The organism is Spirosoma gilvum (genome assembly GCF_054776815.1).
The window spans coordinates 1-57671 of sequence record NZ_BAAHBH010000019.1; the positions used below are offsets into that span (position 1 = coordinate 1).

Genomic DNA, 57671 nt, shown 5'->3' on the forward strand with positions numbered 1-57671 from the left:
AGGTTTATGTTCAGCCAAGTTGGTACAGGTATAGTTAAAAGGCGTACTGATCAAGTATTCGATGTATTCCTGCTTAGCTATCATGCTGTGAAGTTGCCATTTTTACTCTTTAAGCGAAAGTCCTATATAGTAAATGAAACCTACAGTTACGCTTGAATATTGTCCAAAATGCGGCTGGCTACTGCGATCAGCGTGGATGGCACAGGAGCTATTAACAACCTTTACCGACGATGTGCATGGCGTGTTGTTACAGCCTTCAGAATTTAGTGGACGGTTTTCGGTTCGGGTGAATGAGCAGGTTATTTTTGACCGGAAAGTTGAAGGGCGTTTCCTGGATATTAAAGAGCTGAAGCAACTGGTTCGGGATGTGGTCAACCCCCAAAAAGATCTGGGCCATTCAGATCAGAAATAATCAGGATTACCGCAACGAATCGCTGTCAATTTCCAGTTCAAGTAGTGCATAACTTAGGCTTTTGCCATGCGTATCCATCGTTAGGGAGGTAGTGACGCCACCCATCAAAGCCTGTTGACACACAAACTGAAGGGCGGGTAAATTGGGTAACTCGTATCGGGTAATATCGCCCGCTACGATGCCTTTCAGATGCTCTTTGACTGCCTTTGCAGTTACCTGCGTACGTAGAAGCTCGTAATGTTCTGGCTTGTAAGGAATGAGCGAAAGGGTCAGCGTGTTGCCTTTGTCACCGGCTCGGCTGTGGGCGATGTCGTACAGTTTGATTTTCATGCGTGTAGAAGGGTGACGTGGGGAATAACTTGATGGCGGTCGATTAGCGTTGAAACGATACCAACGACTTCGTGGATGTATTTTCGGGCACCACCACCTCCAGCAGGCCCGTTGGTGTATAAAGCTTCCACTTCTTCGCCAACCAAAGCCGCCTGTTGAGAAGTGGGCGCTCTGCCTGCCACTCGCAATCGAATTTCATACGGGTCTGGGTAAATCCCGAACGTGGTACGGTGTACCGATGTGCTGCCAATATAATCGATACGAAGATCGTCGAAGCGATTCTGAAGCCGCTCCTGAATAATCGAACCGGCGAGTTGGGCGCGGCCCAGCGCGTTCGAGCCAGCGTAAGAGATTTCACCTTCGCCAATAAAACCGGCCTCATAGCCGACACTAACTTTCAGGGTCTCCGGTCGGGGTTTGCCCTGCCCACCAACTGCCCGTATCTGATTCTGGCCCGTTTGATCAAGTCGTACCTGGGTGAAATCGGCAATGACATCAGGAGTAAAATAGTGACCGGGGTCCATCACTTCGTACAGTAATTGTTCCCTGGCGGTTGCTACACTCAACATCCCGCCTGTGCCATCAACCTTTCCAAAAATGCCAGTACCATCGGTTAGCACATCGACAAACGGATGCCCCAAATGGGCCATATCAGGCACATCTTTTCGGCCTGGATCGGCAAAATAACCTCCTGTCAGTTGACCCGCGCATTCCATCAAATGCCCAATTACAGTGCCCTGCCCGATTTGATTCCAGTTGTCCAGTGACCAGCCCAGTTCATGAACCAGCGGTGCAACAAATAGCGTCGGGTCGGCAACACGACCGGTAATGATAACCTGGGCATCCGTTGCGAGTGCAGGTAGAATAGCGTCCGCTCCCAGATACGCATTGGCCGATACAATCGGTCCTGAGGACGTCAGGGATTGCCCTGTCTCCAGACTAGTTTCGTTTCCAGTCAACTGATTGAACACATCATCGCCCGTAACAGCCGCAACGCTTAGTGACAGGTTAAGTTGCCTGGCAATCTCGATTACTTTTTTGGCGGCTGCCAGTGGGTTGGCGGCTCCCATATTGGTAATTAGCCGAACGTTGTTGGCTAGCAATTCTGGAAGAAGCATTTCTATTCGACGCTCCAACAAGGGATCATAGCCCAGTTCCGGATTTTGACGCTTACGTTTTTGGGCCAAAGCGATAGTGCGTTCGGCCAGGCATTCCAACACCAGATAATTTAAATGGCCGCGTTGGGTCAGAATCAACCCTGGCTCCAGCCGATCCCCAGAAAAACCAGCCCCACAGCCTATTCGTATTCGTTCTTTCATGGTCTATTACGGTCATTAAATTGTCATTTATAGTCATTCATGGTCATTGGGTGGTACTCTAGAAATGACCACTGAATGGCAATTAAATGACCACGTATGACTAAATATGGATTGATCCCGTTAACAACGCCACCAGTGTCATGACCAGTGTGGTGCCCAGCGCCCATTTAATGGTGAATTTCTGATGTTCGCCCAAATCAACTTCGGCAAGGCCAACCAGCAAGAATGTGGATGCCGTGAGTGGACTGACCGGAAAACCAACCGTCATTTGACCCAACAAGGCGGCCCGGCCAATCTCCAATGGGTCGATGCCAAACTGAGTAGCCGACTGGCTCAAAATGGGGACAACACCAAAATAGTACGCATCAGGTGTAAAAAGCAGACTCGCAGGCATACTGGTAATGGCGGTCAGGGTGGGTAGCCAGGCTGCGTGTTGTTGCGGAATAAGCGAAATCAGCGACGTAGCCATGGCGTCGATCATTTTGGAACCCGTCAGTATACCCGAAAACACACCAGCCGCAAAGATCATACTCGACACCATAAAAATGTTGTTGCCATGACTACGCAGAACCTTCTGCTGATCGGTAAGTATCGGGTAATTGATGAGTAATGCCAGCGTGGCTGCGACAACGAAAAGCGCAGGTGTAGGCACCCAGCCTTTCATGAGTGTTGTAATAAGAGCAATGGTCAGTACGGCATTGATCCAGAATAACTTGGGTCGTCGCAGTGCCTGCTGTTCCTTTGTTAGATTTTCGTGGTGAACATAGGATAGCTGGCTGATACCGAGTCGTTTTCGCTCCTGGAGCCCCAGCCAGTATGCAACGGCCAGCACCCAGGCGATACCCGCCAGGATAGCCGGGACATTAGGGTTGAAAAGCTGTGTAGCATCGGTTTTCAGGGTAGAAATAGCCCGTGCCGATGTGCCAGACCAGGGAACCAGATGCAACGGCCCGACGCTAAGCGCCACAATACCGGGGAGTATCAATTTATTGATCTTCAGTTGGCGATAAATTGGTAAAAACGCTGACATCACAATCATAAACGTAGCTGTTCCGTCGCCATCCAGATGGACAATCATTGTGAGGATAGCCGTGCCGATTATAACCTTTAGCGGGTCGCCCTGCACGTATCGGATGATGCCCGCAATGATGGGATCGAACAGGCCCGCATCGAGCATAGTCGCAAAATAGAGTACGGCAAACATGAGCAGAATACCCGTTGGTGCTACCTGTTTGATACCCGCCAGAATCATCTCCCCCAGTTCTTTAGGAGTAAACCCAGCCAACAAACCGATCACTAAGGGAACCAAGACCAGCGCTGTTATGACCGACAGCCGTTTGGTGATAATCAGCACCAGAAAAATGCCGATAGTGGCAAAACCGAAGAATGAGAGCATACAAGTAGGTGGGATTTAATCCACCAGCATGAAAGTGGATAAATCAGAAGTAAAAGTTATACCTCGGTTGTCTTTACTGATACGTAGTTTGTAGTTTCATGGGCTGATGTTTCAAGTTTAAAGGTCCAGGTACTAGGTAAGCTGACACATTAGCTATTCGTGCGCCAGCTAATCTTAAACGATAGCCTGAAACATCAGCCCCCTGAAACTACACTTAACTGATTAACAAAAAATGCCTTTACGCTCGCAAGATTGGTTTGGCCGCACCGGCAAAGACGGCTTTATTTATCGGGCCTGGATGAAAAACCAGGGATTCCCGCATCATGAATTTGAAGGAAAACCCGTTATCGGAATCTGCAATACCTGGTCAGAATTAACGCCCTGCAACGCTCATTTTCGTGAACTGGCTGAGGCTATCAAGCGGGGGGTTTGGGAAGCAGGTGGTTTTCCGCTGGAATTTCCGGTGATGTCGCTGGGCGAATGCCAGATCAAACCGACAGCCATGCTGTTTCGCAACCTGGCCAGTATGGACGTTGAGGAAAGTATCCGTGGTAATTCGCTGGATGCGGTTATCCTGATGTGTGGTTGCGACAAAACAACGCCTTCGCTGGTGATGGGAGCCTGTAGCGTCAACATTCCGACGATGGTGGTATCGGGTGGGCCGATGCTGGCCGGGCGTTTCCGGGGCAAGAAAATTGGTACTAGTGATGTCTGGCGGTTTGCCGAAGCCTACAAAATGGGGGAGATGAGCCAGGCCGATTTCATTGCCGCCGAAGCCAGTATGGCGCGTTCACCTGGGCACTGTGCCGTCATGGGAACAGCCAGCACCATGGCTGCCATGGTCGAATCGCTGGGGTTGGCGTTACCTGATAATGCTACGATCCCGGCTGCCGATTCGCGCCGGAAAGTGCTGGCGCATATGACGGGCGTACGAGCGGTGGAGCTGGCTCGGCAAAATATTACTCCGTCGCAGATTTTGACCCGGCAGGCGTTTGAGAATGCCATCATGGTCAATGCGGCCCTTGGCGGCTCAACCAATTTCATTCTGCACCTGACGGCCATTGCCGGACGTGTTGGGGTAGATTTGTCGCTGGATGATTTCGATACGCTTTCTGCTAAAATCCCGCTGCTGACCAACTTGCAGCCGTCGGGTGAGCATTTTGTTGAAGACTTGTTCTATGCCGGTGGTCTTCCGGCCGTTATTCGTGAACTACGGAATTTTCTGAATAATGATGCGATAACCGTTAATGGCCGGACCATAGGTGAAAACTGCGCGGAGTCGCAATGCTATGATCCAGAAGTTATTGCGTCGGTCGATCATCCATTTAAGCCTGAGTCGGGGATTGCGGTTTTGCGGGGTAACCTGTGCCCGAATGGCGCTGTGTTGAAGCCGTCGGCTGCGTCGCCCGAACTCATGCAGCATACGGGTCGGGCGGTAGTGTTTGAAGACATCGACGACTACAAAGCCCGAATCGATGACCCTGAACTAGATGTAGACCCATCCTGTGTGCTGGTTCTGAAAAATGTTGGGCCCAGAGGGTATCCGGGTATGCCTGAAGTTGGCAATATGCAGCTTCCCGCTAAAATTCTGGCGCAGGGTGTACACGATATGGTTCGAATTTCAGATGGTCGCATGAGTGGAACAGGCTTCGGTACAGTAGTTCTGCATGTATCACCCGAATCGGCAGTTGGGGGCAATCTGGCCCTGGTTCAAAACGGTGACCTGATCACATTAGACGTTCACAATCGAAGTTTACATCTGCACGTATCCGATGAAGAGCTGGCCGCGCGTATGGTGCATTTTACACCGCTAAACCTGGGCTACGATCGGGGTTACGTGAACCTGTACATCCGGCACGTGACACAAGCCCATGAAGGAGCCGATTTCGACTTTCTGCGTGGAGCTTCCGGTAGTGTTGTGAAACGGGATTCGCACTAGAGAGGATTTTTTCTGACAGGATTAACAGGATGAACCTGTTTAAACTATTCGTTTTGTAGAAATGTAAGGCTATTTTTTGTCATTCCGACCGGGACGCGTAGTCGAAGGAGGAATCCTAAGTTTGACTAATAAGCGACTTTGAGATTCTTCCTTCGACTACGCGTCCCGGTCGGAATGACAAAAAACGATCCAGTTATAGCGAAAATTAGAAAGTTTAAACAAATTCGATGATTTAAAATCAGCGTAATCCTGTATATCCTGTCAGAAACGTTTTGACTTACCACCCCAATTTTATCTGACTATTGGACGACATACTGATTTGTCCTACCGATTCATAGTACACCTGTCTGGCAAAAGCCGAGGTGCCAGCGTTTATCGTTATGGTATGACGAATGGTAGCCTGATCGTAACTGTTTGGAACATGCCCACATGACCAGGTAGTGGCATTATGCCAATTGCCATTTTGAACACTTTGGCAGTTTTCGCCTTTGTAGAAAATCTTAAAAATCTTTCCTTCGCTGTAGCTGAAATAGTACAGGTTTCCGTCAGGACCAACGGTTAAATTGACAAGAAGTCCGGTTAAATTATCAGCAAAGGAAGACTTTGTGCTTGTTGGTCCCGACAAATCCAGCACGCGTATCCAACGGATACAAAAATCCAGGAAAAAGTATTTACCAACGTAGTTCGAAGGATAGGCAGCAATAGAAGGATTGTAAAAAGTACCTCCTGTGACGGCACAGCCAATGTCGGGCCCACTATGCGGGTAGGTATAAACGGGATTGCTAAAAGCCGGATTCGTACTGACGCCTTCGGCTGCAGGCCAGCCAAAATTTTGTCCGCCCGTTGTGGCATCATTGATCTCCTCCCAGGATTCCTGTCCCACATCGTTTACCAATAACCGACCCGTTATCGGCTGGAATGCTATGGTATACGGATTACGAAGGCCGTATGCCCAAATTCGTTTTCGGGCTTCGGAGCCGGTTGGAAATGGATTGTCGGATGGGGCGCTGCCATCGGGATTTATTCGTAATACTTTTCCCAGGTAGTTATCCAGGAATTGCGAATTAGGCGGATTAGCATTCTCACCAACGGCTACGTATAACTTACCATCGGGCCCAAAAGCCAGCGAGCCACCATTATGATTGGTCGCACTTAGAGGATCTAATTCCAGAAGGATATGCTCACTTCCTACTAAAACCCTATCGCCATCGGCTGTAAAACGGCTAATTCGATTATGGACGGCAATTGTGTTGCTGGCGGGTACTGTATAATAAAGATAAACATAATGGTTGGTTGAATAGGATGGGTCAAACGCGATACCCAACAACCCCCGCTCTCCAACTGAATCTACCGTCAACTGGATAAAAGGAGAAGGCAATAAACTACCGTTTTGTAGGATCGATACAATCCCGTTTTGTTGGGCAACAAACAGTCTGCCGTCAGGTGAGGGCGCCATAACAGTTGGTCGGTCAATACCGGAAGCAATGGCTACCTGGGTAAAGTTCGTTGGAAAAACCTGCGCATATGAAGGAAATAGCTGACTAAGCAGCAGGGAGAAACAAAGGCTTAACGACCAAAACCAATGCAATCGAATTAGTCTGAAGCCGTCGAAAGATTCTGATTGAAAGTAGCCCAAACGCATCGCGATTAGCGGATCTGAATGAGTTATTGCCCGCAAAATTTGCGCCGTTTTTACTGGATCAGTTTAGGGTAGGATACCTAATAAAAGTGGATAAAAGGCTTAGGTCTGAGTAAATAATAATGTAAGCTGCTGTACGTGAGTTGTTTGGTGGTGAGTGCCAAAGGGTAGGGTAGAGGCCTGGAAAAGGAAAAAAAATCAGGGTACAATTCAATCTCGTTCGGTATGAAAATTGCGATTTTTTTAAGAAAGGTTTATGATTGCATGAAAATATTTTTATATATATTTATAGGTTTATTTATTCATATCGAGGCAATAGCACAGGCACCAAGACTGCGTCTGACAGAGTTAGTTTCTGGCTTGAATCGGCCTACCGATATTGCTGCTATCAGTTCTTCTGAATTTTTGGTTTCGCAAACGGACGGGCAGATTCGTTTAGTTCGAAATGGGACCATATTGACCAATCCTTATTTGAATCTGGGTGCTAAAATTAATGATGCAACCTGGGAAGGAATATTCGGTATTACGCTGCATCCTAATTATGCCGCAAACGGCTACATATACGTTCATTATTGTCGTAAAAGTGATCGCTCATCGGTGTACGCTCGATTTACGCGTAGCACTACCAATTCGGACCAGGCTGAAATAACCTCTGAGTTAGTGTTGTTGACGGTTCCTTATCCTAATCCGCTGGGTGCCCACCGTTCGGGTTGTCTGGCATTTGGTCCTGACGGGTATTTATACATTACCACGGGTGATTCTTGGCCTGGCCTTCGTGGATCGGTTGGTGACCCGGATCGGTTAGCGCAGAGCTTACAAACACTTTACGGGAAGATACTTCGTATTGATGTGGATCATGGGACTCCTTACTCAATTCCAGCAACCAATCCGTTTAGGAATCCAAACGATGGAATCGCGGATGAAATTTATGGACTTGGTTTACGGAATCCCTGGCGTTGGAGTTTTGATCGTCTGACGGGCGACATGTGGATAGGGGATATTGGGCAGGATGGCTGGGAAGAACTGAATTTTACCCTTGCCAGTGCAATAGCACCTCAAAACTATGGGTGGCCGTGTTTTGAAGGAACACATGCGTACGATCTAACCTGTTCAGGTACAGGGAGCTATCACATGCCTTTACTTGATTACTCGGGTTATAATTATGGTAGTGGTGCTTCGATTACTGGCGGATACGTATATAGAGGAACGGTCTTTCCAAAACTTTATGGCTATTATGTGTATGGCGATTTTCAACGTGGTACGTATTGGACGCTAAGCCGAAACAATGACGGAACGTTTCAAAATAGTATGCAGCCGGTCTCGTTCACAACCGCCCCTGTATCGTTTGGGCAGGACCCGAACGGTGAGTTGTATGTACTTTCATTTTCAGAGGGGAAGCTTTACCGGATAATCGAACGAACCATCACAAGTGTAAAAACAGGGAACTGGACGAGCCCCGATACATGGAACTGTAATTGCCTGCCCATCCCCGGCGATGATGTTGCTATCGCTGAGGGGCACACTATATCGCTGAACCAACAGGTTCAAATCAAAACGCTGGACTTAAAAGGGAAATTAACCTATTCAGCGTCAGGCAAAGTCACGATTGATCCATTGACAGCACCTTAGTTTATCTTTTCAAACGTTTGCGAGAGAAATTTGTCCTATTTTCGTGGCAAAAATCCCTTTCCTTTTATCGATTGCATGACAAATTTTGCTCAACAAACGGTACTCATCACGGGAGCCGGTATTGGAATTGGTTTTGCCATGGCGAAAGCCTTAGTCCAGCAGGGGGCTAATGTCTTACTCAATGATTTTGATGAAGCGTTGGCACAAAATGCCGCCCGGCAAATTAATCAGGAATGCCAGGGGGCCGAAGCCGGAACCTGTGCCCCCTGCCCAGGCGATGCTTCGGATGTAGCGTTTATTCGTCATATGGTCGATACCGCAGTATCACGCTTTGGCTCACTGGATATTGCGATTGCCAATGCAGGTATCACGATTTTCGGCGACATTTTTACCACTACCCCCGACGCCTTTCAGAAGATTGTCGACTTAAACCTGCGCGGCAGCTTTTTTCTGGCGCAAACGGCTGCAAAACAAATGCGGACGCAGGGTAAGGGCGGCAGCGTTCTCTTTATGTCGTCGGTAGTGGGACATCTGGCGCATCCGGGATTGCCTGTCTACAGCATGACGAAAGCAGGACTGGAGATGCTGGCCCGACAGTTGGTCATCGATTTCTCACCGCTTGGTATCACCGTCAATTCGATTGCGCCCGGAGCTACCCTTACCGAACGTACTTTAGACGATCCTACTTACATCCCCATCTGGTCACGAATCACTCCCATGGGCCGCCCGGCCACCGTCGAGGATATTACCAACGCAGCCCTGTTTCTAGTTTCACGCGCATCGCGTCACATCACCGGCCAAAGCCTGGTCGTCGATGGTGGCTGGACCAGTGTTGGCGTTCCGCCAATTTAATGTTGAATGATAGAATGCCTGAATGATTGAATTGCTGGCGCATAGTTTTATTCAATCATTCAGGCATTCTATCATTCTATTATTCAATCATTATTTTCTCCCCAACGTAATCAGCACGACACCAACTACGGCTACTACGGCACCGATCAGCGATTGACTGGAAAAGATCTCTCCGGCGAAGAGTGTGCCCAGCAGCATCGCCACGACCGGGTTGACAAAAGCATAGGTGGCGAGTAATTGCGGGGGGGCATTGCGGGCCAGCCAGGAATAGGACGAAAAGCCGATGATGCTACCGAAAATAATCAGGTAAATCATGGAACCGATGGCCTTGGCTGGTGCGTCCAGAATACTTAACGGAGTAACGGGCTCCAATAGTAAGCTTACCAATAAACTGGCAGCTCCGCCTACAATCATTTGAATGCCACTAGAAATTGGGCCTGACGGTAACGATAGACGAGGGGTAAGCAAGGTGCCAATGGCCCAGATGAAGTTACCGAAGGCAACAATACATGTACCGATTAATTTGGCATCCAGACCTGCCGTGCTCTGCAGTTTGTCGGGTTTTACCAGCAGATAAATACCGGCCAGGCCGACAACTAAGCCCGCTAATGCCAAATTACTTGGCCGTTTTTTACCAAACGAAACCCAGTTGAGGGTAAGCAGATACACGGGCAGCAGACCGCCCAGTAAGGCCGCCATCCCACTGGGAATGTACTGTAAGCCAATGGCTAAGCAACCATTTGAAACGGTCAGGAGCAGGATGCCAATAAGTCCTGACGACTGCCACTCCTGTCGGGTTGGGCGTGGTGTACCCGTTAGTCGGGCGTAGCCGTACAGAATAGCTCCCGCAATCAGATACCGAACGGCCACCATGTACAGGGGAGGCATCCGTTCCGTCATAAAATGGATGAACAGATAGGTTGAACCCCACAAAATGTAGACGGAAATCAGGTTTGCCCAGAGCGTAAATCGGCCTGACGAATTGGAAAGAGGAGATGTAACGGCTTGCATACAATTGACTACTACTAGAGTCGTAACACCGAAAGCCATCATTTTTATCCGCTAAACCGCTCTATTTTCAGTCTTTCTAAGATAGATTATGAAAATTCTAAGCAGAAGAATATTTGGTGAATATGGCTAGTAAGATACTTCCGTATTGTTAGCTTCTAGCTGTTTCAACTGTAGGGCATACGGACTTTTCATGGCTTCCTGACCGAAAAGCGGATTGCTTCCCAGAAACAGCTTTTTGAGCCCTTTTACCTTCAGCAGCATACTGGGAAACTCGTGCAGGTTATTGTTATTCAGCGACAGTTCCTCCAGCGACCGTAAGGTTCCCAATACGGACGGTGCCGATACATACCAGTTATAGCCCAGATCCAGTACCCGTAACTTTTGCAGGCGAGTAAATTCGTCGGGGAGTTGGCTCAGGTGGTTGTGATGGGCGTACAATACCTGTAAACGACGTAATTTGGTAAGGCCTACCGGTAGGTTTCGTAGCTCATTATGTGCGACAGCCAACTGTTCCAGTCGCTTCATTTTGCCCAGTTGAGGAGGAAGTTCAATGAATTTGTTGTAATACAGATCCAGCACTTTAACTCGTTTCAGTCGGCCAATGGAATTGGGTAAGCGTGTTAAACCAACACTATACAAATTAAGGTCTGCCAGTCGACGCATCCGGCGGAGGGTTTTTACATCCGTGTCGGTTAGCGTATTCAGTTTGTTATAGCCAAGCCATAAGCTTTCGAGCCGCCGATTCTGGCGGATGGATTCGGGGATTTTTGTCAGCTTGTTGCCTTGAATATTCAGCGACCGCAGGTGTTTATTGCGGGTGATGAACACACTGTCGTTTGGGATGGCATTGTAGAGCACACTTAACCGCTTGAGGGTGGGAATGTCCGACGTGAGTCGGGCGGGAAGTTCGTGCAGGTTATTTCTGGAAAAGTCCAGTTCTTCCAACTTTGGAAAACGGTACACAATCTCAGGAACGGCGCTTAGTTCCAACTGATTAAATGCCAGCATGGTAACCGTATCGGGACGGGTCGTTTTTTCCGCAGCTTCGAGCGTACTAATAATCCCGGTTCCACGCCGAACGGTGCGTTTTTGAGGCATATTACCCAGTGTTGTGTTACCGCTCCACCAAAAACCAGCGGTTGTGCTGAAAGGATACGGATGTTGATCGTACCATTCAGATACTAACTGGATTAGTTGGGTTTCTTGTTGACTGGTGAGATCCTTTCCTGAGAATGAGCAGAATACCCAGTCAAAGGTTCCGTCTGGTCGTACAAACTCTTCTGTTTGCAGCAATATACCTTGAACAGGTAACCGCTTTTTGTTCTGCTGGATAAACGAAAAAAACTGCTTATTTCGAGTGCTTAAGGTGTCAAGAAACATGCGTCCATGCCGGGAAAATACTCCTTGTTCTCCCGCTTTCCGGGGAAATGCGCGTGAGTATTTCTTGCCTAAGCTTTCTATGGAGATACTCAGTTGTGTGGTATCGCGCAATAATACCACTCTCGGCTGCGCAAATCCAACAAGCCCAATCAGTCCAAAATAGAGAAGTAAAATGCCCTTTTTCATGGTGTAACGGATTTTTTAGGTAAATAACGAAAAATATAGTTATAAAAACCAAAAAAGAACCGGGATTTATATGATTTGACTGACTGACTCTGATTATGCCTTCAAAGAAGGCTTATAGATAAAATCAAAGTCAGTCAGTTAAATCACATAAATCCCGGTTTAGTTTTTACCGCCACTTACCGACGAAGCGGGTTGCTTTTCGGCGGCTTTCTTCGCGGCTTTGGCAAAATCACCGGCTTTAATGATCGAGATTTTCGAGGGGTCGATGTGCTTTTTCATTGCAGCGTTGACCTGTTCTGGAGTCAGGGATTCCAGTTTCTTCTCAAAATCGGCATCCCAGGCCATTGTCCGGTTCAGGTACAGGTAGTTGTTCAGCGTAGCCGAAAGGCTCGGGTCCTGTGCCCGACCCACCATCCGCGACTGCAACAAACCCGAGCGGGCTGCTTTGATCTCGTCGGCGGTAAAGCCTTCTTTCACCGCTTTATCCATTTCCTCGCGGAAGGCTTTTTCCAGTCGCTCGGCATTTTCTGGATTGTAGATGGCGTAGGTCATGAACATTCCCGTTTTATCGAATGGATTGGCCTGCAACTGCGAGCCAACGCCATAACTGATACCCTCTTTCTGGCGAATCCGAACCGCTAAGCGAGAGTTCAGGAAGCCACCGCCCAGCATGTAATTGCCTAGCACAAGCGCCGGATAATCAGGATCGTCGTCACGCAACGGAAGGTTAACACCTGCTACCATAAAGGCATTGGCTTTATCGGGTGCTTCGATGCTTTGCGGAGTTGGCTTGATGTCGTTGTAAGGCGATACCAGACGGCTGAATGGCTTTTTCGCTTTCCAGGTACCCAGTTCATCCATCACTACCTTCCGAACGGCGGGCTCATCAAAATCACCCACAACAGCCAGCGTAGCACTCTGCGCACCGTAGAAATCTTTGTGAAACTGCTTCAAGTCGTCCAGTTTCAGGGCTTTCACCTCGGCTACGTCTTCGTCCGGTGTCGATGTGTATCGCACATCTTCCTTCGGATACGGGTTCATCTGACGCTGGAATGCTGTGAAGGCAAGCGACTGGGGCTCTGAACGTTGCGACTCGATCTGGGCTAATTGCTCCTGCTTTAATTTCTCAAATTCATTGGTATCGAACGCAGGGTGTTTGAGCATATCGCCCACAATACGCAATACGGCTGGCAGATTTTCCTTGTTGGTTTTGATAATGGCGTTCACCTGATTGCCACCACCAAATACGTTTACCTGTGCTTTCAGCTTATCCAGTTCGTCCTTGATTTGCTGACGCGAACGGGTCGTGGTCCCTTTGTCGAGCATCGAGCCTGTAAAGACCGAGATAGCGCTCTTGTTTTTCAGGCTGTTTATATCACCATACCGTAGTGTCAACCGGGCGTTTACTTCGTTACCACGGGTCGATTTGGGAAGTAACGCCAATTCAATGGTATTCGGCTGTTCAATCCGTCGGGTACGTCCATCGATGTTGGCAGGCGAGGGGTCGAACGCTTCACCACTGGCAATAGCGGCCCGGCCTTTGTAGTTTTTCACCATTGCATCCACATCTGGCGCGTCAGGAACATCAACGCGGTCGGGTGTTTGTTCGGGAATGAACATGCCGGTGGTGCGGTTTGATGGCTTGAAGTAAAACTTAGCCACCCGTTGTACATCGGCCGGTGTTACTTTTTCAAGTGCGTCGCGGTAGAGGAAGCCTAGCCGCCAGTCGCCAGTGGCAATGTATTCGCTCAGCGTACGACCCAGACGCTCGACATCTTTGAAGCTTAGTTCTACATCTTTCAGTAGTTTCGCTTTCGACCGCTCAACCTCATCCTTTGTCGGCGTTTTGATCGCTATCGAATCCAGGGTGCCGAGCAGAGCTTTTTTCGCATCGTCGATGGATTTATCCCTTAGCATTTCGGCCGCAAAGTACGCGTAACCAGGATCTTTGGTCATGAACGAATACCCATATTCCTGCGATGCTTTCTTGGTTTCGATCAGGGCTTTGTAAAGTCGGCCGCTGGGCTCGTCGGTCAACAGATCGATCAGGATATCCATGACCGGATAATCGGGATGCGAGCTTGGCATGATGTGATACAAAGCCGAAACCACTTTCGTATCCCCAACGCGACGAAGGACTACATCGCGTTCGCCATCCTGAACGGGCTCAACGCTGTAGGTCGGTTGCAGTACACGGGCTGGTTTCGGAATCGGGCTGAAGTACTCATTGACCAAAGCCAGCGTTTTGGCTTCATCGATTTTACCCGCTACAACTAGTACTGCATTATCGGGCTGATAGTATTTTTTGTAAAACGCCTGAAGGTTCTCGATGGGCACTTTCTCCAGGTCAGACCGGTTACCGATGGTCGATTTGCCATAGTTGTGCCACAGAAAGGCCGACGAGACAACCCGCTCGTTCAAGACGTTTTGTGGAGAGTTTTCCCGCATCTCGAACTCATTCCGTACAACCGAGAATTCGGAAGCCAGATCTTCTTTCTTGATAAACGAGTTGATCATCCGGTCTGATTCCAGATCGAGCGCCCATTTCAGGTTCTCGTCGGTAGCAGCAAAGGTTTCAAAGTAATTCGTACGGTCGAGCCAGGTCGTTCCGTTCGGTCGTGCGCCGTGCGAGGTCAGTTCCTGGGGAATGTTGGTATGCTTGGTCGAACCTTTAAAGACCATGTGTTCCAGCAGGTGCGCCATCCCCGTTTCGCCCAGCCCTTCGTGCCGGGAGCCGACCAGGTAGGTGATATTGACAGTAACGGTAGGCTTCGATGGATCGGGGAATAGCAGGACTTTCAGGCCGTTTTTCAGGTTGTACTCGGTAATGCCTTCGACCGAAGCGCCTTTCGTAATGCCTTCCGGAAGTTTATCCTGCGCTGATGATGAAGAGAGGCTACTGACCAGCAGTGCTGCAGCCAGCATACTCGTACGGCCCCATCCAGTTCGAACCAAGGTTGGCCAGGTATGATTGTTTTGCATAAACAGCTTAGTTATGTTGGGTACTCAAGAAAAGAATTGGATAGTTACTGATAAATGAGAAAAATGTCAACGGTCTTGGTATATACTTGCCAAAAGCGATGATGAATGGTCACTGCCATTGAGCTGGCGTTACGCTAGAAAGACGGAAGCAGATGGAAGAAGTTGCTTTCGTCTGCTTCCGTCTTTCTGGCCCTGTTAATTTTTGGTGCCACCACTTACCGTTGAAGCAGGCTGCTTTTCGGCTGCTTTTTTTGATGCTTTTTCGAAGTCGCCCGCTTTTACGATGGTGAGCTTGCTGTAGTCGATGTATTTTTTTACGGCCGTATTCACCTGTTCGGGTGTGAGGGCAGCAATTCGTTTTTCGTACTCGGCATCGTAGGCAAACGTACGGCCTTCGGCTTTGGTGAGGTACTGCGCCCATTTACGCGCCAGCATACCATCCTGCGAACGTTCGACCTGATTGTTTTGCAGAATAGCCGCTTTGGCTGCTTTTAGTTCATCGACGGTAACTCCATCTTTGGCCAGTTTTTCCAGTTCCTCTTTATAGGCCTTTCCCAGTCGTTCCGAATTTTCGGGATTGTAGATCGCGTAAGAGCCAAAGTTAGCCACCTTATCATTGTCGTCGGCATACACGTACGAACCCACTCCATAGCTAACACCCTCTTTCTGCCGGATACGGGTAGCTAATCGGGAGTTCAGGAATCCATCACCCAGGATGTAGTTTGCCATAAACAAAGCCGGGTATTCCGGGTCGTCATCGCGCATGGGGAATTTCAGGCCTGTTACCAGCATGGCATTGGCTTTGTCGTCGGTCTGAATCAATTCGGATTTGGCTTTGACATCGGCGAAAAGTTGCAACGGAACCCGTATAAACGGCTTAACGGCTTTCCATTTGCCCAGATCGTTCTTAATCGTAGCCCTTACCATTGCTTCATCAAACGCGCCAACGACCGATACCACAGCATTCTGAGCGCCGTAGAAATCCTTGTAGAACTGCCGAACGTCGTTGATAGTCAGTTTTTTGATGGCGTCGATCTCTTCATCGAACGTCATAGTATACCATACATGGCCTTTTGGGTAAGGATTCATAACACGATTGGCTACGTTGAAGGCAATGGCCTGCGGTTCCTGCTTCTGTGACTCAATCTGAGCCAAGCGTTCTTCTTTGAGCTTGTTGAACTCCGATTCGGGGAAGGATGGGTTACGCAGGCAATCGTTCACTATTTTCAGCACAGCTGGTAAGTTCTCTTTGGACGTTTCAATACCCACAAAAGCACCCTGACCATTGGAGTAAACATAAGCACGGGCTTTCAACTTATCCAGTTCGTCTTTGATCTGCTGATAGGTGCGGGTTTTAGTGCCGCGCTCCAGCATCGAGGCTGTAAAACTGGCGGCTGTCATTTTATTCATCAGACTGACTTCGTCGCCCATGCGGAGCTGGATATTCATCTGTACCGAATTTCCCCGGGTGCTTTTGGGTAACAACGCATATTTTAAACCGTTCGCTTCCTGACCCCGTTTGGTACGGGCATCGATGTTGGCTGGCGATGCATCAAAGGCTTCACCGGCGGCAACCACTTCTTCGCCTTTGTAATCTTTCACCAGCGACATAATATCGGGTGCGGCTGTTATCTCGGCGCGATCGGGTTTTTGATCCGGGATAAACAGACCAACAGTCCGGTTAGCGGGTTTCAGGTAGGCCTGAGCTACGCGTTGCACATCGGCAGGGGTTACCTTTCGGATGGCGTCGCGGTAGAGGAAAACCAGCCGCCAGTCGCCAGCGGCCATGTATTCGCTGAGTTGCAAACCGACGCGGTCTACCTGTTTGAACATTAGCTCGATGCCACTCAGGATTTTGGTTTTAGCCCGGTCTACTTCGTCAGTCGTTGGGGGCTTTCGGGTTACTTCATCCAGCGTATTCATCATCACCAGACGGGCCGAGTCGAGCGAACTTTCTTTACGAACTTCGGCATAGAAATACGCAAAACCTGGGTCGTGTAAAGCTGGTGTCCAGCCCCATTGCGAAGCTGCTTTTTTGGTTTCGACCAGCGCTTTGTAAAGGCGTCCTGAAGGTTCATTGGTCAGTACGTCCATTAGCACATCTAGCGCTGGATAGTCGGGATGCGTACCGGCAGGTGTATGATAGGCGGCCGCTACCCCCTGCGTGTCGCCCACCCGTTTGAGCGTAACCTGTCGTTCGCCATCCTGTGTGGGTTCAACCGTATACGGCTGTTTTAAGGACCGGGTTGGGCGGGGAATGGGGCTGAAATAGTTATCGACCAGGGCGAGGGTTTTACCTTCGTCAAACTTACCGGCTACGAGCAGAATGGCATTGTCGGGCTGATAATATTTTTGGTAAAAGGCCTTCAGATTGTCGATCGGAACCCGTTCGATGTCTTCTTTTGAACCGATAGTCGATTTACCGTAGTTGTGCCACAGGTAAGCCGACGATAGCACCCGCTCCATCAACACATACTGGGGTGAGTTCTCGCCCATCTCGAATTCATTTCGGACGACGGTAAACTCGGAAGCCAGATCTTCCTTCTTGATAAACGAATTAACCATCCGGTCCGATTCCAGATCGAGGGCCCATTTCAGATTCTCGTCGGATGCCGAAAAGGTTTCGAAATAGTTAGTACGGTCGTACCAGGTGGTACCATTGGGCCAACAGCCATGCTCCGTCAGTTCCTGAGGAACATTGGTGTGCTTGGTCGATCCTTTAAAGACCATATGTTCCAGCAGGTGGGCCATCCCCGTTTCACCCAGACCTTCGTGCCGAGAACCAACCAGATAGGTGATGTTGACGGTGATGGTGGGTTTCGAGGGGTCGGGGAAGAGTAGCACCCGTAAGCCATTGCGAAGCTGATATTCAGTAATGCCTTCGACACTGGCAACTTTGGTGATACTTTCCGGAATAGTAACCGTTTCTGATTTTGTCTGGGCCGATAAGGTTGTGAGAGTACCGATCAAAAATAGAATGGTGAGAAGAAAAGCGGAAAACCGCAAGGGAAATTTCCAGGCAATTCTGTGTTGCCTGGTCGAGAAGAGGTCGACGTGGGTAGACATAACAATCCGGTTAGTTGAACGAATAGGTAAACTAAACGTCTAGTTACGAATAAATCTTATACTTGCAACCTAATTTTGAAAAATTAACACAAGAAAGGTGGCAAATCGGTAGGTTAGCCCTCCAGCCAATGTCGAAACTGGGTTGACTTCTCTTTGCTAACCAGGATGTCCTGGTTGTCATTCGGGCTCTTTAACGACACCAGCAACTTCTGGCTGTCATGAGGTTTGAATCCAGCCACCGCATCCAGCGCAATGACATACTGACGATTGGCCCGAAAAAACAGAGCTGGGTCGATCAGCTCTTCGAGTTCATCGAGAGTTTTGTAGTCAGTTACCAATTTTTTGCCATCGATGGTGTAGAGATAAATCAACTCATTGCGGCAAAAACAGGCCACTTCCTGTTGGGGCACCGAGATAATTTGGCGGATATGATGCCCCGAGAATCGACGTTTGTAGGCAGGCGTTGATGTATGTTCGGTCAGGTGATTCAGAAAGTGTCTAAAATGGTCTTCAAAACCCATGGTGCCATTGAGTGCCCATCGATGAAATTTAGACAGAGCCGTCTTAAGTTCTTCTGGGTCAATAGGTTTAAGTAAATAATCCAGACTATTAAGCTTAAACGCCCGAATGGCATACTCATCATAGGCTGTTGTGAAAATAACTGGTGTATCGAGCTGAACCTGTCGGAATGCCTCAAAACTAACCCCATCGGAAAGTTGAATGTCAGATATAACCAGATTGGGTGAGGGGAACCCCAACGCCCGACGAGCCTGGAAATAGTCACAAATAGCCTGTACGCTCGCCAGAGGGCCTTCGATAGTAGCGCTGGGTTCCAGTTGCTGAACTAGTTTTTGAAGTTGGCGGGCAATCAGCGGTTCGTCTTCGATCAGGAGGATGGTCATAAAATTGTCATTTTTGGTCATTCGTTGCCACTTGCTTCGCGCCATTCATTGCTAGGCAATTGCTGCGACAAATAACAACGAATGACCAAAAATGACAATGAATGACCATTATTCATTTAGAAGTAACGGCACAGATACCTGAAAAACCGCGTCGTTATCGGCTATTTCAATTGGGCGGGGGCTTAAGTAGCTGTACAGCAGTTTCAGATTTTCCAATCCTTGTCTGTTGGACGTTTCTACCTGACGTTTACGCTGAATCGGGTTCGAAACGATTAAATAATTGTCGTTGGCACTAATGGTTACGGTTAGCGGACGAGCTTCGCTGATGGTGTTGTGTTTGATCGCGTTTTCGATCAGAATTTGAAGGGTAACCGGCACGATCTGATGGTCAAGGGTTTCGTTGGAAAGCTGACACGTTACCATGAACGCCCCATCAAAACGGGTTTTGAGCAGCGAAACGTAGTTTTTTATAAAATCCAGCTCGGTTTCGATCGGTACCAGCGCCTTGTCTTTGTGCTGAATAACGTACCGAAATACTTTCGACAATTGTTGCAAAAACTGCCGGGCCAGGGTAGGGTTATCGTCAATCAGGCTATCGAGCGAGGATAAACTGTTGAACAGGAAGTGCGGACTGATCTGGTTTTTCAGACTGTCGAGCTGGACCTGTACTTTTTCTTTTTCCAACTGGGCCGTTCGAATCGTATTCTCCTGCCACCGTTTCAGCAGATGACTGGCAATAAAGCCCAGTGTAATCACGGTGTTGACCAGAAAGATCGTTACGACTATAATAATGGCCGAGAACCGATTGAACGGATTCAATTCGGGCAAAATATCACTAATGATCGGTCTAACAACGAAGTATCCGGTCGCTATTAATATAGTTTTTATAATGCCCCAACCCCCAATTAACTGCACCGCAATTCGCCAGCGAATGTTTTTCTCAAAAGGTAATCGCTGGTTCAGCCACTCATTGAAAACGTAATGAAAAACCCAGATCAGGTTTAACATGAAGAAGGAAAGCAGAAACAGCCAGAACTGTAGCTGCCAGGTAATGGTCGGCATGATCCACTGACGGGCAAAAACACCCATCAGCGCCATCCACAGTAGGAGAAACTCGACGTATTTATTGAACTTGATTTTCATGGCTGGCAATGATCATTCCGTCCGACATTTCGATAACACGGTCGGTACGGGCGGCAAAATCAGGATCGTGGGTAACGGCAATGATCGTCTGCCCTTTTTTGGCAAGACCGCTAAAAATCTCGAATACGTTTTCAGTGTTGGCTTTGTCGAGGTTACCAGTCGGTTCATCACCCATAATGATGGTTGGGTCATTGATAAGGGCTCTGGCAATAGCAACGCGCTGCTGTTGCCCCCCCGACAGTTTGCTGGCTGGTTTGCGGGCATAGTCGGCTATGCCAATCAGTCGAAGCTTTTCCATCGCCCGTTCTTCAACTTCTTTTTCCGGGTATTTACCCAATTTTAAACCCGGCAGCATCACATTCTGCAAGGCCGAAAATTCGGGTAACAAAAAGTGAAACTGGAACACAAAACCAAGGTGCTCATTGCGGAAGTGGGACAAATAATCCTGACTTCGACCTTTGAGATTGGTTCCTGCCATTTCGATTTGGCCGTCGTAGTCGGTGTCCATCGTCGACAGCAGGTACAACAGCGTCGATTTGCCGCAGCCCGATTTACCGACAATCGATAGGAATTCACCCTGTTGCACCGCAAACGTAACATCCTTCAGCACCTGAAATTTGTCGGGGTCGTAGAAGTACTTGTTGAGGTGATTAGCAGAAAGAACGGTGTTCATTTGAATGATGAATTATAAATTATAAATGATGAATTATGTGCCATCTGGCATTGATCATTGATCATTCATCATTGAAAACTTACCCCCGAAGTATTGCCACCGGGTCCACCTGCGAGGCTTTTCGGGATGGGAAAAAGCCTGCCAGAACGGTGGTGATCACACCGAACAGGATGCCCATGATGTAGTATTTCGGATCGAATATGACCGGAAACGTTTTGATACTCAGAAAATCACCGGCGTCGAATGGCGTGATCGACAGCATGTAACTTAGTCCGAAACCAATGAGCAGCCCAAGTAGTCCGCCCGAAAAACCGATGAAGACCGCCTGTAGCAGGAAGATGGCGATAATATCGCGACCTTCAAAGCCCGTAGCTTTCAGGATGGCGATGTCTTTGATTTTGTTGATGACGGTCATGTTCATGATGTTGTAGATGCCGAAGCCTGCCACCACCAGCAATGTCATCGACACTACAAACGTCATCACATTCCGAATTTTTTCACCTGCCAGAATCGCCGTGTTGGCCGTAGCCCAGTCTTCGGTATAATAGCTGTACATCGCCCGGAGACGTTTCCCGAACGGGATGGCCTGTAAGGGATCGATCATCTTAATGTGGATGTCGGTGATGTAACTGGGGTCTTTCTGAAGCATTTCCTGCACGGTCGACAGGTTGGCGTAGCTCTTGGTATTATCAACCGTGCCGACACCAAAGCCAAAGGTGCCAACTACCCGCAAAATTCGTGTGCTGCCGATGGGGGTTGTGACCGTTACTTTGTCGCCCACCCGTACGTTAAGTTTTCGCGCCAGTACGGCTCCCATGATCAGCCCGTCTGGGTTACTTTGCAAGCCCCGCAAGCTACCCGATTTAAGCCGGGTAGTTAATTTGTACAGCCGGTTTTCGCGTTCGATGTCAACCCCCGAAATCGTGCCTGACAACTGGATAGGCCCGTTGTTATAAAATGCCTGCGTGGCCACCTGGGGCGAAACGCCCAGTACACCCGGTTCTTTTTCGATGCGTTCGGCAATGGCGATTCCATTCTTAATCCGAGCCAGTTCATCTTTGGGTTTCTGATGATACACTACATTGAAATTGCTCGGATTGAGCTGGTCGATCAGACTGGGACGTTGCGTATTGACTTCATTATAGAGTCGGATATGTGGGCTGGCGTCTAGGGCCGAATCTTCCAGAAACTGATTCACCCCCTGCATGAACGAAATCATCGTGATGAACATAGCAATGCCGAACGTTACCCCCAGCATCGCCACAAGCGTTTGCCGCTTCTTGGCCATCAGGTGCGTTCGGGCTATTTGAGAAGCTATTCGAATGTCCATAGAAATTGAGTGAATGAGTGATTGAGTGAATAAAAATGTGTACAATGCTAATCACCGCGACGGCGGACCGTTCAATCGCTCAATCACTCATTCACAATTAGTTTAGATGTTTCCGTCAGCCCACCTTTTACCTCGACCATGTCGAAGTTTTCGGCGCCTTTCTGGAATTTTATTTTTTGCTTTTTGCCATCCTGGTCGACCCAGACGCTATCGGTGCCGAAGACGTACGATTTCGGGATCGTCAGGACGTGTTTGTTCTGGCTGATGATAATATTGGCTTCGACGGTCAGGCCATAATAGGAGGCAGGTCGGTCGCCCTCAAATTCGGCATCGACCCGGAACGACTGATCGCTGCGGTTCAGCTTCGGATAAATCTTACTGACCCGCGCTTTAAATACTTTATCAGGGTACACATCGGCTTTCAGAATAACTTCCTGACCGATTCGCATCCGGCCAAAATCACTTTCGTCGACCGCTAATTGCGCATATAAATGATTGCCACTCCCAACAAGCGCCAACTGATCGCCTACCCGAACTACCTCGCCCGGATCTTTGAAGACTTCATACACCTTACCAGTCAACAGGCTGCGAATACGGGTATTTCGTCCCGCTTCTTCCGACGAAACCAATTGGCTCCGGTTGTTGGCGACATCGAGTTGAATTTGGTCACGGCTGCGTTGCAGGGTGTTGAGCTGCGCCCGAAGGTTATTTCTGGAGAGGGTATAGTTCAGTTCAGATCGTTCGAGTTCGGCTTTTGAGGTTGCATTCTGGCTGTACAGTTCCCGAAAACGGTTGTAGTTGATCGAGTCGTTGGCCAGTCGGGTGCGGGCATTGCGTACCTGGGCTTCCAGTTCAGCCAGCACCGGTGAGTTTGGGCTTAGGTTTGCCCGTGCCTGCCGATACGCATTGGCGGCTGCCTGCTGACGAGCGTCTTCCGAAGCGCTTTCGAGCACAAACAGCAACTGGTTTTGCTGGATGGAGTCTCCTTCATTGACGAGTCGTTTCTGTAAAATACCGGCGGCATCGGCTGTGACAGTGTATTCGTTGCGGGGGTAAATATTTCCCGAGGCATAGACCGCTTCTGTTAAATCCCGATAGGTGGGCGAAGTGCCATCTGTACCCCGTTTACACGCAGTAAGTACAGCCAGAGATACTAATAGGGAAAGTATAGTTTTCATGGGAGTCTGCTCGGTTTTCTGTCTTCAGTTTACGGTTTACAGTTGGCAAAAGTGTCAGCTACTCCTGCGTCAGCCAACTGTAAACCGTAAACTGAAGACAGAAAACAGGTTTATTGTCCACTTCGGATTTGAAGGATCGTTTGGTTGATAAATACGCTTGAGAGGTTGTTCAGGTACCGATTCTGAGCTGTCAGCGCTTCGTTGAAAACGTTCAGGTACTGGTCGTAGGCAAACAGGCCAGAGCGGTATTTGATCAATGCAATCTGCACATTCTGGGTACTGAGTTCGTAGTTCTGTCGGTTCAAATCCAGCGACCGGACAGCCTGGTTGTAGGTGTTGCGAATGTCTTCGTTGTCGGTTTGCTGCTTATTGCGTTCATAATCAAGCGCCAGTTCGGCCGCTTTCAGTTGCAGACGAGCACGGGTGATGTTACTGGTGCGAAGTCCACCCGTATAAATCGGCCAGTTGAACTGGAGTCCGGCAACGCCGATCTCATACCAGGGCTGGCTAAAATTCAGGAAGTTGATTTCGTTCCGCTGTGCCTGTTCGGTGTAGCGACCGTAAGCCGAGAGGGTTGGCCACCGTTGTAGCCGTTCGCGATTAAGTTGCAGTTTCGATAACTCGACTCGTGCCTGTTGCAGGGTGATCTGCGGACGCTCAGTTAGTGTAAGCGCCGATGCCGGAATCGGAATACTAGCCGGTCGATTGGCCAAATCTTCCGAAAGAACCAGGCTGTCGGTAGGCGTAAGGCCCAGAATCAATTTGAGCTGATTCCGGTTGCGGACATAGGCCAGTTGGTTTTGGTACAGCACATCGGCCGTGGTAAGTTGGACCGATCGGATGCGGTTGTATTCCAGCGGTTCGATCAGCCCTTTGTCGAGTCGATCATGCGCAATCTGCGTGAGCGTGTCGGTGGCTGACAGGTTGCGCTGGGTCAGGCGAATGGCAGCACCTGTGAGCAGCGTAGCGTGATAGATGCGCGCTGTCTGGGTTGATACTTCATCCTGAAGAACCAGGTTTTGATTGTCGGTGACCCGAAGGTTTTGCTCCGTAATCCCGATGTCGGCGCGGGCAGGTCGGTTTACAACCGGTACTGTAACTTCAGCACCGGCCGCGAGCACATATGGCAAGCCGAACTGAACACTACGGTATTCGCCCGCCGGACCACCCAATAATACGAGTGGGATCAGTTGAACCGGCAGTGAGAAATTGTAATCGAAATTGGTAAAAAAACGAGCCTGGGGCAGTAGAGCTGCTCGGGTTGCAGACGACTGTTGGCCCTGTACCAATCGATTTTGCCGGGCATTGGTCAGGTCTGGATTGCTGCGACGGGCCATTGCCAATGCCTCCTGCACCGACGACACGACCGTTTGTCCCTGGCCTGCGAATGAATAAAAAAGTAAATAAGTGAGAATGAGCCGTTTCATGGGCGTAGTGAATGAACGCCCAAAAGAACTAAGTTTTTTTCTGATGAGGAGATTTGTTTCAGCGAAGCAGAGAAAAAAATAGGCTAAACGGCTAATTCTACCCATGAATAAACCGGCTGTTGGCAACGAGATGGGAAATTCTCCAACAACTTAAAGCGGGCAGGGTATCTTATTTTATGGCCCCACCTGGATTTAGGCCACTGGGAACACGAGCAGGGATGAACTTGTCAAACGAAGGGTCCGTCAGGGCGTTTAGAAAGGCAATAAGTTTATTCTGTTCAGCGTCGAGTAGGGCGATCCGTTGTATTTTGGCGTCTAAGTGCTGCACCGGCACATTCGGATTTTGGGATATAGGTTCACCAATGTCGTCATAAAATTTCAACACCTGCTTCAGCGTCTGAAAAACACCATTGTGCATATACGGAGCCGTTATCCCAACGTTTCGGAGCGATGGCGTCCGAAAGGCATACGTACCTCCCGCACCAGCATCCGAACTGGTTAATTTCGAATTGTCAGGTACCGATAGCACATGCAGTTTATAGTCGGAAAACATCGGTCCCGAATGGCAGAGGTGACAACCCTCATCCTTAAAGATCAGCATACCCTGAATTTGCTGTTCGTTGAGCGCCGATTTGTCCCCTTTCTGGTAGCGGTCGAAGGGTGAGTTCATGGCCGTTAACGTCCGCTCGAAGGTCGCAATCGCCTTGCTAATATTCGCGGCTGTAACGACCTGACCATTGCCAAACGCTTTCTGAAACAGTTGCTGGTATTCGGCAATTTTTGTCAGCCGGGCAACCACACTGTCAATCGTGAGGGCTTCACTGTACGCATGCCCCCGCATCTCCTCGAATGTCGTCAGAGGGCCTGTTACCTGATTTTCGAGACTTTGTGCTCTTGAATCCCAGAACATCGGTGCCGTTACTGGTACATAATTTCCATTGGCATCCATGCCATTAAAAGCGGCATTGAGGATTGTCGGGGCGTTCCGTTTGCTAACGGGAATGTCGTTGGGGGAGCGGAACTGCCGATTCTGTCCATGACCGACTGCATTGGTGCCGATTGAAAGGTCCAGGCCATCCGTATAAGCATTGTTGGGGTGATGGCAGGTCGCGCAGGCAACATCTTTATTACCTGATAGGATAGGGTCCCAAAACAATGCCTGACCGAGCAACGCAGTATCATTGGTAAGGGTATTGCTAACCGGAATTGTGACTGTTGGTTCAATCTGCAGAGGATTGACAGTCGCAGTACCCTCATCTTTTGTACAGGCTTCGAGAACAACGGCGAAGAAAATAATTGTCGTCAGAAGGCCAATGAGATGATCACGGGTCATACGGATGAATTAGGTATAAATTACTAACGTGTATATGTGGAAACCGAGCGCTTGATAAATTAATTCGCTAAGTTAAACAATTGATAAATTAATGTATAGTGTTAAAAACCTTGAGCTACTGTAGGGATATAACTTTGGAAAATACTATAGGTAATTTACTGCGGCTGGCCATAATTAGTTTTCACATTGAGAAAACGATTGCCGTTCTGGCTTTTGGTAAATCCGGTTTTATAGCTAGTTTCGAAAACAGTTGATCGAAACTAATCAGTTATCCTCTTTTTATGATAGCCATATTTGATAAAACCAATTTTGACTTTGAAGACTTCGACGAAGAGATTGTTCTAATTCATATGCAGAGCGGTATTTACTACACGCTAAAGGGCTCAGGCCCTGCTATTTTACGAGTATTCCAAACGGGTTGCGTTATCGAAGCCGTCAAATCCTACCTGGCAGAAAGCAACAATAGCGAACGGCTTCAGGAAGTAGAGGGCTACATTGAACAGCTTTTTACCGAACAAATACTGATTCAGACAGAAGTACTTCCCGCAGAGCATCCTGATCTGACTTCATTGATTGTACAGGAAGCGCCCATTCTCGAAAAATTTGATGACGTTAGTGATTTGATCAAACTGGACCCTATTCATGATGTTTCTGATTTAGGCTGGCCACATAAAGATAAATGACTGAAGGCTTCTGGCAGCTTCCCGAACAAATCCAGCTTGTTATACGGGCGCCACAACCGGTTCTACAACGCCTGTCTTCGGGAATCGTGCTTAACTGCCAGCCTTCTGAACTGGCTGCACGAACCATTCGGGTCGATTGGGCCGAAGAGGATTATAAAAAACAACGGGCTGCATACTGGCAGGCTCAGTTTAGGCAGGAAGATATCGTCTGGGCCAGTCATGGAGGAGATTGGTTAGTTCTGGGAGCAGGGTTCTTTCTGTCGTATTCTCAGTTAACCGATTCGGCACAGTTTTTTGCTCTTCCCGAATGGCTGGATGATGTTTTTACGTTCAGTTACCCGTTCCTAAACCTACTGATTCAGGTATTGAATCGACAAGGATATGCCCCTTTACATGCAGCCGTTATTGGGGCAAACGATCAGTTTGTGTTAATTCCAGGTAAACAAAATACGGGGAAATCAACGACCTCGGCTACCTGGGTCTTACAGGGAGGTCAATTTGTAACGGATGATTTTTGTTTTCTGCGAGCCGACAATCCAACAACCGTTTATGGGTTTTACCCGACGTTCCGCATCCGGGAACAGGCACTTCCTTTCCTGAGCCCATACCTGTCAGTCGATCAGTTTTTGCAAAAGGGCGATTCAAAGTATTTTTTCAATGCAATGGCGTATTGTCCAGATCGATTTGTAGCTCATGCGTCGATTAAAGCTATTTTTTGTCTGACGCTTCAGAATCGTGCGTTATCGCATGCTCAGGTAAGTCCTCGGGTTGGCTTCGAATACCTGGCCTCATCACTGGCTTTTGCTGCTCAGTACCGGGCAACAGGCCACTTATGCTTACAGGCGATCAGGAAACTTGTTCGAGAGTTACCTGTCGTTCAGGTGAATCTATCTGCTGTAACGACGGAAAACTATGCTTATCTAACCGAGCTTATAGCGATGTCGAGCTACTAACCAAACTAGTATTGTCAGTAAAATCTGTTGATGGGAGAATGCATCAGGAACGGTTCGTGATGTCGCGGAAGAACCTAGTGGTTTTGCCTATGAACTCCCTGGGTTCCGTTCGTCGGAGGGAGCGATAATACCAGCGAATGATTGCAACCAGGAAGGGTATTGACAGTTTTTGTTGGGTGCTGAGGCCAGAAGCATTGGTTAAAACGCCTAATCGCCATCGGGCATCGCGTAACTTTTTCGAATCGAGTAGCCAGCGATTGGTTAATGTCATCGGTTGGCTTGCATAAAAATTTAATTCGTCAGAAAAGTCAAAATTGCCTAGGGTTGACAGGTATAAAAGCTGTTGATGGGTGACGTGACAAAGGCCGGTTACCTGCGTTATGGGTCGTAAGTCGCTCACTGATAATGAATATTTTTGATGAAGAAACACGAAATCCGCAATCCAGTGCCATTCATCGATCAATTGGTAATTCAGAATCAGGAAAAGAGCTAGTTTTTGAGGAGAAAGTAACCGGAGGGGTATACCTCTAAATAGATGCATTTGAGTATCTTCCAGAAACATATCATTGGTAACCTGTTGAGTATGATAAGGGGCCGGATAATAATGTAGGTCTACTCCCTTGTAGGTGTTATGGTTCAATGTACAGGCATGCAATTCTCCCTGAACATAGGTATCGATGGATAGGTTAGGGTATCTAAAATAATAGCCAAGTTGCAGAAGGGTATCCAGAGCTGGTTTGAAATCGTTGGGGGCAATCAGAATATCAATATCATTCATCGGGCGTGAGCCGAGGTCATTATATACATAGTAGTGCAGCGCAATGCCTTTGGTAAATGCATAGGTAAACTGGCCACGGTCAAGCACTTCTACAATTGGGGCCAATTGATGAAAGAGCCGGGAGTTGTTATATAAACTTTTTTTATAAAGCCCGCCCAATCGATCCTTGTAAGGGTTATTTGCTAACTGAGCTTTGTATTTATACCAGATCATGGGCAGTAGCCGAATCTCAGATTTTAACAACATTCCTTTGAAATCGGTCGTATGTTGCCAGTTCAGAAACTGCTGATACCCCTCGGTAAGATCAGGATTTAGGACGGCCTTCAACAGCAGTTGCTGAGTTGGGTTAGGTAAACAAAGCATAGCTAGAGCTGGATCGTTTTCGTAAAGGCAATTGGTATTTTATGATGACTGATCACAATCAGCGTTACGTTGGCGGCTAGTTGCTGAAGTAGTGAAAGGGCCACCTGCTGACGTTCGACATCCAATGAGGAGAATGGCTCATCTAAAATCAATAGATCTGGCTTCAGATAAAAGGCCTGAACCAGCAGGAGCCATTTCAATTGACCTGCCGATAAGTTACGTGTGGCCGAATTATACTGGGTATCCAGTTGATGAGGGTACGTATTGAAAAAATCCAGAAGCTGATGATCGGAAAGCCAGCGAACGACCTCCTCCCGTTTTTCCGAAAAGTTGCCGATAATCTCCCAGAGCGAGCCGCTATAACAGTGGGGAGGCTCCGTAACGGCAGCAGCATGACGCCAGAAAGGTTGTCGTCCATCGCCATGCTGGGGAGTTTCACCGAGCCAAATGGTTGTTGCTGCGTTCGTGTATAAGCCGGTCAGGACTTTCCAGAGCGTCGATTTACCCCGTCCGTTGTGACCTTGCAGCCAGATCCTATCTCCCACATCAATAGTAAGGTTCGGGTACTGAATGATCTGAGCCTGGTCCTGATAAGTAAATGTCAGATTTTCAATGTGAATTGGGGTAAACGAAGTGGGTTGGTGAGTGGTAGTTTCATCCGATGGGGGAGTATCTAACCAGTAACTGATTCGTTCCGCACCTTCGTTTGCCTTCTGATAGGTATACAAAATATTGAGTACTTCTGAACTGATTCGCTTGATTTCCAATAGGATCAGGGTGGCAATGGCCAGATCGGAAGTGGATAAGTCGACTTTCGATTGTAAAAACCATAAGCCCCCCCAAATTGCTGCCAGCAAAACCGAGGCCACAGCCGTAGCGTACATCTGCCGATATTGGCTCAACTGGGCACTTAGCTTGCCGAACTGTGTCAGATTGTTCCGGAGACCATCGAGATACTGCGTTTCGCTGTGGTAAAGGCGAAACTGCAGCACGTTATCAACGTAATTCTGAAGGCGATCCAGCAGGGAAATATACACCTGACTGTGGGCCCGTTGTCGGCTTTTCACCCACCGATTAACCTGATAGGCAAATCCAAACAGGAGCGCTGCCGAAGCAACTATGCCAATCAGCTCAGATATCTGGCTTTTCGTCAACAAAGTCCATAGCAAGTAGAGCAGAATGGGTGTATTGAACCCAACATTCACAAACAGCTCGCGCCAGAACTGAAACAAATGGTCGACATCATTTACGATTGCTTTACTAAAGGCGTTGGTATGGATTTGTTCCAGATCATTGGTCCTCGTGCGGGAAAAATTGTCCAATAACGTCAACTGTAGCCTATTGGTGCTGTGTGAAGCCATTCGGCTGGCGAAATAAGCAGCCGCAAAAGGGAGGACAATCAGTGAAAAGCCCCGAATAAATAGGCTTTTGTAGCTACCTGCACTTTGGTTAATGAGGTGATAGAGAATAATGGCCTGTGCGACACCAGTGACGAATAAGGCGAGTGAGTTACTGAGTTGAAGTTGTGTATACTGTTTCCAGAAACGGAGATCAATTTTCATGAAGCCAGTGATTATTCAAGCGCCAGGAGTTGGGTAATCTGTGTGCGCAGGGCTGAATCGTTGGGGTATTCTTTATAAAAATGTATCAGGCCCCCTTCACACCGAAGTGCATAATTAATCTCTTCCGGTGAGCGTGTCATAGAATCGTTTGATAGCTGTTGTTGCCAGTTGCCCAAGCCATCCAGTGCAGCCTCTATCGGTTGATTGGGTATACAGGTTGCATCCACAAATTTAGGTGACTTCTGCATAGTTCGCTGATAAAGGCCGACAAGAGCGGCTACGGAGTCGGTTAGTTTATAGTTGCTTCGTGTGTAATGGAGCGTACGTTCGGATAGCCGTTTATATATATTGGGTTGACTTGCGAGCATGGCAAGAATAGCCCGGTAACTGTATTCGTCGTCTGCCACCATGCCGTTAAGGCCATGCTGTATATGATCGGCTATGTAGCTGTTTTTCAGTACGACTACGGGCTTCCCCATCCATTGGAATTCACTCATGATTTTATCGAATGATCCGTACGAAAGGGATGTTTGCGGGTTACAAAGCAAATGATAAGGCGTCATATCGGCGTACAAGTTGGCCGAAAATCCCCGGTAAACGGCATGGTGTGCTTTGGCCTGATCGTTTTCAAACAAGGCATCTATGCCACTGCCCCAAATATCGAAGCTATATGATTTAATTGACAGGCCTTCATGAAGGGAGATTAACCGTGGATGGGTTTTAAAGTAGTTGAGTGTACCCGCATGAACTAGTCTGAAGGTCGTTGGATCGGGCATAGGCGGTTGCGCATTCAGATCAGGGAGTCGAATAAAGCTTGGGAGCGTAAGAACTTCTATACCAGGACGAAGGTCAGTCGTTGGGGTACGCGGATGAAGGCGAACCAGTGCGTCGGCAGAAGCATATACCCAATTTGGTACAACCTGGGGCAACGTACATCCATTTACCCGTATGCTTACACAAAGCCTGTGTGGAACCTGTGAATCGGCGAGGAAACGAAAGAACCGATATAAAGAAGGACAGTTCCAGTAATGAACAACCGTTATATCGGCCTGACTGATAAGTTTACCTGCCAATACTGAAGAGGGAGCCAGCAATACTTTTACATTGCAGGATATAGCTTCGGTCATCAGGTGGGTACTTATGCCTTTTTCCAATACAATAACCGTAGCTGACACATCAACACCAAGCTGCTGCATTGTTTTTACTTCGGTCAGAATAACCGGCATACCACCTCCGTAGGTCATTCGGGGAATGACGTAAAGGATCTTCATTAGTTCAGCATTTATAAGATTGTTGGTGTCGCATAATGGTCATCATTTCAGAGCGGTAGCGTTTGCGTTTGGTAATCGACAGGTTCTGATCGTGGATGCCTTTTTGAACTACTACTTCAGGAATTACCTCATACAACAACCCTTGCCGGATAGCCCGTATAAACCATTCATGATCAGAAGCGACTGTCCAGTTTTCATTAAAAAGTCCGAATTGATCAAATACCTTACGCGTAAATAGGAACCCACTGGGGGTCATGGCGACCCACTCGGTTTTTTCGGGATCGTTGGATTTGGTCAGGTGCCCGGTAACGGCCTGAAGGGCCTGGTTTTGACGGAGCAGTGCGAATTGCCTGGCGAGTTTTTGTGGTTCCCAGGTATCATCGGCATCCAGAAAAGCAATATACTCCCCATTAGCCGCTGAAATTCCCGTATTGCGTGCGTTGGCTATACCACGACCAGTCTGTGAAATGATTGTCACATCTGGCTGCTGGTGAAGCCACTCCATCGTTCCATCCTGAGATGCTCCATCAACAACAAGGAGTTCATCGGGTAACTGCGTTTGCTGTCTGATGCTGGCAACACAGGTTGCAAGGAATGGTTGGGCGTTGCGGCAGATAATAATGGTTGAGATGAGCATGCAGGCTACAGGAGACGTTGAAAGACGTCCTTACATTTGGTTAGTTCGGGATGTGTGAAATAGCGTTCCAGATGCGTTAAAATCTGCACGCATCGCTCCGGTTCGTTGAATGGCTGCAACGAACATTCCCAACCAATCCGGTCCTGATGTTTAGGAATGAGATGGGGATTTTTATGAAGCAAGGCCAACTTCCGGATATCCTGATACTGACTTAAGATCGTTACTAACAATAGGCTATAATCATACCAGTCTTGTACTGGTCCATGCTCTTCCAGAACATTCAACGGACTTATGTCTAAATTCGGATTAAAAGCAGGAAAAAGCCCCCGGATGTTAAATGAGGTTAAGTTGGTGGCTTCACTGTCGAAACCGATATTTTGACACAGGTTAACCGTTGGAGTTACAATAAAGCCCTGATACATAGAAATCGTCATGGCCCATTGGATGTCCCAGGCTTTATATTGATTCCAGAACCGGTGAACGTACTTATGCCGTTGCAGCTTTGGCCGAAAGGAGTCTTTGTAGTAGACCCGTATGTGTGCATCGAATTCGTCAACCGACCAACTGGGGTCATATTGGTACTTTGCCCAGGCGCGTCGCCAGGTCGCCCATCCCCATATACTCGAATACTGGCTAAGAAATGCGTCGCAGGCATCTGACTCTGACTGATACGCGACAAGCCCATTCCAACCAGCCACCGACATGATTCGTGAATCGTGCTCATAACGGGCCAGCATACGGCTGCAAAACGTAAAAAAGGCGGGCGTTGCAATTATATCATCTTCTACGATGATGGCTTTATCGCATTCACTGAAGACATGGTCAAGTCCACTAGCTACCCGATAACCACTGCCAAGATTTTCCTGAGCGTAAATCCGGTGAACCTGACAGTCCCAATCGACCTGTTCGGTAATACTTCGGGCTTGCCTGACACGATGAGCATCCTGTTCGTGTTTAGGCCCATCGGCAATAATGTATAAACAAGTTGGTTTGACAGCTCGAATAGCCTCGAACGAGCGTCGGGTTTTATCTGGCCGATTATAGATTATCAATACAACTGGTATATCCAAGTGCTGTTAGGGTTGTTGGGCAAAAAGAGGGGGATAATCTACGAGTTATTCATCCGCTTACCGACTTCCGCTTTGCGCAACAAGTTACTACATCGACGCTATTTTTCGAGTAGAATACTGGTTATTGCTACTAAATACGAACGGCCACCAATATATCCGAGGATACACTGGTGGCCGTTCGTATTAAAAAAACAATACAACCTGGTTAGGTTGGGTAATGGACTCGAACAGTATAGATTATAAATCGGCAATGGCCTTGTTTATTTCATCTTTGGTCTTACCGGTCTTTTGCTGGATTTTACCCCACATTTCATCCTGCTGACCTTCTTCATAAGTTAGATCATCGTCGGTAAGATCGCCATATGCTTGTTTGATTTTTCCTTTCAATTCGTTCCAGGAGCCTTTTGCTGTGGTCTCGTTCATGACTGTAGTGGTTATAACGTTGGAAATTAGATTAAACACATCGGACCGCCGAAGCGGAGTCACGGAGAACACAGAGTAAAGATTTGTTTTATAAACGACTTGATCTCTGTGTTCTCCGCGTCTCCGCTTCGGCGGTCCGATGTGTTTAATTTACAACTAGACCGGGACCGAATTGTTCTGAACAATGTGCTCGGCAATACGTTCTGAGTCGATGTTCAGGTGGAACAGTACACCGGATCGGGGCGTGGTAAAGCCCAGAAAATAAAGACCTTCCAGACCTGGCTCATTGAACCAGAGATTTTTTGGATAGCCGTGCTCATTGAGTAGTATATCGGTAATCGATTTATCCAGAAAAGCAGCTAGTCCGGGTCGGTAACCGGTTGCCAGAATGATCGCATCGAACGGAAGTTCCTGACTATCGGTGAAGGTAACCGTTTTGGCATTGATGCGTTCGATACCCGGAACTACCGTAATTTTTCCCGCTTTGATCTGGTCGATGGTTCCGATGTCGATAACGGGTGTTTTGCCACGCCGGTTGTCGTAGGTAGGGGAGTGGGCTGGTTTTCCCAGGCCATAGGCCGACATATCGCCAACGGTCAGTTTCTGCGTAAACCCAGCGATCAGATCACACAGCCAGTTTGGGAGTTTGCTCAGTAAAATGGCGGTATTCTGCGCGGGCCGACCAAATATATCGCGCCGGATGATGTTGATGGGGCTCCGGACTGAGATAACCGGGATAGCGTCGTGTTCGAGCAGGTCCAGTGCCAGCTCAGCGCCGGTATTGCCCATGCCAACCACTAATACATGTTCATTACGGAAAGCCGCACCATTTCTGTACTCATGACTATGCCAGACGATTCCCCGGAAATTACGCTGGCCGGGTAATTCCGGTATGTTGGGCGACCGATTATAACCCGTTGCCACAATCACCCGATCGGCCATAAACGTATCCGTCTCGGTTTGTACCTGCCAGGCTTTGTCGGTCGACATACTTCGCTGAATGCTAACAACTTTCTGATTATAAAGTGGCTTTATTCCAAACCGCTCCGCATACTGTTCGAGGTACTCGATAAATTCGAGCCGGGAAACGTAGGTCGGGTAATTGGCGGGATAAGGCATATGGGGAAGTGCCGAATAGCCTTTAACCGTATGTAGGTGCAGCCGGTCGTAGTGATTACGCCAGGAAACCCCAATGTAGTCGCTGGCTTCCAGAATGGTAAATGGCAGGCCCTTCTGGGCCAACTGACCAGCTATTGCCAGTCCAGCAGGCCCAGCACCGATAATAAGTGTAGTTGTGGTCATTGGCGTAGCAGCATGGGAAGTCATTAGCTTCGCGTCATTAATGGTCATTCGTAGTCATTTTGGCCAATTATAGGTACTGATTGTTACAACGAATGACCATTAATAACGCGAAGCTAATGACAATCAATATCTATTTTATCCGTGTCCAGGTCTGGGTTTTGCCCAGGAGTGAAATGCCTACATAGCCGCGAACCAGAAGCGTATTGGGATCCTGTAGCGTCATTTTGCAGTTGTACTCTTTGCCATCTTCCGGGTTGTAGATTTTGCCATCACTCCAGACATTGCCGCCATTGTACTTGAAATTATACATCAAAATCATGTTCATTAGAGGGCGGGTACGTTTGGAGGCATCTGTGTTTTTCTCGTCCGTCCGGGGTTTGCCAGTCGTCGGATCGGTAGGTTGTCCCAACCAGATGAGCTTGCCAAAATACGTACCTCCCTGCTTGTAAATCTGAACGTGTCCTTTTTTAGTACCATTCAGCCATGTCCCAACCACTGCATCGGAATCGTCGGAAGGTGTGAAGGCGGTAAGGCTGAACAACAGCACGGTCAGCGACAATAAAGAACGGAAAATTTTCATAAGTGCTTAGGAATTGAATAAAATCAGCATTTTTTGCTCTACTAACGTAAATATTGCAGAAAAATTCTGAACCGGGATTGAACAGATTTTTAGATTTACTGGATTTTGTTTAACCTGCTACTGGAAAGCAAAATCTGTTTTAATCCATCAATCTGCTCAATCCTGCCGGGTGGCCGGCGCCATTCAGACTATGTTCCATCGTGATCCCAACCGCAGCTACCCAACCGAAACCGAATCGCGTGTGATTGTTCGGTTTCAGGACTGTGACCCGTTACAACACCTCAACAATGCTAAATATTTTGACTACTACTTTAACGCCAGAGAAGATCAGGTGGCTAAACTCTATGATTTTAATCCAGGGCAGTTATTTCGGGAGCTGAAAACAGGCTGGGTGGTTTATCAGCATCAGATTGCCTACATCCGTCCCGCCCTTGTGAGTGAATGGACGCGCATCATGTCCAGGCTCATTTATTTCAACGAAGACACAACCGTGACGGAGTATATTATGACCGACGATGGAAAAACACATCTTAAAAACGTACTCTGGGTTACTTCGAAATACGTAAGTGTGCTAACAGGCAAGCGCATTCCTCACGATGAACGGGTCACCGAACTCCTTCAAACCATTCTGGTGCCACATATCGATTTTGCTAATTTAAACTTTAACGACCGCATACGCGAAATTAAGCAACAGGTAATCAAGGGGTAGAAGGAGAAAAGGGGGAAGGGAAAAAGAAAGTATAACCAAGATTTCTCCTTCCCTTTATTCCTTTCTCCTTTTTCCCTTCTCCCTTTTCTCCCTATCTCCTATGAAACTTCTTAACAATCTCACCTTTCGCGTTCTGATTGCCATCACCCTGGGTATTCTGACGGGCTATTTCTTTCCCGAAACTGCCGCCAAGCTCAAACCCATGGGCGACCTGTTTATTAGTCTGATCAAAATGGTTATCCCACCGATTATTTTCCTGACCATTGTGTTGGGAATCAGTAATATGGGTGACCTGAAAAAAGTTGGCCGGGTAGGCGGAAAGGCGTTACTTTATTTCGAAATCGTTACGACAGCCGCCCTGGCTATTGGGCTGATTCTGGCGAACCTGATTCGGCCGGGCGATGGTGTGCAGACAACGGCCGTGAAAGGAGGAGACATTAGTAAATACGCTGAACAGGGGGCCGGAATGGATTGGACAGAATTCTTTCTACACATCGTTCCGAGCAATGCCATCAAAGCCTTTGCGGAGGGAGATATTCTTCAGGTACTGGTTTTCTCAATTTTGTTTGGTGTCGGTCTGACCCGCATGGGTGAGTCAGGTAAATCCCTGATTCATAGTTTCGAACGACTGTCAAAAGTGTTTTTTAATATTCTGAGCGTGGTGATGGTCCTGGCTCCGTTAGGCGCTTTCGGCGGAATGGCATTCACTATTGGCAAATATGGACTAAGCACGTTACTGCCGCTGGCCAAGCTGATGGGAACCGTGTACGCCACCATGATCCTGTTCATTTTTATAGTCCTGAATCTGCTGATGAGGTACTACAAAATCAGCTTGTGGGCGGTTTTGAAATATATCAAGGAAGAGCTGCTGATTGTGCTGGGTACTTCCTCGTCGGAATCGGCCTTGCCACAGATTATGGATAAGCTCGAAACGTTGGGGTGCTCACGATCGGTGGTAGGGCTCGTGGTTCCGGCTGGTTATTCATTCAACCTGGACGGAACCACGATTTATCTGGTGATGGCTACTGTTTTTCTGTCGCAGGTTTTTGGCGTCGACCTTACGCTGGGGCAGGAACTGACCATTATCGGCATACTTATGGTGACCTCAAAAGGGGCTGCTGGCGTAACTGGCAGCGGATTTATTGTTTTGGCCAGTACCCTAACCGCCATCAAGGTTATCCCCGTCGAAGGGCTGGCTCTACTATTGGGCGTTGACCGGTTTATGTCCGAAGCCCGTTCGATCACCAACATCATTGGTAATACAGTAGCCACCATTTTTATCGCCAACAACGAAAAGGAGTTCGATCGGACTAAATACAACCAGGTCATAACCCGACAGAACAAAGAAGAAGTAGTGGAGTATAAGTATTAGTTTGTTTCAAGTTTCAGGTTGGCTGAGGCACCAATTTTTCTCGCGTCAGCCAACCTGAAAACTTGAAACAATTTTTATTCTTTTTTAGAGAAAAAATTAAACCATTTCGTGGGGGATTGTTCAAAGGTGCAAATACAACCTGAAAACATTTAACTACCATGAAAAAAGTACTGCTGACTGCCGCTACACTGATTGCTTTGCTCTCGACCGGTTCTTTTGCCCAACGCTACAACTACCCCGACAATAATTATCCCCAGCAACCCGGCTATAACCAGCCATATAATCAGCCTGGTTATGGGCAACCTGGCTACGGTCAGCCCAATTATAACTACGATTATGATGACTACCAGTTTGATCGCCACCTCGATTGGTGGGATCGTGAGTTGGGGTTAAATCGTCGGCAAGAGCGCGAAATTCGCCGTATCCGGGATCGATTCAATCAACAAACACAGGGACTTGATCCGCGCAATCCACGGCAGCGGCAATTTTTCCGCGAGGCTCGCCAGCGACAATTTTTCGATATGATGGCCGTTCTTCGCCCCGACCAGCGCGATCGGGTCATTGATCGTATGCGTCCGTATGAACGCTCGGCCAGTCGCGGACGAGGGTATGGCAATGGCTACGGTCATGGACCCTATGGGTATTGAGTATAGGAAGGGAGTGTTGAAAAAGCCGATCAGTTTGGTCGGCTTTTTTTGTTGAATCGGGAATTGGTTAATTGGTACTGGTTGACTGGTTCATTAGTAGAGTTAACCAATCAACCAATTAACCATCCCCTCATGCAACATTGAGTTGACCGGTTTGTCTTTATTTTGTATTTTTCCCGGAAACTCATTTTGCAAAACAATATGTTTACTCATCAACAGATGAAACTAACGGGCCTATTAATGGCTGTAGCTGCGTCGACCGCGTTTGCTCAGCCGTCGCCCCCTCAACCTAAAATGTCGCAGAATCCTTTTTTAGTACCGTACACGACCCCCCATCAGACGGCTCCATTTGACAAAATTACCAATGCCGACTACCTACCAGCCATACAGGAAGGTATGACAGAAGGTCGTAAAGACGTGGCCGCCATTGCCAATAACCCAGCGAAACCAACGTTCGAAAATACCATTGTTGCTCTCGAACGGTCGGGCGATCTGCTGAGTAAAGTCACTTCGGTACTCTTCAACCTCAACAGTGCCGAAACGACTCCTGAACTTCAGAAAATTGTGAAGGAAGCGTCGCCTATGTTGAGCGAATACCGGAATGATATTTCACTGAATGAGAAGCTGTTTGCCCGTGTCAAAGCGGTATATGATCAGCGTGCCAGCCTGAAAATCAACCCGGAAGCCGCTATGTTGCTTGAAAAGAGTTATAAACGCTTTGCTCGCAACGGTGCCAATCTGGATGAAAAAGGTAAGGAACGGCTCCGGGCTATCGATAAGGAGCTTTCGCAATTGTCGTTGGAATTTGGTGAAAATGTGCTGAATGAAACGAACGAATACCAGATGCAGGTAACGGATGAGAAAGACCTCGCCGGACTGCCCGACTACGTTCGGGAAGCTGCTAAAGCTACCGCAAAGCAGAAAGGTAAAGAGGGATGGGTATTTACGTTGCAAGCGCCGAGCTATGGTCCCTTTATGCAATATGCCGACAACCGTGAGCTTCGCAAAAAATTATACCTGGCTTATAACAGTCGTAGTTTTCAGGGTAATAAGAACGACAACTCAGCCATCATTGCGAAAATTGTGAACCTTCGCTACGAACGGGCTAATCTGCTGGGTTACAAAACCCACGCCGATTTTGTGCTGGAGGAAAGCATGGCCGGGTCGACCGATAAAGTGCAGAGCTTCCTGAATGAGCTGGTAACCTACGCACGCCCGGCCGCCGAACGCCAGTTAGCCGAACTGACAACCTACGCCAAAGCGCATGGATATAATGAAGACAAATTACAGGCTTGGGACAACAGTTATTATGCCGAGAAACTGAAGAAGGAGAAGTACGACCTCGACGACGAAACGCTGAAGCCGTATTTCAAGCTCGAAAATGTGCTGAACGGTGCGTTTACGGTGGCTAATAAATTGTATGGTATCACCTTCAAGGAGCGCAAGGATATTCCGGTGTATAACCCCGAGGTGAAAACCTTCGATGTGTTTGATAAAGACGGAAAATTCCTGGCCGTATTCTACGGAGATTATTTCCCCCGTTCCGGTAAGCGTAGTGGCGCCTGGATGAACGATGTACAGGGGCAAAAAGTGGAGAATGGCGAAAATATCCGTCCGCACATTGTCAATGTCTGCAACTTCACCCGTCCTACCGATACCAAGCCGTCGCTACTGACCTTCTATGAAGTAACGACCCTGTTTCATGAGTTTGGACATGGTTTACACGGCATGCTGGCCAATGGAACCTACGAAAGCCTGAGCGGTACGAGCGTTCCCCGCGATTTTGTGGAGCTGCCTTCGCAGGTGATGGAGAACTGGTGCTATGATCCCGAAGCGCTTAAACTGTTTGCGAAGCATTACCAAACGGGTGAAGTAATTCCCAATGAGTTGATCGAGAAAATTCGTGCCAGCCAGAATTTTCTGGCCGGACTAGCCAACCTGCGTCAGTTGCGATTTGGTCTGGTCGATATGTATTATCACAGCCAGAAACCAACCGGCGAAAGCATTTCGCAGGTGGAAAACAAAATTGACTCAGTGGCTAACCTGTTCCCTCGCGTCGATGGTGTGGCCTTCAGCCCGGCCTTCTCGCACATTTTTGCCGGAGGGTATTCGGCTGGGTACTACAGCTACAAATGGAGTGAAGTGCTGGACGCCGACGCGTTTGAATTCTTTAAGGAGAAAGGTGGACTGGAAAATAAAGCCGCTGCGGATAGCTTCCGTAAGAACGTCCTCGAAAAAGGGGGTAGTGAAAAACCCATGGAACTGTATAAAAAATTCCGGGGCCGTGAACCATCGCCCAAAGCGATGCTCCGACGAAGCGGATTGATTTTGTAGTAACGTAAATGGACAATGAATAATGAATACACTATCAGCAGATAATTCATTATTCATTGTCCATTTACTTAATTAATGGTTTTGCGTAGCAGGACCAGATTGTCTAATACCAAATTGGTACTCCAGATAAAACTAGCATCATTGCCACTGGCATCAAACACATCCGTAAAGTTCTGATACGAAGGTTTGTTATTAACTCCTACGGTCGTATTAGTAAAGGTAGTGGCTGTGGGCCAGCCCGAATCATCGTAACTACTGGCATACCAGTTGGTCGGAACAGCCCAATGGATGCTATAGTTGTTGGCCGAACCAGAGGTGGTGCTACAGTTGGTCGAATACCGATAGTTACCCGATTCGGAGAGGCAACTCAGATCAGCAATAGGGGCGATGTAATAGGTTTGGGCTTTCCAACTATTGTTGGTGATGGCGACCACACTATTGTTTTTGTCTTTGATTACGGCCACAAAACCGCCATCGCCAGCGTAGTAACTACTACCGCTGTTTGCTTCGGTACCCAGGCCCAGATTTTCTTCCCAGTCTACACATTTAACCGCTACCGTAAATGGCTTCTTTGCTTTAAAGCGTACAATGCAGGAGTTAAAATCGGTATAGGGAACCGGGTCTTTTCCAACGGGCGTTCCGTTTACATACATCTCGAAGTAATTATCGGCGAAAATATAGGCTGTGTACGTTTCACCATCGCTATCGACCGTAACTACATTACTGCTGCTAAGCGCGGCTACTGCCAATGAGGTGTTGGCATAACTATGGCCTGATACATAACTATTGTACAAATCGGAAGCAAACGGAAACGAATTGGTGCTATAGTTGACCTCAGCCGGTACTGTCCAGGTTTTATTGTCGGTAGAGGTTATGGTGCCCAAAGCCGCCGTTCGTAGCCCCGAACTAAACAGGTTTGTTGTAGTGGCAGTGGCTTTGCCTTGTGTAACAGAACCCGTTCCTGAATAGCTGCCCGATACTGTTGTTACATCGGTATCGCTTGTGCTACAGGAAAGAACAAAACCTACGGTAAGGGTTAAGCAAGTGATTCGAAATGTTTGGCAATAGTAAATCATAAAATTGGAAGATGGATGATAATCGATTAGACGATTTCGCATCTATTTTCCTATGCTTTGGGTCTGAAATTTTAGAGGCCGTTGTCGATTTATCCTGAAATGGGCTGCCTGATGGTTTAAACCCCAATCAAAAAGCCAGACTCGCATCTGGCTCTTATATTATTTTGCTGCTGCTATAGCGACGTGTTCAGGTTTATATTTATACCAGTATTCGATTAAGTCTGCGATTAGACCGGTCCAGCCAGTCTGATGGCTGGCACCTAATCCCATGCCATTGTCGCCGTTGAAATACTCATAGAATAGATACAACCCCTGAAAATGTTTGCTTTCCTGCATGATTTTGTCGGCTCCGTAAACGGGAATCCGGCCGTTCTCGTCGCGACGAAAGATGTTGATGAGCCGCTCGGTCACATGCATGGCGGCTTCCTTCAGGCTCATTACCTGCCCTGAATTTGTGGGGTATTCCACTTCAAAGTCATCGCCGTAATACTGATAAAATTTTAGCAATGAATCGATCAGCGGGAAGTTGAGCGGAAACCAGATCGGGCCACGCCAGTTGGAATTGCCCCCGAACATGCTCATTTCGGATTCTGCCGCTACGTAGCGTACCTGGAAAATTTCACTGTTCAATTCAAACTGATAGGGCGTTTTTTCGTGGTATTTCGACAAAGCCCGAATGCCATAATCCGATAAGAATTCGGTTTCGTCGAACATCCGCTTCAGGATCATCTTCATCCGGTGGCCGCGTAGCAGGCTGAGCAGGTGTGTTTCGCCTTTCCCCGGTTCATGCCAGCGCGATACGAGCGAAGCCAGATCCGGGCGGTTGGTTAGTACCCATTCGACCCGACGTTTGAAATCAGGAAGTTTGGAGAGAAGTGATTCGTCCAGAATTTCAACGGCAAATAGGGGAATCAATCCTACCATCGACCGGATTTTAAGTAGCCGGGCATTGTGGTCGGGCATGTGCAGCACATCGTAATAGAACTGGTCCACTTCGTCCCAGAGGCTGATGTTCTTGCCCCCCAGATTATTCATGGCAGACGCAATGTGCAGGAAGTGCTCGAAAAACTTACTGGCCATGTCCTGATAGGAGGGCCGGGTCAAAGAAATCTCGCAGGCAATCCGGAGCATGTTCAGCGTGTACATGGCCATCCAGCCCGTCCCATCGGCCTGTTCAATCCGACCGCCCATAGGAAGCGGCTGGCTCCGGTCAAATACACCGATGTTATCCAGTCCGAGGAAGCCTCCCCCAAAGATGTTGTTGCCCGAGACGTCCTTCCGATTGACCCACCAGGTAAAATTGAGCAGCAGTTTATGGAATACGCGTTCCAGGAAGTTAACATCACCCACACCGTTCAGGTCGCGGTCGATTTCGTACACTTTCCAGGTGGCCCAGGCATGAACAGGCGGGTTGACATCGCTAAAATTCCATTCATAAGCCGGAATCTGCCCGTTAGGATGCATGTAATATTCCCGAAGAATAACGGCTAGCTGGCGTTTGGCGAAGTGGGGGTCGAGCCGGGCCAGCGTCAGTGTATGGAAAGCCAGGTCCCAGGCCGCAAACCAGGGGTATTCCCACTTGTCGGGCATGGAGAGAATATTGGCCGTGTACATATGCCGCCACGTTTCGTTGCGGGCATACACGCGTCCCTGAAACGGCACGGGCATTTTAGGGTCGCCCTTGAGCCATTCGTTGACGTTGTAGTAGTAAAACTGCTTGTTCCAGAGCATGCCCGCATAAGCCTGCCGCTGAATGGCCTGGAGTTCGGGGTCTGTTACCTTTTTCTGAAGTTCCGCAAAAAAAGCGTCGGCTTCTTCCAGACGTTTATTCCAGATGGTGTCGAAGTCGGCAAACGGCTGGACTAAATGGGTCTGGTCACTAAAGCGAAGTCGAATCTGGATGCTTTCACCGGCAGGGACCTTTCGGGTGTATTGAGCCGATGCTTTAGTGCCAATCTGATTCGGGTTGACAAAGCCCTTTTTTCCGCCTGAAACGATGTAATTGTTGATGCCATCTTTCGGGTATTTCGATATGTTGGGTCGACCGTATAACCGTTCCGTGTTGGTATCGTTATCGCAGAAAAGAAGTGCATCGGCATCCTCGCAGTAGAGTTTGTATTTGCCTAACTGCTTATGATTGACTTCGATTTGATTGTTGGCGATACCATTGAGCATGGGCCGGGTATTGTACTGTTCATACCCCCATGCCCAGGTGTTGCGGAACCAGATTGTAGGAAGAAGCGTCAACGGGGCATCTTTTGCCGAACGGTTATGCGCCGTTACGGTCACGAGCCAATCATTCTGATCCGCCTTGGCATATTCAATAAAAATGTCGAAATACTCATCCTTTTCAAAGATGCCCGTATCGGTTAGTTCAAACTCGGGGGCCTGACGGTCCCGGCGCATGGTTTCAATAATTAACCGATTGTAGGGGTACTCCTGCTGTGGGTATTTGTACAGCATTTTCATGTACGAGTGTGTAGGGGTACTGTCCAGATAATAGTACAGTTCTTTCACATCTTCGCCATGATTGCCTTCCGGGCCGGTCAGCCCAAAAAGCCGCTCTTTCAGGATATTATCTTTATGATTCCAGAATGCCAGTGCAAAACAAATATGCCCCTTATTGTCCGAAATTCCACCGATACCTTCTTCACCCCAGCGATAAGCCCGAGAGCGGGCCATATCGTGCGAAACAAAATTCCAGGCATCACCATACGGACTGTAATCTTCACGAACAGTTCCCCAGGCACGTTCGGATAGATAGGGTCCCCATTTTTTCCAGCCTTTATTATCGGCTCGTTCGTAAATGCGTTCGCGTTCGGCAGTAGGCATAATTATTCGTCAAAAAGTTGGCCCTTACGGCAGGTAGGTATACGTTACGGTAGATATAAGTCTCAAATATAGTATGCGTGCCGAGTATTTAGGATAATTTTAGTGGCTGGTTTTCTAATATTATAGGCAGCTCGGCATTGCTGATCAGTAAAATACAATTTAAATATCGGGGTAATATAACAACAATTCCGTAGTCTGTTAACCGGCCAAATAAGCAAAAGCCCGTTTTTTAGACGGCACATGTGTTAGGTTTGTCACAGAATAGGCGACAATATGTTTTATGAATTGATACTATGGTTGCATATGGGTCTGATCCGTTACTTTGAATGTAACTTCATTAGTTGAAAATTGTTGATACAGACTACATGGCTCTACAACTGATCTTACCTGATGCACTCCATTTGTGTGCCATACATTGAGAATTACGAACCACTTTTAAGATGAACACTCAAACCAACAACCCATTACACGGAAAAACACTGGAAGCCATTCTGACCGAACTGGTGGACTACTATGGCTGGGAGCGATTAAGTCGCAAAATTCGCATCAACTGCTTTATAAGTAATCCCAGCATCAAATCCAGCCTGACTTTTTTACGGAAAACCGATTGGGCCCGAAAGCAGGTCGAAGATTTGTACCTTCAGATGATTGACCACTGAGCTATTGCGCGTGTAGGGTAGCTATTCGGCTGTCAATTTTAGAATGTCCTCTAGTAATGCATCGGTCATGCTCGGGCGTTTCGCATTTTCATCGACAACCTGCCCTTTTTTATTGATCAGGATATAGCGGGGAATGCTCTGGATGCCGAAATACTGGACGGTTCGCGATTTCCAGCCGCCTGTCGACAGACCCTGTTCGCCCTGAAGCTGGAGTGTGTTGAGGGCTCGTTTCCAGACGTCTTCAGTGTCGTCGATCGATATATACAGGAATACGATCTGGTCTTTCTGTTTCTTGGTCAGGCGTTCCTGTAGCTGCTTCGAGAAGGGGAATTCTGCCCGGCAGGGACCACACCAGCTTGCCCATACATCCAGATAAACGACTTTACCTTTAAAATCGTCGAGCGTAACCGGCTCACCGGCCTGATTAACGAAGGAAAACGTATTGGGGTCGATTGTTCGTTTTTTAGCGGCTGCAACGACGGGTTCTTCTTTCCGGGCCAACACCTCACCGCAACGAGCTTTGACGGTGATAGCATACCCTGCCGAACTGGGCGTAGCATTGAGCAGATTGAACACCTCCCGTACCGACCCCGGAGTGGCTTTCTCACAGTTTTCGACCAACAGCCGGGCCAGGGCATACTGATATGGTTTTCCGCTCAGATGCTGACGCGCAAACGACGCTTTATCGGGCAGACTGGTCTGGATGTCGGCAGTCGAGTACTTGACGAAATTCCGGTCTTTGGCATTAAAGTAGGTGACGTAATAATACAGGAAGTTCTGGTACGATTCGGCGGGTAAAGCGGCTTCATCATTCACCTTTAGCGAAGCCAATTCCTCAACCATTACCGACGGAAGTGAATTAAGACGCGGCTGGCTGGTCTGCGCGTTTCCCCGGATGATCGGGTAGGCCAGTAGCAAATGCCAGTAGTTCCAGCGGATGCTGGCTTCGACGTATTGACGAAACGCATCCGAAAACTGACCTGCCTGCGGATAGGATTTGTAAAATGCCAACTGCGCTTTGCGGGCATCAAACAGGTTCATTTCCCAGATGTCGATCCCGGTTGTCTGTAGTTTTGTGTATTGGCTCGTTGCGTCAAAATCACTTTTGAATTTGGACGCGAACTCCGTCAGAAAGGCTTTTTCGGGAGCTGCGGTAAATAAAGCTTCCGGCTGCGGCCCCTGGTAGATCGACTGAGCCATGCCGAAGTGGAAACTCAGGCAAAAAAGCAGTAGTGTTAAACGGTACAAGTTCATATACTTTGGCAGGTTAAGAATAGATATAGAACCGCACCGGCGGACCGGCAGATTTTTATGATGATTATGATTAATTATGATCTGTGTAAATCATAACTATCATAAAAATCCGTACGGTCCGCCGTGGCGGTTATATCTGTCAATGACAAACTTCATTCCAGAATCAGTTTTTGACGGCTGACAGTACTCGTTTAATTAATTCATTCGGATTGCCGTTATGCCAGCGCCATACAATCACGATGTCATGCTCCGGGTCGACCCATATGGTGTTTGAACCCGCGCCAACGGCCGCATAACTCGTAGCAGGGGCATCCGGCCAGGCTTTTTTACCCGTCGAACTGGTGCCTGTGTTCAGCCACCACAGGTAGCCATAGTCAGGGCCATAGGGGCTGGGCGAAGTGGCTTGCTTCACCCAGTTCGAAGAGACGATCTGCTGGTTTCCCCAGCGTCCCTGACGGAGAAACAGGTAACCAAAACGGGCTTCATCGCGGGTGTTGATCCATAACCCGCCACCCCAGCGCGTTCCCCCGCTAACCGAAGGCATCTGTTTACCATCGACCTCAGCGACTGCGTTTGGGTAGGTAATGTATTTCCAGGTATCGGACGCACCGATCGGATTCATGATTTCATCCCGCACAACGTCGGGTATAGGCTTCTTCCAGAGCCGAAGTAGTGATAAGGCCAGCCGATTGATGCGAACATCGTTGTATTCGTAGTAGGTACCGGGCTTCTGGAGAGAGCGGGGCTTGCGTTCACCTTTGCCAAATGCTTCTTTACCAACAAAATCGCTGTTTTTTCCCCAGAGGCTACCTTCCCATTCGCTGGTTTGGGTCAGGTGATTTTCCCAGGTGATGGGTTTATTCTGCTCGGAATCATACCCGCCATCGTGAATTAGTTTAGCAACTGGATCGTGGATGTCTGGAATCATACCCCGTTCAATCGTAATGCCAGCCACTGTGGAGAGTAGGCTTTTGGCTACGCTATAGGTTGGGTCCGCGCGCTGGGTATCTCCCCATTCGGCTACGATATACCCATGTCGAAGTACAATACCATTGGTAGCCGCCCGACTGGTTGGCATCGGGCCGAGCATTTTTCCAAAGATTTCTTCCTGGGTCGAAAAATTGGGCGTCATCTGGGTAGTTTCCATCGTTTTGGCGAAGGCAACCGCCTGATCGAGCAGCGCTGCGTCCATCCCGACTTTTTCGGGAGCACGATGTTCCCAGTCACCTTTGGGTGGAAAATAAACCGATTGGGTCGCTGGTTGGCGATGACAGGCTACCAGAACCAATATTGCCAGAAAATACAGCGTTAATTTATGTAAGCGAAGACGTATCATAAAGGAAATTGGCAGCTAGTTGATGGGTTAATCTGTATAGGCTTAGACTGTCACAACCTTAAAGATAAAGCGGAATTGCGAACAACAGCGAATGGATACGATTTGAGTGTTCAGCCAGACTGTTGGGCATAAAAAAACGTCTCGCCATGTCGAAAAACAGCGAGACGTTTGGTCGTACTAATTTACGATTTATTGCCGGACCGGCCGAAGAACCATAAACTGTTGCTGAAGCAGGTAATAGCCGCCGAACAGAACCGTATTAAAGAACAGGTCGCCAAACACGCCGTTCAGGAAGAACGAGCTGCCGTCGTAAAAGGCCAATCCGGCTGCGTAACAACCCATCAGACCGGGCATCGTTTGCGGATAATATGTGCTACCATACCAGACGGCAAAGTTCGTGATCAGAAAAAACAGGATCGACGACGTGACGGATGCGATAGCAATCCGGCTGACCGACGGTACCTGAGATGCTGACCCACGACCTGCCCAAAGGCCGATCAGCCAGGTCAGCAGAAAGCTAATGTACACGGCACTCATGTTGCCGTGAAAACCAATTAAGGCATCGCTTAAGAGCATAGCTGCCAGAGGAACGGCCAGCCCCAGCCATTTTCGTTCGAACGTAGCAGCGCCAAAAAGGGCTACGGCCGCTACCGGCGTAAAATTGGGCCAGTGGGGCAGCAAGCGGAACAAGGCAGTTGTGAGAACAATGACCGAAAGGGTAGTCAGTCGAATCTGGAGCGGCTTCATCAGCGTATAATCAGCGATTAATGAACGAATTCAAATAGCCCGGCCAATTGGCGGAAACCGTCAAATCAGACCGGATTATTGCAAAGGTAACGCCAAAACAGATACGACAAAGCTCCAGATCAAAAGAAGGGGTAAGGAATGAAGGATGTCGAAGGCAGTCGCCTACAGCTACAGGCAGAAATAAAAGCTGAGAAATTGTACAAACACAAAACCGGTTTATAAAGAATACGAATAGGCAAACATCCATGACAACCAGGCTGCTTTCCGATATAGACGGGCATACATGTTTGCTCCCGGTAAAGGCTTGCTCCCGGTAAAGTATCAGTAATAGTAGCGTTATAAAAAAGTAAAAATCCGTTCATCAGTATAGCTAGCCGTTCATCAGAAAATATTGCCGATTGATGTTATTTAGATAGTTGTCTAAATGATTAATTAGATATTTGTCTAACAATTTAATCATCTGCTGATGAATAACCTCTTTAAGGCCTTAAATGATCCTACTCGCCGACAGATACTGGACCTATTACGCGAGAGTGATCTGAACGCCGGTGAGATCGCCGACCGGTTCGACATGACAAAGCCCAGTATCTCGCACCACCTTGATTTATTGCGGCAGGCCGGGCTGGTTGAAGCCACCAAGCAGGGGCAGTTTGTGAATTACTCGCTCAATACGACAGTCATGGACGAGTTGATGGCCTGGTTGCTCAGTTTTCAGAAAGCGACCGATGTCGAGAAGCCGACAATCAAAAACATTCCTTAAATCAAAACCTCAAAAACACCTTTAAAGCCTTTATCAACCATGAAAACAACATCCAATGCCACCGAACTCCTGATGATCGGGACACTATTGGCTCCCTTTATCTACCTGGCCATTATCTGGAATCAGCTTCCGGCTGAGATCATTACCCATTATGATTATACCGGCACACCTGATGGAACAATGGCAAAGACCAACGCGGCTGTCATGATGGGGACGCTGTCCATTAGTTTGTATCTGGTACTTCGTTTTCTTCCCCGCCTTGACTCCAAACATCGTTTACAATCTTCGAACTATGATAAACTCCGGTTTGTGATTGTATTGGCGCTGGCCACCCTTGTGGGCTGGGTATGGTATATGGCTCAACATAGCCTGGAGAAGCAGTCGGCCTTAATTCCTATGTTCGCGATTCTGGGCGTTATGTTTGCTGGCATTGGGAATTATATCACAACAGTAAAACCGAATTGGTTTGTAGGCATTCGTACCCCCTGGACGCTCTATAATGAGACCGTCTGGCGTAAGACGCATCGGATGGGCGGGCGGCTGATGGTCTTAGGAGGGTTGCTAAGTGCTGTATTAGCATTGGTCGTGCCGATGCCCTACGCGCTCTGGGTTGTTACCGGAATCATTTTGCTGGTGTCGGCAATCCCGGTGATTTATTCGTATATCTACTATCGGCAGGAGAAAGCCCACCAGTTGAACTGACCTAACCACCACGGTAAATGTCGTCCTGGTAGCCAGCCATTTCCATTACCCATTATTAATTGTCCATTTTCCATTATTCATTATTAAACATGAACCGTTTTCTAACCGTAGCCTGTGGTCTGATTTTCGTCGCGCTGAAAACAGTGGCCCAAACCGAAGAACCAATCCATTATAAAATCACCGTGCCTGCCGGAGCCGATCTGACACTCGACGGAACGCTTACCTTGCCCGATCAGGCCAAAAAGCCCGTTCCAGTTGTACTGCTTATTGCCGGTTCCGGACCGACGGATCGGGATTGCAATAGCGTATATGGGCTGAAATCGAATGCGTTTAAGATGCTGACCGACAGTCTGGTGCGAAAAGGTATAGCCGTCGCCCGGTATGATAAGCGGGGATCTGGTACGAATCTGAACGCTGCGGAAAGTGCTATCAAATCAGAAGATCACCGGTTCAATTTCTACGTCAGCGATGCCGTTGGGTTCATTCGCCAACTCCAGGGCGACAAGCGTTTTTCGAAGGTATTTGTGGCGGGTCATTCGGAAGGATCGCTGGTGGGCATGCTGGCGGCTGAGGAGACGAAAGCGGCTGGGTTTATTTCAGTAGCCGGTGCAGGGCGTAACATTGCCGAGGTAATGAAAGAACAGGGACGAATGGGTGGCAATCCTAAAGAACTGCAAGCCGAAGTAGACGGGGCGCTGGATTCGTTGCGGGCAGGTCATACCATCCATCCAAAACATCCGATTCTGAGAGCCCAGCTTTCGCCTAAAGTACAGCCTGCGCTGATTTCCTGGATGCAATATGATCCGGCGGCTGTGTTGAAATCATTTAAGGGGCCGGTATTGATCCTACAGGGAAAAAAAGACCTACAGGTGGCCTTGACCGATGCCGAACTCCTGAAAGCCGCCCGGCCAGATGCTACATTAGTGGTATTCGATCAGATGAACCATGTGATGAAAGACTTTACTGGAACGGATAAAATGGAAAATTTCAAAACCTACAACGATCCATCCTTACCGCTTACACCCGGCTTTTCTACAGCAATCGCACTGTTTATTACTGGTCATTAATTAGTCATCAGGTAGTCATTGGTTGTCATGCATCGTTTCCATATGACTACCAATGACCACCGAATGACAAATAATGACCTTACCGAAGGGCAACGATGCGGTTAGGAAGATTCTTTAGTTGAATTTTGAAAAGTGTTGGCCAGTTTTTACCCGTCACATACAAAGCATTTTCATCAGCCTGGTAAGCGATACCGTTCAGTACGTTGGCTTTCGTATCGACGTTTTTAGGCAAAATAGCGTCCATCGAAAGCTCACCAACGACTTTCCCTGTGCTTACATCGATCTGGACGATACGATTCGTTTGCCAGACATTCGCGAACACATAGCCATTTACGTATTCCAGCTCATTGAGATTCATCACTGGCCCCAAATTGTCATATACCGCCAGTTCGCCCTTACGCTGGAAATCGGGCGTCAGAAAGAATAGCCGATTCGTACCATCGCTTAGGATCAGCGTTGAATCTGTATGGGTGAGGCCCCAGCCCTGCGTATGATACGTGAACGTTTTGTCGAGGGTAAAGTCCAAATTGTAGCGGAAGCACACGCCCGACGTCCAGGTAAGCTGGTAAATTTTGTCGCGAAAAATAGTGATGCCTTCCCCAAAATATTGACTGTCTAGCGAAACGGACTTTTTAATGGCACCCGTTGCCAAATCAACCAGCATCAGTTTCGATTGCCCATTGAGCCCGGTACTTTCGTACAGGTTACCCCGGTAGAACTCCAGACCCTGGGTGAAACTTTCGGACTGGTGTGGGTACTGTTTTAAGACCGAATAGCGTAGCGCAACGGGCCTGAAATCGGACCATAGTTCAATGTTCAGTGTATCAGAAATTACGGATTGATCGGCCAGTTTGCCGCTAATGATCAGGGAGTGTAGTCCCGTTTTTATTGATTTAGCCCTGATAGTCAGTGAGCTATCTGAGCGCTGAATAATCGGTGTGGAAGTTGCCCTAAGCGTTACGCTGGCTTCCGCAAGGGGTTTGCTTAGCTGAATGACGATCGTATCCCCGAGCGTATAGGTGCTCTTGGAAAGTGTTGCTACCGCTGGCTTCGCTTCATCGGTCTGTGCCGTTTCGGTGTTGCGTTTCGGCTGGCAGCTTATATACAGTACGCTTAACCCCAGTAGGAAAAACGAATACAGGTTACGGTTCATAGTCAGTTCGTTGGCATGGGTTAGACATTCGTTACTACTAACGAACAGTTGATCCTTTTTTGTCAAAGCTACCGACGCCAATGACTCAAACCGCCTTGAAAAAGTTTATTGTGAACGGTAGAGGCTACATATTTCGTCGGTATTGCCCACCTACTGCGTAAAGTGCACGGGACAATTGCCCGAGCGAACAAACTTTAGTCGCTTCCATCAGGCTGTCAAACAGATTACCATTAGCCAGGGCTGTTGCCTGCAAATTAGCCAGCGCTACGGTCGCTTCGGCCTGGTGTTTTTGCTGAAACGTCTGACAGGAGTCGACGGCATACCGTTTTTCTTCATCCGTGGAGCGAATGACTTCACGGGGTACGATGGTCGGTGAACCGGCTGGATCGAGAAAGGTATTGACGCCTACAATGGGTAGCTGGCCGTTGTGTTTCAGGGTCTCGTAATACATCGATTCTTCCTGAATTTTGCTACGCTGGTACATGCGTTCCATGGCCCCTAACACGCCACCCCGTTCATTGATCGCCAGAAATTCCTGATAAACCGCTTCTTCAACCAGATCCGTCAATTCGTCAACGACGAAAGCACCCTGCAATGGATTTTCATTTTTGGTCAGACCAAACTCCCGGTTGATAATCAACTGAATGGCCATAGCCCGCCGAACGGATTCTTCGGTAGGGGTTGTGATGGCCTCATCGTAGGCGTTGGTATGCAGGGAATTGCAGTTGTCATAGATGGCCAGTAGCGCCTGTAGGGTGGTTCGAATATCGTTAAAGGCAATCTCCTGTGCGTGCAAACTCCGGCCCGATGTTTGAATATGGTATTTCAGCTTCTGCGAACGGTCGTTGGCTTTGTACTTATGTTTCATGGCTTTCGCCCAGATACGCCGGGCTACACGACCTAGTACCGTGTATTCGGGGTCCATGCCGTTCGAGAAGAAAAACGACAGGTTTGGGGCAAACGTGTCGATGTGCATCCCCCGGCTCAGGTAATATTCCACAAACGTAAATCCGTTCGAGAGGGTAAAGGCCAGTTGGGAAATGGGGTTAGCACCGGCTTCGGCAATGTGGTAACCCGAGATCGAAACCGAGTAAAAATTCTGAACCCGATTATCAGTAAAATACTGCTGAATATCGCCCATCATTTTGAGGGCAAATTCAGTCGAAAAAATACAGGTATTCTGCGCCTGATCTTCCTTCAAAATGTCGGCCTGGACCGTACCCCGCACGCGACGGAGGGTGTCGGCCTTGATCTTTTCATAAACCTCTTTGGGCAAAACTTTATCGCCCGTAGTCCCCAGCAGCATCAGCCCCAACCCGTCGTTCCCCTCAGGAAGGGGACCATTGTAAGTAGGAGTTAGGAGTGAGGAGTTAGTAGTGAGGAGGGCTGACGCATCCTGATTTGTGCGGAGCCATTCTCGCTCCTCGCTCCTCGCTCCTCGCTCCTGATTAAGAAGCCATTTCTCACACTGCTGGTCAATGGCTGCGTTCAGGAAAAAGCCTAGCAACATGGGTGCGGGGCCGTTGATGGTCATGGAAACCGACGTGGCCGGATCGCACAGGTCGAAGCCCGAATAGAGTTTCTTCGCATCGTCGAGGGTACAAATGCTGACGCCGGAGTTGCCAATCTTGCCAAAAATATCAGGGCGCATGGCGGGGTCCTCGCCATACAGCGTAACCGAGTCAAAGGCGGTTGAGAGACGTTTGGCGGGCAGTCCTTTCGAAACGTAGTGAAACCGTCGGTTCGTCCGTTCGGGCCCACCCTCGCCTGCAAACATACGGGTAGGGTCTTCGCCTTCGCGTTTGAGCGGAAACACCCCAGCCGCATATGGAAACTCGCCCGGTACGTTTTCGGTCAGCAACCAACGTAGCACATCCCCCCAGTCGTGGTATTTGGGCAGGCTGACTTTAGGGATTTTCAGGTGCGACAACGTTTCCGAATAGAGCGGTTGCCGGATGGTTTTATCCCGAACAGTGTACTCGTAGAAATCTGCGGTATAACGTTGCTGTAAGTCTGGCCATTGGTTCAGCAAAGCACTACAGTCGGGGTGAAGCCGTGTTTCAAGGTCCGTATACAGCTTTTGAAGTTCCTCTTTAAGTGAACCGTCGGTTAGTAACGTCAACGTGCCATGAATCTGGTAAAGTTGCCGGGCCAGCCCTGTCTGTTCCTGCACAAAACCATCGTACCGACGGCTCTCTTCCACAATTTCAGCCAGATACCGAACCCGGTCGGGAGGGATGACAGCCTGGGGCAAGGAGCGTGGGGCGTGGGGCGTGGAGCCAGGAGTGGTGATGTCCAGGTGAGGGTTTCCATGCTCTGCGCTTTCTGCTCCATGCTCCGTGCTCCCTCCACCTTGCACCACGCCCATCAGGCGGGTAAACAGCGCGGTCATGCCCGGATCGTTGAACTGAGCGGCTACCGTACCCAGAATTGGCAGGTCGTCATCGGGTATATCCCACAGATTGTGGTTGCGCCGATATTGCTTCCGAACATCACGCAACGCATCCAGTGAACCCCGTTTGTCGAATTTGTTGATGGCAATCACATCGGCGAAATCGAGCATGTCGATTTTTTCAAGCTGGGTAGCCGCTCCGTACTCGGCGGTCATCACATACAGGGTCTTATCCGCATGTTCGGTAATCTCGGTGTCTGACTGTCCGATACCGGAGGTCTCGACAATGATCAGGTCAAAATGAGCCGCTTTGCACACATCGATGGCATCCTGAACATACCGACTCAAAGCTAGATTGGATTGCCGGGTTGCCAGCGAGCGCATGTATACCCTCGGCGAATGGATGGCATTCATACGAATACGATCACCCAAAAGCGCTCCACCCGTTTTTCGTTTTGATGGATCGACGGAGATAATAGCCAGCGTTTTGTCGGGATATTGACGCAAAAACCGAAGCACCAGCTCATCGACCAGCGATGACTTTCCGGCCCCGCCTGTACCGGTAATACCCAGGACGGGAGAGGAAGGAGTAGTTGAGTGCGGCAACGGATGTTGGTTAAGTGATTGGGCGAAATGCTCAGGATGGTTTTCGGCAGTGGTAATGAGTCGGGCAATGGTGTCTGATTCGGCAGGTGAAAGCACAGCCCCCTTATCGGGAGTCGGAGGGGCAAAGTCACACTGGTGTAACAAATCGTCGATCATGCCCTGCAGTCCCATAGACCGGCCATCGTCGGGTGAGTAAATACGGGCGATGCCATAGGCATGTAGTTCTTCGATTTCAGTCGGTAGAATGGTTCCACCCCCTCCGCCAAAGATTTTGATATGACCAGCTCCCCGTTCGTGAAGCAGATCATACATGTACTTGAAAAATTCCAGATGCCCCCCCTGATAGCTAGTTACGGCAATCCCCTGAACATCTTCCTGAATAGCGCAGTCAACAATTTCGGCGACTGACCGATTATGGCCCAGATGGATTACCTCAGCACCGGCTGCCTGCATCAGTCGGCGCATCAGATTGATGGCAGCATCGTGCCCATCAAATAGAGAAGCCGCCGTTACAATGCGGATTTTGTGGGTGAACGTCTGCGATTGAACGGATTTCGGCTGTTGTGCTACCATGCTGGGTATTGGTTAATCGGTGAAGCTCACCACTTCGCCAAAGTTACACACTCGGCGGAATGATTCGTTGGTGAAGTACCACGGTTAGTTTCATTCGACTGGTAACGCGGGTGGAAACCCGTGATTTTTGATCAAATAGCGCGGGTTTCCACCCGCGTTACAACGAGTGTATTACTTTTGTATATAGGCTTTAAACGAATTTTATGCGAAAACAGGTCAAGGTGCTCTCGTTGGTAGTATGGCTAGTGAGTACTCTTTATGCACAGGCTCAGGATCATGCGCTGCTCTATAAGGTGACGGGGCCGGGTCTGGCGCAGCCTTCTTATCTCTATGGAACATTTCATATGGTTTGCCCGACCGATTTGGTTATTTCTGACGAAGCCAAAAAGGCACTTAGTGATGCCCAGCAGGTCTATCTGGAGCTCGATCTAGATGACCCAGCCATGATGGGAGGGATGATGAAAGCCGCCATGATGACCAACGGTAAGACCGCAAAAGACTACCTGTCGGCTGATGATTATAAACTGCTGGAAAGTTATCTGAAGCAGAAAATGAACATGAACCTGGCACAGTTGGGCATGATGAAACCAATTGGCTTACTGTCGCTGATGTACATGGGAATCCTGAACTGTGAGCCCGCGTCCTATGATCTGACGTTTATGCAGATGGCTCAGAAAGACAAGAAAGAAGTGCTTGGGCTTGAGTCGCTGGAGGCACAGATGGCCGCTTTGGACAAAATTCCGCTGGAGGTACAATTCAAAAGCCTGGTCGATATGGCGCGAAAACCCGACGATGCCAGCAAGGAATTCCACGAGTTTCTAACGGCTTATAAAGCGCATGATCTGGCAAAACTGATGAAGCAGATGAAAACCAGCCAGTTCGATGCCGGTATGAATGAATTTGAGGGCGACTTGCTGGAAAAACGCAACACCAGTTGGATTCCGGTTATTGAAAAGGCCGCTAAAGAAAAACCAACCTTTTTTGCCTTCGGAGCCGGACATCTGGGAAATGAGGCTGGAGTCATCAACCTCCTCCGCAAAAAAGGCTACACCGTTACGCCCGTGCAATAACTAGTTTCAGGTGACTAATGGACTATTAAACGATAAAACGAAACTCGGTTTCTGTCATCCCGACGGCAGGAGGGATCTTCGATAAGTTGGAGTAATTCGTCTCACCCGAAGATCCCTCCTGCCGTCGGGATGACAGAAACGAACCGTATTGACTAATTGATTAACAGAGTTTTATTTTTCAAATCAGCCATTATTCACGTTAGTTTGAGGTTTCAGGTTGGCTGACCCAGAGTTGCTTTCGCAAGATCAGCCAACCTGAAACCTCAAACGTGATACATTAAACCTGAACCGATTGAACCAACTCGTCCAGATTAAGTTCGGTGGAGGGCGTAGTATCGGCATTGAGCCTACGTTTCATGTAGGCCAGTCCCTCCAAGGTATGAGTGGGTTTAATGGCAGCGACACAGTCGACCGGAATCGATAGCGTTAGATCACGCATATACGCATCATTAGCCGTAAACAGAACGCACGAATCCGTACTGATGCCGGTAATGATCAAATGCCTGGCTTTCAGGTAGGTTAACAACGTATCCAGCGTGGTGGCGTAAAAGCCAGAATGCTTTGGCTTCAGCACGAAATAGTCGTCGTGTTCAGGTTTCAGAACTTCAGCCAGATACTGGCCTCTGACACCGT

At 48.4% G+C, this 57671-nt stretch carries 46 protein-coding genes (1 of these 46 running past the window's edge); 15 read left to right on the forward strand and 31 right to left on the reverse strand.

Going from position 1 to position 57671, the window contains the following annotated elements; genetic code table 11:
- The first annotated feature begins 133 nt into the window (after nt 1-133).
- Nucleotides 134-412, forward strand: coding sequence for an Rdx family protein (locus ACYVFD_RS33050; RefSeq protein WP_461094821.1), 279 nt, complete (start codon nt 134-136; stop codon nt 410-412).
- A 6-nt stretch (nt 413-418) separates the two neighbouring features.
- Here ACYVFD_RS33050 and ACYVFD_RS33055 read toward each other — a convergent pair whose 3' ends face one another.
- The 3 genes from ACYVFD_RS33055 to ACYVFD_RS33065 form a co-directional block, all read right to left on the reverse strand.
- Complete coding sequence (locus ACYVFD_RS33055) at nt 419-742, reverse strand: AtuA-related protein (RefSeq protein WP_461094822.1); 324 nt, start codon at nt 740-742, stop codon at nt 419-421.
- Entirely contained in the window at nt 739-2061 is a 1323-nt protein-coding gene (locus tag ACYVFD_RS33060) for an acyclic terpene utilization AtuA family protein (RefSeq protein ID WP_461094823.1), read from the reverse strand. Before ACYVFD_RS33060 ends, ACYVFD_RS33055 begins: the two co-directional genes overlap by 4 nt.
- Nucleotides 2062-2161: 100 nt before the next feature.
- Nucleotides 2162-3457, reverse strand: coding sequence for a CitMHS family transporter (locus ACYVFD_RS33065; protein WP_461094824.1), 1296 nt, complete (start codon nt 3455-3457; stop codon nt 2162-2164).
- A gap of 232 nt (nt 3458-3689) precedes the next feature.
- On the opposite strand from ACYVFD_RS33065, the gene ACYVFD_RS33070 reads away from it, so the two are divergent.
- Nucleotides 3690-5396 (forward strand): IlvD/Edd family dehydratase, encoded by a 1707-nt coding sequence (locus tag ACYVFD_RS33070; protein ID WP_461094826.1) that lies wholly within the window; start codon nt 3690-3692, stop codon nt 5394-5396.
- Nucleotides 5397-5673: 277 nt separating this feature from the next.
- Here the strand turns inward: ACYVFD_RS33070 and ACYVFD_RS33075 are convergent, their stop codons facing one another.
- Nucleotides 5674-7038, reverse strand: a complete 1365-nt coding sequence (locus ACYVFD_RS33075) for a PQQ-dependent sugar dehydrogenase (RefSeq protein ID WP_461094827.1) — start codon at nt 7036-7038, stop codon at nt 5674-5676.
- A 357-nt stretch (nt 7039-7395) separates the two neighbouring features.
- On the opposite strand from ACYVFD_RS33075, the gene ACYVFD_RS33080 reads away from it, so the two are divergent.
- Nucleotides 7396-8664 (forward strand): PQQ-dependent sugar dehydrogenase, encoded by a 1269-nt coding sequence (locus ACYVFD_RS33080; protein ID WP_461094829.1) that lies wholly within the window; start codon nt 7396-7398, stop codon nt 8662-8664.
- Between the two features lie 75 nt (nt 8665-8739).
- The gene (locus tag ACYVFD_RS33085; RefSeq protein ID WP_461094830.1) at nt 8740-9516 is read left to right on the forward strand and encodes an SDR family NAD(P)-dependent oxidoreductase; all 777 of its coding nucleotides are present in this window, start codon (nt 8740-8742) and stop codon (nt 9514-9516) included.
- Between the two features lie 90 nt (nt 9517-9606).
- Here ACYVFD_RS33085 and ACYVFD_RS33090 read toward each other — a convergent pair whose 3' ends face one another.
- The 11 genes from ACYVFD_RS33090 to ACYVFD_RS33140 all read right to left on the reverse strand — a co-directional run bounded on the left by ACYVFD_RS33090 (nt 9607) and on the right by ACYVFD_RS33140 (nt 26127).
- Entirely contained in the window at nt 9607-10527 is a 921-nt protein-coding gene (locus tag ACYVFD_RS33090) for an EamA family transporter (protein ID WP_461094831.1), read from the reverse strand.
- Between the two features lie 126 nt (nt 10528-10653).
- Entirely contained in the window at nt 10654-12093 is a 1440-nt protein-coding gene (locus ACYVFD_RS33095) for a leucine-rich repeat domain-containing protein (protein WP_461094832.1), read from the reverse strand.
- 159 nt (nt 12094-12252) lie between these two features.
- Entirely contained in the window at nt 12253-15075 is a 2823-nt protein-coding gene (locus ACYVFD_RS33100) for a M16 family metallopeptidase (protein WP_461094834.1), read from the reverse strand.
- Between the two features lie 195 nt (nt 15076-15270).
- The gene (locus tag ACYVFD_RS33105) at nt 15271-18141 is read right to left on the reverse strand and encodes a M16 family metallopeptidase (RefSeq protein WP_461094836.1); all 2871 of its coding nucleotides are present in this window, start codon (nt 18139-18141) and stop codon (nt 15271-15273) included.
- 113 nt (nt 18142-18254) lie between these two features.
- Nucleotides 18255-19043 (reverse strand): LytR/AlgR family response regulator transcription factor, encoded by a 789-nt coding sequence (locus tag ACYVFD_RS33110; protein ID WP_461094837.1) that lies wholly within the window; start codon nt 19041-19043, stop codon nt 18255-18257.
- A gap of 108 nt (nt 19044-19151) precedes the next feature.
- Nucleotides 19152-20186, reverse strand: a complete 1035-nt coding sequence (locus ACYVFD_RS33115) for a sensor histidine kinase (protein ID WP_461094839.1) — start codon at nt 20184-20186, stop codon at nt 19152-19154.
- Nucleotides 20167-20859 carry an ABC transporter ATP-binding protein gene (locus ACYVFD_RS33120; RefSeq protein ID WP_461094840.1) on the reverse strand — a complete coding sequence of 231 codons (693 nt, stop codon included), beginning with the start codon at nt 20857-20859 and terminating at the stop codon, nt 20167-20169. The genes ACYVFD_RS33115 and ACYVFD_RS33120 overlap by 20 nt, the downstream gene beginning before the upstream one ends.
- Before the next feature lie 79 nt (nt 20860-20938).
- Entirely contained in the window at nt 20939-22189 is a 1251-nt protein-coding gene (locus ACYVFD_RS33125; RefSeq protein ID WP_461094841.1) for an ABC transporter permease, read from the reverse strand.
- A gap of 83 nt (nt 22190-22272) precedes the next feature.
- Entirely contained in the window at nt 22273-23367 is a 1095-nt protein-coding gene (locus ACYVFD_RS33130; protein ID WP_461094842.1) for an efflux RND transporter periplasmic adaptor subunit, read from the reverse strand.
- Between the two features lie 110 nt (nt 23368-23477).
- Nucleotides 23478-24794, reverse strand: coding sequence for a TolC family protein (locus tag ACYVFD_RS33135; protein ID WP_461094844.1), 1317 nt, complete (start codon nt 24792-24794; stop codon nt 23478-23480).
- A 169-nt stretch (nt 24795-24963) separates the two neighbouring features.
- Nucleotides 24964-26127, reverse strand: coding sequence for a cytochrome-c peroxidase (locus ACYVFD_RS33140; RefSeq protein WP_461094845.1), 1164 nt, complete (start codon nt 26125-26127; stop codon nt 24964-24966).
- A gap of 281 nt (nt 26128-26408) precedes the next feature.
- Here ACYVFD_RS33140 and ACYVFD_RS33145 point away from each other — a divergent pair, with 281 nt between their 5' ends.
- Entirely contained in the window at nt 26409-26810 is a 402-nt protein-coding gene (locus ACYVFD_RS33145; RefSeq protein WP_461094846.1) for a hypothetical protein, read from the forward strand.
- Entirely contained in the window at nt 26807-27763 is a 957-nt protein-coding gene (locus ACYVFD_RS33150; RefSeq protein ID WP_461094847.1) for a hypothetical protein, read from the forward strand. The genes ACYVFD_RS33145 and ACYVFD_RS33150 overlap by 4 nt, the downstream gene beginning before the upstream one ends.
- Before the next feature lie 43 nt (nt 27764-27806).
- Here the strand turns inward: ACYVFD_RS33150 and ACYVFD_RS33155 are convergent, their stop codons facing one another.
- The 8 genes from ACYVFD_RS33155 to ACYVFD_RS33190 all read right to left on the reverse strand — a co-directional run bounded on the left by ACYVFD_RS33155 (nt 27807) and on the right by ACYVFD_RS33190 (nt 35749).
- Nucleotides 27807-28904 (reverse strand): nucleotidyltransferase family protein, encoded by a 1098-nt coding sequence (locus ACYVFD_RS33155; RefSeq protein WP_461094848.1) that lies wholly within the window; start codon nt 28902-28904, stop codon nt 27807-27809.
- Nucleotides 28905-28906: 2 nt separating this feature from the next.
- Nucleotides 28907-30466, reverse strand: a complete 1560-nt coding sequence (locus ACYVFD_RS33160) for an ATP-binding cassette domain-containing protein (RefSeq protein ID WP_461094850.1) — start codon at nt 30464-30466, stop codon at nt 28907-28909.
- Nucleotides 30467-30477: 11 nt separating this feature from the next.
- Nucleotides 30478-31737 (reverse strand): glycosyltransferase family protein, encoded by a 1260-nt coding sequence (locus tag ACYVFD_RS33165; protein ID WP_461094851.1) that lies wholly within the window; start codon nt 31735-31737, stop codon nt 30478-30480.
- A gap of 4 nt (nt 31738-31741) precedes the next feature.
- Complete coding sequence (locus tag ACYVFD_RS33170; RefSeq protein ID WP_461094852.1) at nt 31742-32374, reverse strand: glycosyltransferase; 633 nt, start codon at nt 32372-32374, stop codon at nt 31742-31744.
- 5 nt (nt 32375-32379) lie between these two features.
- Nucleotides 32380-33444: a glycosyltransferase family protein gene (locus tag ACYVFD_RS33175; protein ID WP_461094853.1), complete on the reverse strand. Its 1065-nt coding sequence runs from the start codon at nt 33442-33444 to the stop codon at nt 32380-32382.
- A 237-nt stretch (nt 33445-33681) separates the two neighbouring features.
- Nucleotides 33682-33867, reverse strand: a complete 186-nt coding sequence (locus ACYVFD_RS33180) for a CsbD family protein (protein ID WP_461094854.1) — start codon at nt 33865-33867, stop codon at nt 33682-33684.
- A gap of 156 nt (nt 33868-34023) precedes the next feature.
- Nucleotides 34024-35193, reverse strand: a complete 1170-nt coding sequence (locus tag ACYVFD_RS33185) for a flavin-containing monooxygenase (protein WP_461094855.1) — start codon at nt 35191-35193, stop codon at nt 34024-34026.
- A 106-nt stretch (nt 35194-35299) separates the two neighbouring features.
- On the reverse strand, nt 35300-35749 hold the full coding sequence (locus ACYVFD_RS33190; RefSeq protein WP_461094856.1) for a DUF2147 domain-containing protein: 450 nt from the start codon (nt 35747-35749) through the stop codon (nt 35300-35302).
- Nucleotides 35750-35939: 190 nt separating this feature from the next.
- Here ACYVFD_RS33190 and ACYVFD_RS33195 point away from each other — a divergent pair, with 190 nt between their 5' ends.
- The 4 genes from ACYVFD_RS33195 to ACYVFD_RS33210 all read left to right on the forward strand — a co-directional run bounded on the left by ACYVFD_RS33195 (nt 35940) and on the right by ACYVFD_RS33210 (nt 40811).
- Nucleotides 35940-36458 (forward strand): acyl-CoA thioesterase, encoded by a 519-nt coding sequence (locus ACYVFD_RS33195; RefSeq protein ID WP_461094857.1) that lies wholly within the window; start codon nt 35940-35942, stop codon nt 36456-36458.
- A gap of 100 nt (nt 36459-36558) precedes the next feature.
- Complete coding sequence (locus tag ACYVFD_RS33200) at nt 36559-37830, forward strand: dicarboxylate/amino acid:cation symporter (protein WP_461094858.1); 1272 nt, start codon at nt 36559-36561, stop codon at nt 37828-37830.
- 158 nt (nt 37831-37988) lie between these two features.
- Nucleotides 37989-38477, forward strand: a complete 489-nt coding sequence (locus tag ACYVFD_RS33205) for a hypothetical protein (protein WP_461094859.1) — start codon at nt 37989-37991, stop codon at nt 38475-38477.
- A 240-nt stretch (nt 38478-38717) separates the two neighbouring features.
- Nucleotides 38718-40811, forward strand: a complete 2094-nt coding sequence (locus ACYVFD_RS33210) for a M3 family metallopeptidase (RefSeq protein WP_461094922.1) — start codon at nt 38718-38720, stop codon at nt 40809-40811.
- A 68-nt stretch (nt 40812-40879) separates the two neighbouring features.
- On the opposite strand, the gene ACYVFD_RS33215 is transcribed toward ACYVFD_RS33210, so the two are convergent.
- Both ACYVFD_RS33215 and ACYVFD_RS33220 read right to left on the reverse strand, forming a co-directional pair.
- Nucleotides 40880-41887, reverse strand: a complete 1008-nt coding sequence (locus tag ACYVFD_RS33215) for a hypothetical protein (RefSeq protein ID WP_461094860.1) — start codon at nt 41885-41887, stop codon at nt 40880-40882.
- Between the two features lie 159 nt (nt 41888-42046).
- On the reverse strand, nt 42047-44719 hold the full coding sequence (locus ACYVFD_RS33220; RefSeq protein ID WP_461094861.1) for an MGH1-like glycoside hydrolase domain-containing protein: 2673 nt from the start codon (nt 44717-44719) through the stop codon (nt 42047-42049).
- Nucleotides 44720-45159: 440 nt separating this feature from the next.
- On the opposite strand from ACYVFD_RS33220, the gene ACYVFD_RS33225 reads away from it, so the two are divergent.
- Entirely contained in the window at nt 45160-45378 is a 219-nt protein-coding gene (locus ACYVFD_RS33225; RefSeq protein WP_461094862.1) for a VF530 family protein, read from the forward strand.
- Between the two features lie 21 nt (nt 45379-45399).
- Here ACYVFD_RS33225 and ACYVFD_RS33230 read toward each other — a convergent pair whose 3' ends face one another.
- The 3 genes from ACYVFD_RS33230 to ACYVFD_RS33240 form a co-directional block, all read right to left on the reverse strand.
- Nucleotides 45400-46632 carry a TlpA family protein disulfide reductase gene (locus tag ACYVFD_RS33230; protein ID WP_461094863.1) on the reverse strand — a complete coding sequence of 411 codons (1233 nt, stop codon included), beginning with the start codon at nt 46630-46632 and terminating at the stop codon, nt 45400-45402.
- Between the two features lie 163 nt (nt 46633-46795).
- Nucleotides 46796-47968: a serine hydrolase domain-containing protein gene (locus ACYVFD_RS33235; RefSeq protein ID WP_461094864.1), complete on the reverse strand. Its 1173-nt coding sequence runs from the start codon at nt 47966-47968 to the stop codon at nt 46796-46798.
- Nucleotides 47969-48157: 189 nt separating this feature from the next.
- Nucleotides 48158-48715: a DUF6580 family putative transport protein gene (locus tag ACYVFD_RS33240; protein ID WP_461094866.1), complete on the reverse strand. Its 558-nt coding sequence runs from the start codon at nt 48713-48715 to the stop codon at nt 48158-48160.
- Nucleotides 48716-49181: 466 nt separating this feature from the next.
- On the opposite strand from ACYVFD_RS33240, the gene ACYVFD_RS33245 reads away from it, so the two are divergent.
- The 3 genes from ACYVFD_RS33245 to ACYVFD_RS33255 all read left to right on the forward strand — a co-directional run bounded on the left by ACYVFD_RS33245 (nt 49182) and on the right by ACYVFD_RS33255 (nt 51244).
- On the forward strand, nt 49182-49475 hold the full coding sequence (locus tag ACYVFD_RS33245; RefSeq protein WP_461094867.1) for an autorepressor SdpR family transcription factor: 294 nt from the start codon (nt 49182-49184) through the stop codon (nt 49473-49475).
- Between the two features lie 39 nt (nt 49476-49514).
- Nucleotides 49515-50177, forward strand: a complete 663-nt coding sequence (locus ACYVFD_RS33250; RefSeq protein WP_461094868.1) for an SdpI family protein — start codon at nt 49515-49517, stop codon at nt 50175-50177.
- 89 nt (nt 50178-50266) lie between these two features.
- A complete protein-coding gene (locus ACYVFD_RS33255) occupies nt 50267-51244 on the forward strand; it encodes an alpha/beta hydrolase family protein (protein WP_461094869.1) in 978 nt (325 codons plus the stop codon).
- A 79-nt stretch (nt 51245-51323) separates the two neighbouring features.
- Here ACYVFD_RS33255 and ACYVFD_RS33260 read toward each other — a convergent pair whose 3' ends face one another.
- The gene (locus tag ACYVFD_RS33260) at nt 51324-52397 is read right to left on the reverse strand and encodes a glutaminyl-peptide cyclotransferase (RefSeq protein WP_461094870.1); all 1074 of its coding nucleotides are present in this window, start codon (nt 52395-52397) and stop codon (nt 51324-51326) included.
- Between the two features lie 124 nt (nt 52398-52521).
- On the reverse strand, nt 52522-55968 hold the full coding sequence (locus tag ACYVFD_RS33265; RefSeq protein WP_461094871.1) for a methylmalonyl-CoA mutase family protein: 3447 nt from the start codon (nt 55966-55968) through the stop codon (nt 52522-52524).
- A 203-nt stretch (nt 55969-56171) separates the two neighbouring features.
- Here ACYVFD_RS33265 and ACYVFD_RS33270 point away from each other — a divergent pair, with 203 nt between their 5' ends.
- Nucleotides 56172-57038: a TraB/GumN family protein gene (locus tag ACYVFD_RS33270; RefSeq protein WP_461094873.1), complete on the forward strand. Its 867-nt coding sequence runs from the start codon at nt 56172-56174 to the stop codon at nt 57036-57038.
- 277 nt (nt 57039-57315) lie between these two features.
- Here ACYVFD_RS33270 and ACYVFD_RS33275 read toward each other — a convergent pair whose 3' ends face one another.
- Nucleotides 57316-57671, reverse strand: partial view of a cysteine hydrolase family protein gene (locus ACYVFD_RS33275; RefSeq protein WP_461094874.1) — the 3' portion only. It continues 256 nt past the right edge of the window; 356 of the gene's 612 nt are visible here — the last part of the coding sequence; its start codon lies off the right edge, out of view; it ends in the stop codon at nt 57316-57318.

Bases quoted from the DNA above. Each gene is read 5' to 3' on its own strand.
- ACYVFD_RS33050 (WP_461094821.1), top strand. From the start codon at position 134: ATGAAACCTACAGTTACGCTTGAATATTGTCCAAAATGCGGCTGGCTA.
- ACYVFD_RS33055 (WP_461094822.1), bottom strand. From the start codon at position 742: ATGAAAATCAAACTGTACGACATCGCCCACAGCCGAGCCGGTGACAAA.
- ACYVFD_RS33060 (WP_461094823.1), bottom strand. From the start codon at position 2,061: ATGAAAGAACGAATACGAATAGGCTGTGGGGCTGGTTTTTCTGGGGAT.
- ACYVFD_RS33065 (WP_461094824.1), bottom strand. From the start codon at position 3,457: ATGCTCTCATTCTTCGGTTTTGCCACTATCGGCATTTTTCTGGTGCTG.
- ACYVFD_RS33070 (WP_461094826.1), top strand. From the start codon at position 3,690: ATGCCTTTACGCTCGCAAGATTGGTTTGGCCGCACCGGCAAAGACGGC.
- ACYVFD_RS33075 (WP_461094827.1), bottom strand. From the start codon at position 7,038: ATGCGTTTGGGCTACTTTCAATCAGAATCTTTCGACGGCTTCAGACTA.
- ACYVFD_RS33085 (WP_461094830.1), top strand. From the start codon at position 8,740: ATGACAAATTTTGCTCAACAAACGGTACTCATCACGGGAGCCGGTATT.
- ACYVFD_RS33090 (WP_461094831.1), bottom strand. From the start codon at position 10,527: ATGCAAGCCGTTACATCTCCTCTTTCCAATTCGTCAGGCCGATTTACG.
- ACYVFD_RS33095 (WP_461094832.1), bottom strand. From the start codon at position 12,093: ATGAAAAAGGGCATTTTACTTCTCTATTTTGGACTGATTGGGCTTGTT.
- ACYVFD_RS33100 (WP_461094834.1), bottom strand. From the start codon at position 15,075: ATGCAAAACAATCATACCTGGCCAACCTTGGTTCGAACTGGATGGGGC.
- ACYVFD_RS33105 (WP_461094836.1), bottom strand. From the start codon at position 18,141: ATGTCTACCCACGTCGACCTCTTCTCGACCAGGCAACACAGAATTGCC.
- ACYVFD_RS33110 (WP_461094837.1), bottom strand. From the start codon at position 19,043: ATGACCATCCTCCTGATCGAAGACGAACCGCTGATTGCCCGCCAACTT.
- ACYVFD_RS33115 (WP_461094839.1), bottom strand. From the start codon at position 20,186: ATGAAAATCAAGTTCAATAAATACGTCGAGTTTCTCCTACTGTGGATG.
- ACYVFD_RS33120 (WP_461094840.1), bottom strand. From the start codon at position 20,859: ATGAACACCGTTCTTTCTGCTAATCACCTCAACAAGTACTTCTACGAC.
- ACYVFD_RS33125 (WP_461094841.1), bottom strand. From the start codon at position 22,189: ATGGACATTCGAATAGCTTCTCAAATAGCCCGAACGCACCTGATGGCC.
- ACYVFD_RS33130 (WP_461094842.1), bottom strand. From the start codon at position 23,367: ATGAAAACTATACTTTCCCTATTAGTATCTCTGGCTGTACTTACTGCG.
- ACYVFD_RS33135 (WP_461094844.1), bottom strand. From the start codon at position 24,794: ATGAAACGGCTCATTCTCACTTATTTACTTTTTTATTCATTCGCAGGC.
- ACYVFD_RS33140 (WP_461094845.1), bottom strand. From the start codon at position 26,127: ATGACCCGTGATCATCTCATTGGCCTTCTGACGACAATTATTTTCTTC.
- ACYVFD_RS33145 (WP_461094846.1), top strand. From the start codon at position 26,409: ATGATAGCCATATTTGATAAAACCAATTTTGACTTTGAAGACTTCGAC.
- ACYVFD_RS33150 (WP_461094847.1), top strand. From the start codon at position 26,807: ATGACTGAAGGCTTCTGGCAGCTTCCCGAACAAATCCAGCTTGTTATA.
- ACYVFD_RS33155 (WP_461094848.1), bottom strand. From the start codon at position 28,904: ATGCTTTGTTTACCTAACCCAACTCAGCAACTGCTGTTGAAGGCCGTC.
- ACYVFD_RS33160 (WP_461094850.1), bottom strand. From the start codon at position 30,466: ATGAAAATTGATCTCCGTTTCTGGAAACAGTATACACAACTTCAACTC.
- ACYVFD_RS33165 (WP_461094851.1), bottom strand. From the start codon at position 31,737: ATGAAGATCCTTTACGTCATTCCCCGAATGACCTACGGAGGTGGTATG.
- ACYVFD_RS33170 (WP_461094852.1), bottom strand. From the start codon at position 32,374: ATGCTCATCTCAACCATTATTATCTGCCGCAACGCCCAACCATTCCTT.
- ACYVFD_RS33180 (WP_461094854.1), bottom strand. From the start codon at position 33,867: ATGAACGAGACCACAGCAAAAGGCTCCTGGAACGAATTGAAAGGAAAA.
- ACYVFD_RS33185 (WP_461094855.1), bottom strand. From the start codon at position 35,193: ATGACTTCCCATGCTGCTACGCCAATGACCACAACTACACTTATTATC.
- ACYVFD_RS33190 (WP_461094856.1), bottom strand. From the start codon at position 35,749: ATGAAAATTTTCCGTTCTTTATTGTCGCTGACCGTGCTGTTGTTCAGC.
- ACYVFD_RS33195 (WP_461094857.1), top strand. From the start codon at position 35,940: ATGTTCCATCGTGATCCCAACCGCAGCTACCCAACCGAAACCGAATCG.
- ACYVFD_RS33200 (WP_461094858.1), top strand. From the start codon at position 36,559: ATGAAACTTCTTAACAATCTCACCTTTCGCGTTCTGATTGCCATCACC.
- ACYVFD_RS33205 (WP_461094859.1), top strand. From the start codon at position 37,989: ATGAAAAAAGTACTGCTGACTGCCGCTACACTGATTGCTTTGCTCTCG.
- ACYVFD_RS33210 (WP_461094922.1), top strand. From the start codon at position 38,718: ATGGCTGTAGCTGCGTCGACCGCGTTTGCTCAGCCGTCGCCCCCTCAA.
- ACYVFD_RS33215 (WP_461094860.1), bottom strand. From the start codon at position 41,887: ATGATTTACTATTGCCAAACATTTCGAATCACTTGCTTAACCCTTACC.
- ACYVFD_RS33220 (WP_461094861.1), bottom strand. From the start codon at position 44,719: ATGCCTACTGCCGAACGCGAACGCATTTACGAACGAGCCGATAATAAA.
- ACYVFD_RS33225 (WP_461094862.1), top strand. From the start codon at position 45,160: ATGAACACTCAAACCAACAACCCATTACACGGAAAAACACTGGAAGCC.
- ACYVFD_RS33230 (WP_461094863.1), bottom strand. From the start codon at position 46,632: ATGAACTTGTACCGTTTAACACTACTGCTTTTTTGCCTGAGTTTCCAC.
- ACYVFD_RS33235 (WP_461094864.1), bottom strand. From the start codon at position 47,968: ATGATACGTCTTCGCTTACATAAATTAACGCTGTATTTTCTGGCAATA.
- ACYVFD_RS33240 (WP_461094866.1), bottom strand. From the start codon at position 48,715: ATGAAGCCGCTCCAGATTCGACTGACTACCCTTTCGGTCATTGTTCTC.
- ACYVFD_RS33245 (WP_461094867.1), top strand. From the start codon at position 49,182: ATGAATAACCTCTTTAAGGCCTTAAATGATCCTACTCGCCGACAGATA.
- ACYVFD_RS33250 (WP_461094868.1), top strand. From the start codon at position 49,515: ATGAAAACAACATCCAATGCCACCGAACTCCTGATGATCGGGACACTA.
- ACYVFD_RS33255 (WP_461094869.1), top strand. From the start codon at position 50,267: ATGAACCGTTTTCTAACCGTAGCCTGTGGTCTGATTTTCGTCGCGCTG.
- ACYVFD_RS33260 (WP_461094870.1), bottom strand. From the start codon at position 52,397: ATGAACCGTAACCTGTATTCGTTTTTCCTACTGGGGTTAAGCGTACTG.
- ACYVFD_RS33265 (WP_461094871.1), bottom strand. From the start codon at position 55,968: ATGGTAGCACAACAGCCGAAATCCGTTCAATCGCAGACGTTCACCCAC.
- ACYVFD_RS33270 (WP_461094873.1), top strand. From the start codon at position 56,172: ATGCGAAAACAGGTCAAGGTGCTCTCGTTGGTAGTATGGCTAGTGAGT.